This window comes from Clavibacter sp. AC415, assembly GCF_979252985.1.
Window position 1 is genome coordinate 1 of record NZ_CEEDAR010000001.1, and the last position, 57226, is coordinate 57226.

Here is a 57226-nt window from a genome sequence, read left to right on the forward strand (position 1 = left end):
CTGGCGTCATCCCGGACCCGGGGTCCCGCCGTGGAGCTCCTCGGCCGAGCTCGGGGAGCCGGGCGGCATCCGCTGCCTCCTCGTGCACGGATCCAACGTCGTCGTCTCCGCCCCCGACGTGAGGCGCGGTCCGCCGCTCCCTCGCGCGCGACCTGCTGGTGGTGTGCGACCTGGTGCTCTCCGAGACCGCCGCGCTCGCCGACGTCGTGCTGCCCGTCACTCAGTGGGCCGAGGAGGAGGGCACGACCATGTTGCTCGAGGGCCGCGTCATCCGCCGCCGCCGAGCGGTCGACCCGCCGCCCGAGGTGCGCAGCGAGCTCGAGGTGATGGCCGCCCTCGCGGCCCGGCTCGACGCGCCCTCCACCTGGCCCACCGACCCTGCCGTCGTCTTCGACGAGTCCGCGCGCGCCTCCGCGGGCGGCCTCGCCGACTACTCCGGCCTCAGCCATGCCCTCCTGGACGACGACGCCGTCGAGGGCTTCTGGCCGTACCCGGCCGGATCCACGGGGACGCCGCGTCTCTTCGCCGACCGGTTCGCGCACCCCGACGGCCGGGCGCGGCTCGTCGCCGTCACCCCGCGGGACGTGACCGCGGAGGACCCGGCACCCGTCGGCGGCGCCCTCACGCTCATCACCGGGCGCCTCCTCGAGCACTACCAGTCGGGGGCGCAGACCCGGCGGGTGCCCGAGCTGCAGGACGCGCAGCCGGTGGCGTTGCTGCAGATCCACCCGTCCGCCGCGGTCCGGCTCGGGATCGCCCACGGGGCGCCGGTCGCGATCGCGAACGCGCGCGGCGAGGTGCGGGCGGTCGCGGAGGTGACGGCCGGCATCCGGCACGACACGGTCTTCCTGCCGTTCCACTACGCGGGGTCCGAGTGCGCGAACCTGCTGACCGCCGCCGCGGTGGATCCCGTCTCCGCCATGCCCGAAGTTCAAGCGCACGCCCGTGACCGTCCGCGCGCTCGCGCCGCTCCAAGGAGCCCGCGCGTGGCTGAGGGCTCCCGCGGCCCGCTCCGCGTGCTCGTGGTGGGCCACGGCCCGGTCGCCGCGCGCCTCGTCGAGGAGCTCCTCCCGGTCGTCCGCACGGGATCCGTCGCGGTCGTCGTGGTGGGCGCCGAGGAGGAGGACCCGTAGCAACCGCGTGCTCGTGGCCGAGCACGCGGTGGGCGCGCCGACCGCGAGCACGCCTCGACGGTGGCCGACACGGCCGCGGCCGAGGAGGCCGGCGTCCGCGTGATCCGGGGCGACGCCGTGGTCGCGATCGACCGCGCGCGCCGCACGGCGGCCCTGCACTCGGGGGGCGAGGTCGCCTACGACCGGCTGGTGCTCGCCACGGGCGCCCGCGCGCACGTTCCGCCGATGGACGGGCTCGAGGCATCCCGGCATGCCCGCGGCGACGTCCCCGGGCACCCGGACGCCCTCGACCACGGACGCCGGCCCCTGCCGACCGGGGTCGTCGCGCTGCGGGACCTGCGCGACGCGCGGACGGTGCGCCAGGCCGTCCGCGCCGGGCGCCGCGTCATCGTGCTCGGCGCGGGCGTCCTCGGCATGGAGCTCGCGCTCGCCGCCGCCGAGCGGGGCGCCGACGTCGTCGCCGTGCACCACGGGGACGTGCCGATGGCCCGGAACCTCGACCGGGGCGGCGGGCGCACCCTCAGCCACGCGGCCGACGCGGCCGGCGTCGCCATGGCGGCGCACGCCCGCGCCGAGGGCGTCCTGCTGCACGACCGCGGCACCGGCGACGAGCGGTTCCAGGCGCTGCTCCTCGCCGACGGCGGCCGCATCGACGGCGACCTCCTCGTGCTGTCCTGCGGCGTCACGGCCCGCGACGAGCTCGCCTCCGCGGCGGGCCTCGCGGTCGGCCGCGGGGTGCTCGTGGACGGCGACCTCCGGAGCTGGACGGATCCGGACGTCTTCGCCATCGGCGACTGCGCCCACGTCGCCGTGCCCGGATCCGCCCGGCCCGACGGCCAGGTGCCCGGCGGCCCGTCGGGCCTCATCGGTCCCGGCTGGCGCCAGGCGGACGCCCTCGCGGCGCTCCTCGCGGCGGAGGCGTCGGCTCCGGGCGGGCGCGCGGCGGCCGGGAGCGGGCGCACGGCCGCCGCCGCCGACTCCGGGCGCCCGCCCGTCGTGATGCTCAAGGCGGAGGGCGTGGACGTCGTCGCGGGCGGGGACGTGACCGCCGAGCCGTGGGACGACCCGCCGAGGCGTCGCCGCCGCCCCGGTCGTGCGCATACCGCGGACTACGCGGCCGACGCCACGGGCACGGGCGCGGGCGCGGCGGGGGCCGCGGCCGATCCCGGCCCCGCGCCCCGCGAGGTGGCCGTGTGGACGGACCCCGCTCGCGGCGCGTACGTGAAGACGGTGACGCGCGACGGGGTCCTCGTCGGGTTCGTCGCGGTCGGGATGCCGCGCGCGGGCGCCGAGCTCACGCTCCTGTTCGAGCGCGGCGGCGAGCTGCCGGCCGACCGGTCGGTGCTCCTCCGCCTCGACGCGGCCGACGCCGGCACGCTGCTCATGGGAGACCCGCTCGCGCCCGACGCGACCGTGTGCTGGTGCAACGGCGTGACCGCGGGCACCATCGCGCAGGCGGCCGCCGACGGCGCGACCACGGTCGAGGGGATCGGCGCGTGCACGCGCGCGGGGACCGGCTGCGGGACGTGCCGGGGCCGCATCCAGGAGGTGCTCGCGTCCGCGGGCGGGCGGGCGGCGGCGCTGCTCTGAGGGCGCCTGCCGGCGACCGTCCGGTCGCCGGTCGCCGGCCGCGGTGGTGGCGTGTCGGCGGCTCGGGGGCCCGACGGCCCGCCGCCGCCGGGGGTCAGCCGGGCAGCGGGATCACGCGCACGTGCTCCCCGGCGCGCGCCCCGGCCGACGGGACGACCGCCAGCGCGTCCGCGGCCGCTAGGCCGCGCAGCATGCCCGGGCCCTGCGCCCCGACGGGCACGAGCCGGCCGTCCGCGTCGAGGGCGCACGCGACCAGCCGGGTCCCGGATCCGCCGCCCGGCAGCTCGGCCCCGGCCACGGCGCGGGCCGGCACCGGCAGCGGACGCCCGGCGAGGCCGTCGGCGACGGCCGGCGCGAACGACAGGAGGCAGGCGATCGCGGCGAGCGGGTTGCCGGGGAGGCAGAGCACGCCGCGTCCGTCGGGCAGCTCCGCGAGCATCACGGGATGCCCGGGTCGCATCCGCACGGCGTCGACGACGAGCCGCGCGCGGAGGGCGTCGAGGGCGGCGCGGACGTGGTCGGCGGGGCCGCGGGAGCTGCCGCCGGTCGTGACCACGAGGGGGGCGGTGGCCTGCGCGATGGCGTCGCGCGTGGCGCGGGCGTCGTCGGGGACGCGCAGGGTGGATCCGCTGCCGAGCCCGCATGCGGCGAGGAGCGCGGGCAGCGCGGGGCCGATGGCGTCGCGCACCCGGCCCGGCACCGGGACGCCCCGGTCGACGACCTCGTCGCCTAGGTGGACCACGTCGGCGCGCGCCGCCGCCAGGACCGGCAGCAGGTCGTGCCCGGCCGCGGCCGCGAGCCCCAGACGCACCGCGGTGAGCCGGGTGCCGGCGGTCAGCAGCACGTCGCCGCGGTACGCCTCCTCGCCCGCCGGCCGGATCTCGGCCCGAGCCCGGGCCCGGCCCCCGGGCGCGAGGGCGTTGACCCGGAGCACGCCGGACGCGACGTCGCCGTGCTCGCTGCGGAGGATCCCGGCGGTCGCGGGCGGCACGGGGGCGCCCGTCGCGATGGGCCGCGCCTCGTCCGGCGCGAGGGCGACGACGGCCGGTGCGTGCCCGGCGAGGACGGGGTCGCCGACGCGCCACGGTCCTGGCCCGGGGGATCCGACCGCCCACCCGTCCATGGCGGAGGCGTCGGCCCCGGGGAGGTCGGCGCGCGCGCGGAGGTCCGCGGCGAGCGTGCGCCCGTGGGCGTCGCCCAGCGGCACGAGCTCCGCCGACGCGGCCCCGCGCGCGCGCGTGCGCCCGCCGAGGAGGAGCGCGGCGGCGCGCGCGTCGTCCCAGTCGGCGTCCCGCAGCGGCGCGGGCGTCGCGGGCGTCGACGGCACGACCGCCGCTCGCGTCGACCGCGCGTCCGCCGGCTCCGTCCGCGTCGGCGTCATGCCCGGCCGCCCAGGTCCTGGTCCGGGGCGGCGGGCGCGGCGTCGGCGCGGAGGAGGTCGTCCCCGCCCGCCGCGCCGCCGTCCACGGCGACGGGACCGACCGGGTCCCGCAGGTGGTCGATCTCGGCCGTGATCTCCGCCGCCAGCCGCCGCGCGTCGGCCGCCGTGCCGCCCGCCCGCCCCACCGCGAGGCCCAGCAGGAAGGTCGTCAGGGGCGCGGCGGGCCGGGCGACGCCGTGGGCGGCGTCACGGGCGAGGTCGAGCACGAGCGCCACCTCGACCTCCTGCGCGGGCAGCTCGAGGAGCGCGGCGACCCGGTCGACCCAGGCGTCGAGCACGGCGGGGGAGGTGTCAGCGGGCATCGGGGATCCTGTCGTCGGGGAGGCGGAGACGGTGGGCGCGCGCGTCGTCGGGGGTGTCCACGTCGGCGCAGAGCCGGGCGGGCAGGTCGGCATGGGCGACGCGATCCGCACCGAGCGCATCGAGCACCCGGCGGAGCGAGGCGCCGTCGACGCCCGTGGCGCGGTCGATCGCGTCGAGCGCGGCGACGAGCGGAGCCGCCCGGTACAGGGCGAGGAGCGGCTGGGCCCGCCCGCCGGGATCGCGGGCGACGATCGCGTCCCGGCCGTCGGCGAGACCGGCGTCGTGCCGCAGCGGCAGGAGCGCGCGCACCGCCGCGGGCGCGCGCGCGAGATCGGCGGCGAGCACGAGGACCCAGTCCGGGAGCGCGTCCGGCGTCAGGGCGCGGACCCCCGCGGCGAGGGCGGCAGCCGGCCCGCCGTGCGCGGGTGCCTCGTCGACCCGGCTCACGGATCCCGCCCGCCGCCATGCGCCGTCCGTGCGGGCACCCGGTCGGTTGCCGGTCCCGACGACGACGACGCGGGCGCAGCCGCCCGCCGCGCGCACCGCGTCGTCGAGCAGCGAGACGCCGTCGCGGGAGAGGGCCGTCTTGTCGATGCCGCCGAGCCGCCGGGCGCGTCCCCCGGCGAGGACCACGGCCGCCGCGTCGTCGGCGCGGACGGGATCCGCACCGACGTCATCGGTGCGGACGTGATCGGCGTGCACGTCCGTCGTCGCTGCGGTCACGGGTCCTCCGGTCGGATGCGGCCGGCATGCCGGGGCGATCGGTGTCCCGCCGACGCTAGCGCGGGGTCGTTTCCGGCGCGTTGCGGGCAGGGACCCGCCGCGTTGCCGCGACCTCTCCGCGGGGCCCGGCGCATGCGAGGCCCCGGCGGTTCCGGTTCCGCGGCCGGGGCGCCGGGCCGGCCCGGAGCCCGCGGCCGGCTCAGGCCCCGGGCTCGCCCAGCGTCGCGAGGCGCCCGTGCCCGGGCAGCACGCGCGTGCCGGTCGGCAGCGCGAGGAGCTCGCGGAAGGCGGCGTCGGCGCGGGCCGCGTCCCGGTGGAACATGCGCGCGAGCTGCTGCGGTCCCTCGACCGCGCTCGTCGGGTGCCCGGTCACGAGCGCGTCGCCCGAGATCACGAGGCCGAGCCGGGGGATCGCGTACGACGTGTGGCCGAGGGTGTGCCCGGGCGTGGCGTGCGGCACGGGTCGGCCGGGCACGTCGAGGGGGCCGCCCATCGCGTGCGCGCGGACGTCCGGGTAGCCCTCGGCGCGGAGGCCGCCCGCGGCCACGGCGGCGTCCGCCCACCGCATCACGCGCGGGTCGTCGGCGTGCTCGATGACCTGCGCGAGCGTGACCTGGTGGAGGAAGTCGCGCCGCACGTGGCCCACCTCGTCGGGTCCGGCCAGCACCGCGGGCGCGTCGGCCCGGGCGGCGACGACCTCGCCGAGGCCGCCGATGTGGTCGCCGTGCGCGTGCGTGAGGAGGACCGCGCGGAGGTCGACCGCTCCCGTGCGGGCGCCGATCTCCGCGAGGCTGGCGATCACGGCCGGGGCGTCGGCCGGGTAGCCGGCGTCCACGAGCGTGACGTCGGCTCCCCTCGGTGAGCACCACCCAGTTCACGTGCGGTCCGTGGACGAGGAACACGTCCGGCTCGATGTCGACGATCTCGTAGGCAGCGGGCATGGATCCTCCGGGCTCGGGCGGTCGCGGGGTGCCCATCCTGAGGTCGGACGGGATCCTCGCCGACGGCGTCCTCCCCACCCCGGTCGCGACGCCCACCGCACCCGGTCCCACGGGCCGGCCCTCAGCGCGCCTCGTCCGCCTCCCGCCGCCCGAGGGCCACGTCCTCGGCGTCGATCATCGACAGCACGGCGCGCACGGCGAGCTCCGGGTACCGTCCCTCGCGGCGGGCGGCGAGGACCGCGGTGCGCTCCGCGTCGATCATGCGGCGCCGCACGCGATCGTGCGCGAGCCGCTCGCTCGTCGTCTCGGGCAGCGCGTCGTCGTCGGGCGCCGCGCCCTCCTCGCGCATCGCGTCGTCGCGTGCCCGGATGCCGGCCTCGCGCGCCTCGTCGAGCAGGCGGTCCCGGTCGGAGCGCTCCTGGTCGTCGGCGGAGTGGCCGAGGCGGAGGCGGCGGATGATCGCGGGCAGCGCGAGGCCGCCCACGAGGGTGCCCGCCACCATCACGAAGGCGAGGAACTGGAGCAGCTCCCGCTCGGGCGTCTCCTCCGGCAGCAGGAACGCGGCGGCGAGCGTGACCACGCCGCGGACGCCGGCGGAGGAGACGGCGGTGACGGTCCGCCAGGTCCAGGTGCGGGCCCGGAGGCGCGCGGGCCCGTGGTCGAACAGCACCTTCGCGAGCGCGACGGAGACGAAGCGGGCCGCGGCCAGCACCGCCAGCAGGAGGATCGACAGCCCCGCGATCCGCCAGCCGTCGAGGCTCGACTCGGGGAGCCCGCGCACTATGCCCGCGAGGCTCAGCCCGATGAGGAGGAAGACCGCGTTCTCGAGCAGGAACTGGATGGTGCGCCAGTTCACCGACTCCGCGATGCGGGCCTCGGGCGACTGGATCAGCGGCGCGCGGTAGCCGAGCACCAGGCCCGCCGCGACCACCGCCAGCACGCCGGATCCGCCGAGCTCCTGGGCCGGGATGAACGCGACGTAGGGGATCGCGAGCGACAGGCTCGTGTCGAGGACGGCCGAGCGCAGGTAGCGCCGCACCGCCGAGAAGAGGAACGCGACCCCGAGGCCGACGCCCACGCCGAGCAGGACGGCCACGACGAACCCGCCGGCGACGTCGACGGGGTGCACGATGCCCACGATCGCCGCGATGGCCGTGTTCAGCGCGACCAGCGCGGTCGCGTCGTTGAGGAGGCTCTCGGTCTCGAGGATCGACATCACGCGCCGGGGGAGCCGCACCCGCCCCGCCACCGCGGACACCGCAACGGCGTCGGTGGGCGCCACGACGGCGCCGAGCGCGAGGGCCGCCGCGAGCCCCACCGCGGGCACGAGCGCCCAGAGGGTGAGCCCGAACACGAGGAGGGTCACCACCACGACGCCCACCGACAGGACGACGATGCTGTCACGCCTAGCCCGGATGTCGGCGAGCGGCGTGCGGATCGCCGCGGCGAACAGCAGCGGCGGCAGGAGCCCGTAGAGCACGGCGTCCGGCTCGATCTCGATCTGCGGCACGCCCGGCACGAACGACAGGGCCGCGCCGACGGCGACCAGCGCGACGGGTGCCGACCAGCCGGCACGGCCCGCCACCCCCGAGACCACGACGGTCACGACGACGAAGGAGACGACCCAGGCGATGATCTCGGGCATGCACGGCTTCCGGTAGGGGGGGCGGTGGTGGGCGGGGGTCGCGGCGGCGTCAGCCGGCGGCGATGCGGGCGCGCGCGGCGTCGAGGTCCCGGGCGTCCAGCCCGTGGCCGCCGGGCCGCACGTGCGACACGGCGTCGGATCCGCGCAGGAGCGCCTCCCGGACCGTGCGCTCCACGTCGACCAGCGGCGCCATGGCGTCCGCGTCCCCGTTCAGCATCGTGATCCGCGTGCCCGCCAGGTCGTCCGCCGGCATCCGGTCCCCGAGCGGCCAGCGCGCGGAGAACGCGATCGTCGCGGGCACCGCGGCCGGATGCAGCAGCGTGGTCGCCAGCGCCATGTTCGCCCCGTTCGAGAAGCCGACCGCGAGGATCGCGCGGCCCTGGAGAGCGTAGGCCGACCGGGCCTCCTCGACCAGCGCGGCGAGCTCCGCCGCGCGCGCCACCACGTCGTCGACGTCGAAGACGCCCTCGGCGTGGCGGCGGAACCAGCGGGTCGCCGATCCCTCGAGGACGCTCCCGCGGGGCGCGAGCACGGGCTGCCCGGGGGCGACGAGCCGCGCGAGCTCGAGGCCCTGACGCTCGTCGGCGCCCGTGCCGTGGAGTCCGAGGACCACGGGTCCCGCGCCGGCGCCCGGCACGAACTCGTGCGGCGTCCGGTCGAGGAGGGCGCTCACGAGGCGTCGCCGCGGGCCGGGGAGGCCTCGGGCTCCTCGTCGGGCAGGCGCAGCGGGGGGACGGCGGCCTCGATGTCGGCGCGGCTCGGCTCCAGCCAGGGCGGGAGGCGGAGGCTGCGGCCGAGCTCGAGCAGCGGCTCGTCGATGTCGAAGCCGGGCGTGTCGGTCGCGATCTCGAAGAGCACGCCGCCGGGCTCGCGGAAGTAGATCGACGTGAAGTACTGCCGGTCGAGGATCTGCGTGACCTGGTGCCCGCGGTCCACGAGCTCGTCGCGCCAGGCCTGCTGCTCGACGCGGCCCGGCACGCGGAAGGCGACGTGGTGCACGGTGCCGCCGGCGGTGAGGCCCGGCTGCGCGGCGGGGTCGGCCACGACGTCCACCAGCGCGCCCGGTCCGCCGTCGCCCGCGGCGTAGCGGAAGCGGCCGTCGCGCTCGTCGACGAGGCGGAGGCCGAGGTCGTCGGTGAGGACGGCGGCGGTGCCCGCGGGGTCCCGCACCGTCAGCACCGAGGAGTGTTGGCCGCGGATCGCGTGCTCGGCCGGCACCTCGGCGGAGTCCCACGGGTCGCGGGGATCGACGACGGAGGAGGCGACGAGATCGATCTGCAGCCCGTCGGGGTCGCGCAGCGAGAGTCGCTCCTCCGCGGAGGACACGGTCGAGATGGACGGCTCGACGCCGATTCCGCGGAGGTGCTCCGTCCACCAGCCGAGGCTCCCGGCGGGCACGGAGAAGGCGGTCGTCGTGGACTGGCCGGCGCCGACGCGTCCCGCCGGCACGCCCTTCCACGGGAAGAAGGTGAGGAGCGAGCCGGGGGCGTCCCTCGGCGTCGCCGTAGTACAGGTGGTAGCTGCCCGGGCTGTCGAAGTTCACCGTGCGCTTGACGAGCCGGAGCCCCATCGCACGGACGTAGAAGTCGACGTTCCGCTGGGGATCGCCGCCGATGGCGGTGACGTGGTGCAGTCCCTGGGTGGTGGCGGTCATGGTGCGCTCCCCTTCGTGCGGCCCGGCCGGGCCATGTCCATGCAAACGCATGGGACGCGGGATCATTCCCGCTCCTTCCACGACGCGGCGTGCGCCTCCCGGAGCGCGGAGAGCAGCGCGCGCGCCGCCGGCTCGAGCACCGCGTGGCGCCGGACCGCCAGCGACAGGAGCCACGGGGCGTCCAGTCCCGGGACGCGGTGCACCGCGCAGCGCCCCGGGTCCGCGAGCAGGGGCACGAGCGCGACGCCGAGCCCCGCCTCGACGTAGGCGGGCACCGCCGTGAGGTCGGCGACCTCGATCCCCACCCGACGCCCCACGTCGTGCGCCGCGAGGAGGCGGTCGGCGTGCACGCGGTTGCCGAAGCCCGGCGGGGTGTCGACGAACACCTCGTCGACCAGGTCCCGGACGCGGATCCGGGCACGGTCGGCGAGTCGGTGCCCGGGCGCCAGGAGCAGCACGGTGGGGACCTCCCGCACGGTCTCGAGCCGGAGCCGGGCAGGTCGCCCGGGGGCAGGCCGACGAACGCGATGTCGAGGCGGCCCGCGGCGAGGTCGTCCGCGAGCCCGCGGGTCCCCTCGGGCGAGGTGACCAGCTGGAGGTCGACGGCCGGGTGCGCGGCGTGGAAGCGCCCGAGCAGCCGGGGGAGGCCGATGAGGTCGATGCTCGCGAACACGCCGAGCCGCACGCGTCCCCGCAGCTCGCCGCCCGTCTCGCGCGCCTCCGCCGAGACCCGGTCGGCCGCCGACACGGCGGCCCGGGCGAGGGGGAGGAGGCGCTCGCCCGCGGCCGTGAGGGAGACGGGCGACGTGGAGCGGTCGAGCAGCACCGTGCCGAGCGACCGCTCCAGCGCCTGCACCGACGCCGACACGGTGGACTGCGTCGCGTGCAGGCGGCGCGCGGCGCGCGTGAAGCCCAACTCCTCGACCACGGCGATGAGGAACTCGAGCTGGCGGGTCTCCATGCGATCATCATCGTCCATGGCGATGGGCATCGCCAGGATCATCCGTTGGACACGATGGGCGCACCGGCGGACCCTCGGACCATGACCACCGCGCTCCTGACGCCGCCCGCCGCCGTCGCCTCCCGACCCCGCCACCGTCTCGCGCACGCCGCGGGCTTCTGGACCACGGCCGTGGCCTTCACCGTCGTCATGGCCTACGCGACGGTGCCCACCCCGCTCTACGCCCTCTACCAGCAGCGCGACGGCTTCCCGACCTGGGTGCTCACCGTCGTCTTCGCCGCCTACGCGGTGGGGGTGGTCGCGAGCCTCTTCCTGGTGGGCCACCTCAGCGACCAGGTCGGGCGTCGGCGCCTCTCGCTCCTGGCGATCGGCGTCGAGGTCGTCTCCGCCGCGCTGTTCCTGCTGTTCCCGGAGGTGCCGGGGCTGATCGTCGCGCGCCTCGTCAGCGGCGTCGGGGTCGGGATGCTGACCGCCACGGCCACGGCGCACCTCGGCGAGCTGCACGCGGCGGCCCGGCCGGAGGGGTCCCCGCAGCGCGCCGCCGCCGTGTCCGGCGTCGCGAACATCGGCGGGCTCGCGCTCGGGCCGCTCGCGGGCGGGCTCGCCGCGGAGCTGCTTCCCGCGCCGCTCGTCGTGCCGCACGCCGTGTTCCTCGTCCTGCTGCTCCTGGCACTGGGGGCCGTGGCGCTCGTGCCCGAGACGGTGCGGGCACCCGCGCTCCGGCGCCCGTACCGGCCGCAGCGCGTGGCGATCCCCGCGGCCTCGCGCGGGGCGTTCGCCGCGGCCGCGGCGGCCGCGTTCGCCGGGTTCGCGGTCTTCGGGCTCTTCACCTCCCTCGCGCCGACGTTCCTCGCGACGACGCTCGGGCAGACCGGCCGGCTCCTGTCCGGGTCCGTGTCCTTCGCGGTCTTCGCCGCGGCCGCCGTGTCCCCGCTCGTCGCGGCGCGCCTCGACGGACGGCGTCAGGTCGCGGTGTCGCTGGTCCTCCTGCCCGCGGGCCTCGTGCTGCTGGCCGCGGGCGGCATCCTCGCGTCCCTGGCGCTCTTCGTCGCCGGCGGCGTGCTCGCGGCGGCGGGCGTCGGGCTGTCGTTCCGCAACGCCCTCGCGACCGCGGGCGCGCTCGTGGAGCCGGCGCGGCGCGGCGAGGTCCTGGCCGCGGTGTTCCTCGTCGCCTACGCGGGGATGGCCGTGCCCGCGCTCGTCGCCGGCGTCGCGCTCGCCCGGGTGGCCCCGGTCGCGGTGCTCACGGCCTTCGCGGCCGTCGTGCTGGCGCTCGGGGTGGCCGCGGGCGCGGGCCTGCCTCCGCGCCGCCCGGCGCTGCTGACGCCCGCCCGCCGCACGGCGCGTGCCGGCCGCCGCATGGTGCGCGACCGTCGGCCGGGCACCTAGCCTGGAGCGCGAGGGGGCGCCGATGGACGTGCACTGGCTGAGCGCGCCGGACGACGAGGTCGCCCGGGCGATGCGCGCCGTGCGGACCGGGGCCCGGCCGCGGTGGATGCCGTCGCGGCGCAAGGTGCTGGCGCACGTCAGCGACTCCCTCCTGCTCTGGGCCCTGTGTCTCGTCCTCATGACCTGGGGTGTCGTGACCGACGGTCGGGGCGACGGCACCGTCACCCCGTCGACCATCGCGGGCCTGTCCGCCGCGGCCGTCGTCCTGGGCGCGTGGTTCCTCGGATCGCGCCTCCTGCACCGCTGGGCGGCGCAGCCCCCGTCGCCGCGGTCCCGCGGCCGAGAGTGGCGGCAGCACCTCACCGCGCTCGCCAACGGGTTCGAGCCGGATCCCGTGGAGGGCGCCCCCTTCCGCTCGCTCATCACGGGCGGGGTGACGGGCGTCAGCGCGACCCCGCGCTTCCGCACGACCGGAGCCGAGTTCGGCGTCGTCCGCCGCCGGGGCGCCACGCACGGCGGGTGGACCTACGTGGCCCTCGCCCTGCCCGTGCCGCTCCCGCACCTGGTGCTCGACGCGACGGCGAACGACCGGCGCGGCAGCGACCTGCCGGCCAGCGTCCGGCGCGACCAGCGGCTCTCCCTGGAGGGCGACTTCGACCGGCACTTCCGGCTGTACGCGCCCGGCGAGTACGAGCGCGACGCGCTCTACCTGCTCACCCCCGACGTCATGGCCGCGCTCGTCGACGACGCCCGCGACTTCAACGTGGAGGTCATCGACCGGCGCGTGGTGTTCTTCCGCCGCGACCCGGCGGACCACTCCCGGCCCGAGCCGTGGGAGGAGGCGGGCCGGATCATCGACGGCGCGGGCGCGCGCCTCGTCAGCCGGGCGCGCCGCTACCGGGACGACCGGGCGCCGCTCGGCGGCGGCGGTCCGCCCGCGCCGCTGCGCGAGGACCGCGACGAGCAGCCGCCGGATCCCCGTCTCCCGCGCATCGCCGAGGACGGCCGCCGGCTCGACGTGCGCGACGCCCGGACGGGGACGCTCGGCTGCCTCGGCTGGGCCGCCTGGGTGGCCTTCCGCTTCCTGCTGCTCTTCGTGCCCGCCGTGTTCGCCTTCGCGGGCTTCATGTCGATCGTCGACGGGCGCTGACGACGCCGGCGGTCCTGCCGCGTCCGGTCCCGCATCGTCCAGGGCGGGCGCGGTGCCCGCCCGGAGTCGGGACGATCAGCCGGCGACGGCCCGCCGCAGCAGCTCCGCCACGCGCTCCGCGTTCGCGGGATCGACGGCCGTGAGCGCGTACGACGTGGGCCACATGGTCCCCTCGTCGAGCCGCGCCGGGTCCTGGAAGCCGAGCGTGGAGTAGCGCGTCCCGAACTTCGACCCGGGCTGGAAGAACACGACGGGCTTGCCGTCGACGTCCGCGTAGGCCGGGAAGCCGTACCAGGTCTTGGGGAGAGGTCCGGCGCGTGCTCGAGCACGAGGGCGTGCAGCCACTCCGCGATCGCCCGCTCGTCGTCGGGCATCGCCGCATGCGCGTCGAGCACGCCCTGGAGCGCCGCGGCCTGCTTGTCGGCCGACTTCTGCCGCTTCGCCTCCTCGCGCAGCTCCCGGGCGCGCTGCTTCACCGCCTCGCGCTCGTCCTTCGAGAGTCCGCCGTCGTCCGTCATGTCCGCTCCTGCCTGGTGGTGTCCCTGGAGCGTGGCAGGTGCGCGGGCAGCCGACAAGCGGCGCGCGGATCCGCGAGGCGCCCGCGACAGCGTACGGTCGGATCATGAGCACCCACGAGCAGGACCAGCCCATCATGGACGGCGCCGGCGACGCGACCGCCGAGGAGAAGCGGGCCGGGCTCGCCGAGCAGGTCGCCTACGACCACCGGGACAGCGGATCCGAGGCCATGGCCGCGGACCTCGACCGGCGCACGGCGGACGCCGGCCTCGCCGACGAGCCGGCCGACCCCGCCGCCACGCAGGCCGTCTCCACCGGCAGCGACGGCGTCGACGGCGAGGCCGACGCGGAGACCGACGGACCGCACCCCGCCTGACGCCCCGCCGGCCGGACGCGCGCCCGCGAGCGCCGCAGCCGACACGCCCGCGACGAGCCGCCCGGAATGCCCGGGCGGCGCGTCGCCGTTGGGGCAGGGGATGACCGAGATCCGAGAGACCCCCGTCCCCGCACCGTGCGTCGCCGATCCCGCGCTCGCGTCCGAGCCGGCCGCGGGCCGCACGGCGCTCGTCGTCGGCGCGACCGGCATCAGCGGATCCGCCCTCGTGGAGCGGCTCACGGCCGAGGGCTGGCAGGTGCTCGCCCTCAGCCGCCGCGCCGGGGCCGAGAGGCCCGGCGTGCGCTGGATCAGCGCCGACCTGCGCTCCGCCGACGACCTCCGCCGCGCCCTCGCCGACGAGCGCCCCACGCACGTCTTCTTCACCGCGTGGTCCCGCCAGGCCACCGAGCAGGAGAACATCGACGTCAACGGCGGCATGGTCCGCGACCTCCTCGCCGCCGTCGACGGCGCGCCCGTCGTCCACGCCGCGCTCGTCACCGGCCTCAAGCACTACCTCGGCCCGTTCGAGGCGTACGGCCAGGGCGCCATGCCCGACACCCCGTTCCACGAGGACGAGCCGCGCCTCGACGCGCCGAACTTCTACTACGCGCAGGAGGACGAGCTGTTCGCCGCGGCGTCCCGCCAGGGCTTCACCTGGTCGGTGCACCGCTCCCACACGGTCATCGGCCACGCGGTCGGCAACCAGATGAACATGGGCCTGACCCTCGCCGTCTACGGGTCGATCTGCCGCGACCTCGGGCTCCCGTTCGTCTTCCCCGGCAGCCGCACGCAGTGGGACGGCCTCACCGACGTCACCGACGCGACGGTGCTCGCCGAGCAGATGGTCTGGGCCGCGACGACGGAGGCGGGCCGGGACGAGGCCTTCAACGTCGTCAACGGCGACGTCTTCCGCTGGCGCTGGATGTGGCCGCGTCTCGCCGCCCGCTTCGGCGTGGAGCCCGTCGGCTTCGAGGACGCGCCGCGCCCGCTCGAGGCGCAGATGGCGGGCATGGAGGACGAGTGGGCGCGCATCGCCCGCGAGGCCGGGCTCGTGGAGGCCGACCTCGGCCGCATCGCGTCGTGGTGGCACACCGACGCCGACCTCGGCCGGGACATCGAGGTCGTCACCGACATCAGCAAGAGCCGGCTGGCCGGGTTCACGACCCATCACCGCACCCTCGACAGCTTCCTCGAGCTGTTCGAGCGCTACCGCGCCGAGGGGCTCATCCCGCGCTGACCGGGTGGGCCGGCGCCGGAGGGCCCGCGGGTCCCGGCGTCGGCCGGCCGTAGGCGAGGCGGCGGATCGCCCACTCTGCCGGCCCCGCCCGCCCCGCGCGCTCGAGCGCCACGGCGGATGCGACGGTGACGAGCCACACGCCGATCGCGACGAGCGCGATCCGCGCCGAGCCCGCTCCCACGCCGAGCCCGAGCGACCACGGCTCCAGCAGGATCGCGAACAGCACCGACTGGAGCAGGTAGCAGCTCATGGAGCGGCGGCCGACGGCGGCGAGGGCCCCGAGCGCCGGGCCGGGCGCCGGATCCCCGCGGCGGGCCCGCGCGGCGACCGCCCAGCCCACGAGGCCGAGGATCCCCAGCGCCCCGCCGACGCCCGTCGCTCCGTGCAGCACCGCCACGAGGTAGAGGGCGACGGGACCCGCGTCGAGCGCGCCGACGGTCGCGAGCACCAGCGGCAGCGCGCCCAGCACGCTCACGGGCAGGCCGATGAGCGCGAGGCGACGGAGCAGCGGCAGGTGGGCGGCCGGGTCCTCGAGCACCCGGCGGCGGCCGAGCAGGATCCCGAGGGCGGCCAGCGGCACGAGCGCCCCGACGGACACGGGCGTCGCGACGAGGATGGCGGCCAGGGCGATCGCGCGCGAACCGAGGTCTCCGAGGAACGAGCCGTCGCCGCCGAGGCCGAGCGCGGAGCCGGACCCGTCGTCCGCGCTGAACCCGTCGGCGCCCGCGACGATCAGGAACACGATCGCGGGGGCCCACACGAGCAGCCGGACGACGCGGTCGCCTGCCCGGTACGCGGCCGCGAGGCCGAGCCCGAGGATCCCGTACGAGAGGAGGATGTCGCCCTCGAAGAGCAGCACGACGTGCAGCGCCCCGAACAGCATGAGCCCGAGGCTCCGGCGGACCAGGAGCCCGCGGGCGCGCGGGCCGTCGACGCCCGCGGCCGCCTGACGTCGGAGGACCACCGTGAAGCCGTACGCGAAGAGCATCGTGAACAGCGGGAACGCGCGGTTGTCGACGAGCGTGCCGACGAGCGCGTCGGCGACGTGGTCGAGCGCGGTGCCGTCCGTCGGGCGCGCGAGCGGTCCGAGCGGCCGCCCGGAGATGAAGTAGACCGAATTGGCGAGCGCGATCCCGAGCAGCGCGATCCCACGCAGGAGGTCGGGCGCGAGCATGCGCTCCCCGGCGGCCACGGGCCGGCTGTAGGGCGTCGGCGGCGCGGGCGTCGGGCTCGTGGTCATGCGCCCAGCCTGGCGGTCGCGCCGGGACCCGGGCGACCCCCACGCGAGGGAGCGCCGCATCCACCGATCGGCGGATGCCGCGGATCGCACCGCTCGGCCGTTCCGCTCCCGCGGCGCGACCGGCACGCTGGACCCATGACCACAGCAGCCGTCGAGGAGCACGTCAGCGTGCGCGACCTCGAGAAGACCTACGGCACGACCACCGCGCTCCAGGGCGTCACCTTCGACATCCACCGCGGCGAGACGTTCGCGCTCCTCGGGCCGAACGGCGCGGGAAAGTCCACCACCATCGAGATTCTCGAGGGGTACCGGCTGCGCAGCGGCGGCTCCGCGACGGTGCTGGGCGTCGACCCGGCGAAGGGCGGCCGCGCCTGGCGCGCCCGCATCGGCATGGTGCTCCAGTCGAGCTCCGAGAGCGGCGCGATGACGGTGCGCGAGCAGGTGGCGCACTTCGCGCGCATGTACCCGAGGCCGCGCGACGTCGACGCGACCATCGAGGCCGTCGGCCTCACGGAGAAGGCCGGCACCCTGCTGCGCGCGCTGTCGGGCGGCCAGCGACGGCGCGTGGACGTGGCCCTCGGGATCATCGGCCGCCCCAGCTGCTGTTCCTCGACGAGCCGACGACGGGCTTCGACCCGGAGGCGCGGCACCGGTTCTGGGACCTGGTGCGCGAGCTCAAGGCCGAGGGCACGACCATCCTCCTCACCACCCACTACCTCGACGAGGCGGCGCAGCTGGGCGACCGGGCGGCCGTGATCGCGGGCGGTCGCCTGGTGGCGATGGGCCGGCTCGACGAGATCGGGGGAGAGGAGGCGCGGATCCCGCGCGTGCTCTGGCGGGACGACGACGGCGCCCACGACGAGCGCACCCGCACCCCGGGCGCCCTCGTCGCGCGGCTGTCGGCCGCCACCCCCGGCGGCGAGCCGCGGGACCTGCGCATCGTCCGGCCGAGCCTCGAGGACGTGTACCTGGGGCTGCTCGCCGGCGCGGGGTCCGCGACCGTCGCACCCGCCGCGCCCGCGACGCCCGCCGAGGAGGTGGCGGCATGAGCGCCGTCCGTCCCGCCGGGGAGACCCGCACCGCTCCGGCCCCGGCCGCCGCCGCGCTCCCGGGCGTGATCGCCCTCGGGATCCACCGGATCCGCTACGAGGTGCGCCGCTACTTCCGGCAGACCGACACGATCATCTTCACGTTCCTCTTCCCGGTGATCATGCTGACGATCTTCTCGGTCGCCTTCGGCTCGGCGGGCAACCTCGGCACGGCGCCCGACGGATCCGGCGGCGTCTCCGCCGCGGCCTACTACCTGCCGGGCATGATCGCCGCGGGCATCCTCCTGAGCGGCGTGCAGAACCTCGCCGTCGACATCGCCATGGAGCGCAGCGACGGCACGCTCAAGCGGCTCGCGGGATCGCCCCTGCCCGTGCTGTCCTACTTCCTCGGCAAGGCCGGGCAGGTCATCGTCACCTCCCTGCTGCAGATCGCCGTGCTGCTGCTCGTCGCGCGCGTCGCCTTCGGCGTGGAGCTGCCGACGGACGCGGGCCGGTGGGCGACGGCCGCCTGGGTCTACGCCCTCGGCATCACGTCGTCGGCCGTGCTGGGCATCGCGCTCAGCCGCATCCCGCGCTCCGGCGCCTCCGCGACGGCCGTCATCACGCCGATCGTGCTCGTGCTGCAGTTCATCAGCGGCGTCTACCTGACCTTCACGATGCTGCCGGGCTGGCTGCAGGACGCGGCGGCCCTCCTGCCGTTGAAGTGGATGGCGCAGGGCATGCGCGCCGTGTTCCTGCCCGAGGCGCTCGCGGCCGTGGAGGCCGGCGGGTCGTGGGACCTCGGGGGCGTCCTCGTCGTGCTCCTCCTGTGGCTCGTCCTCGGCACGGTCGCTGGCGGCGGCCGTCACGTTCCGCTGGATCCGACGGGACTCCTGAGCGTGCGCGCGCACCCGGCGGCTGGCAGGCTCGGGGCATGATCCCCACCCGCTGGGTGCACGTCGCCTACGCCGTGACCATGGCGCTCCTCGTCGTGCTCGCCGTCACCGGGCTCGACGACCCCGCCCCGACGCTGGCGGCCGTCGCGGCGATGTCGGCGCTGTACCTCGTGGTGGGCCGCCCGGCGCTCGTGGCGTCGGCGGCCGCGGCCGCCTCGGTTCCCGAGCGCCCGGAGCGCTCGGCCGTCGTGTTCCTCGTGCTCGTGATCCCCGTCGCCACGTGGGGCGTCGCGACCATGTCGTCGTTCGCGGTCGTGCAGTGCGTGCTGTGCCCGCTCGTCTGGCTGCTCACGACGAGCGCGGCGGGACGCCGTGCTCGGCACCCTCGTGCTCACCGCGTCGATCGCCCTCGGGTTCGTCGCGGGGTTCGGGGACCTGCCGGGCGCGCTGCCCACCACGGCCGTGTCGCAGGGGCTGAGCCTCGGCGGGAGCATCGCCCTCGGCCTCTGGATCACCCGGATCGCCGACCTCAGCCGCGAACGGCTGGACCTCCTCGAGGGCCTCCGGGCCGCGCAGGCGCAGGTCGAGGAGCTCGGCCGCGAGGCCGGGCGCGGCGCGCGAGCGGCAGCGGCTGTCGGCCGACCTGCACGACACGGTCGCCCAGGACCTCACGGGCCTCGTGATGCTCGCCCAGCGCGGCCGGCGCGAGCTGCGCGGCGCCGACGCGGACGCCGCCGACGCGACCCTCGCGCTCCTCGAGGAGAGCGCGCGGGACGCGCTCACGCAGACCCGGTCCATCGTGGCGGCCACCGCCCCCGTGGAGCTCGGCGACGGCCTGGGGCCCGCGCTCGCGCGCCTCGGCGCCCGGATGGAGCGGGAGACGGGGATCCCCGTCGGCGTGCGGACCGCCGACGGCGCGGGCGTCGTCGACCGCGACGCCGAGGTGATCCTGCTCCGCTGCGCCCAGGAGGGCCTCGCGAACGTCCGCCGCCATGCCGGCGCGACCGCGGTGGAGCTGGTGCTCGCGCGCGCGGGCGCCGACGTCGTGCTCGGCGTCCACGACGACGGCCGCGGCTTCGACGCGGGCAGCCCGTCCTCCGGCTACGGGCTCGACGGGATGCGGCGCCGGCTCGACGCCGCGGGCGGACTGCTCGAGGTGGGCGAGCGGCCCCTGACGGCACGCGGCTCACCGCCCGGATCCCCGCGCACGCAACGGCGCTCCCCGCGGCGGCGCCCGTCCCCGCGCGGGCACGCGCATGACCGGCGGCGCGCGCACGGCCGCGGGGCCGATCCGCGTGGCCGTCGTCGACGACCACCCCGTCGTCCGGGCCGGCCTCGCCGCCCTCCTCGCCTCCGCCGCGGGGATCGAGGTGGTGGGCCAGGCGGCCGACGGCGTGGCGGCGGTCGCCCTCGCCCGCGCCGAGCGGCCGGACGTCGTCCTCATGGACCTCCGCATGCCCGTCCTCGACGGCGTCGGCGCCACCGCCCGCATGCGCGAGGAGGCGCCGGACGTGCGCGTGCTCGTGCTCACGACCTACGAGACGGACGCGAGCATCCTCTACGGCCATCGAGGCGGGCGCCCGCGGGTACCTGCTGAAGGCGGCGCCGGAGGACGAGATCCTCGCGGGCGTCCGCGCCGTCGCGCGCGGCGAGGTGGCCCTCGCGCCCGCCATCGCGGCGCTGCTCGTGCGCGAGGTGGCCCGACCGGCCGCCGATCCGCCCGCCCCGGCGCCGGCCCTCAGCCCCCGGGAGACCGAGGTGCTGGCCCTCGTCGCGATCGGCCGCACCAACGCCCGCATCGCCGCCGAGCTGCACGTGACGCCCGCGACCGTGAAGACGCACCTGCTCCACGTCTTCGAGAAGCTGGGCGTCGGCGACCGGACCCGGGCGGTCACGCTGGCGATGGAGCTGGGCCTGCTGCCGTCCGCGACACGGCCCGCCGACGCCTGAGCCGACGCGCGCGGGCGTCCCGGATCACGAGGACGCGACGAAGCCGCCCACCTCGAGGAGGGCGTGGTCCGCGGTGGTGCACGCCGCTTGCGGCCACGCGATGAAGAGCGACGCGGTGGATCCGGGCGGGTAGACGCGCAGGCCGTCGGCGTCGGTCGTGCCGCACTCGGCGTCGGCGTACACGCCCGGCTCCGTGTAGTGCAGCGGCGCCTGGGCGCGAGGCGCCGGAGCGAGCCGCACGGTCGGGTGGTCGGCGGCGCGGTCGAGCGTCGCGGGGACGCCGAGCTGCGTGCCGTCGCCGTCGCCGACGAAGGAGACGCCCGGCCCGCCCTGCAGGCTGCAGGCGGTCGAGGACGCGTTGGCGACGACCACGGTGACGCGCTGCTGGCTCATCCCCGCGCCCTCGCCGGGGTCGCCGCCGGGTCCGGATGCGGGCGCGACGGATCCGGTCAGCTGGTCGACCGTGCACCGGGCGTCCTCGCCGGAGGCGGCCGGGTCGCCGGTGGCGCCGTCGGAGGCGGCCGGGGTCGCGGACGCCGAGGGTGCGGGGGCCGACGTCGGGGCGACGCTCGCGGGCCCGTCGGCGGGCGGCGTCGTGGCGGATCCGCCGGGGGAGCCCGTGCAGCCGGCGAGCCCGATGGCGGCGGCGAGGGCGAGGGGAGCGAGGACGCGGGGGAGCCGCGCGGGGCGGCGATCGATGCTCATCCGACCTGTCTACGCCGCCGTCCGCCCCCGCGCGAGGGCCTGTCCGATCCGCGCGGGCACGGCCGCCGACCGCGCGGCCGCCCCCGACCGCGGGACACCGCGGTAACGCTTGGGTAACGTCTGGCCGGAGCCGTATCGGCGGCCAGGGAAATGGATAAGTTCTGACCGACGACAAAAGTGCGGCACGGCCCGTGACCGGCTGTCCGCTCCGCGTCGCCCAGCACCTCCACACCACAGCAGCACCCGACCCGAGGACGCGTCGGCGCACCGCACGGCTCCCGCGACGACGCGCGGCCCGGTGCCCGCACGGCCCGGGCGGGCCACCCGAGAGGACCCGCCGACATGGCATCCGGACGACACGCACGACAGATCAGCTCCCTCCTCCTCCTCGCCGGCGTCGCCGTCGGCATGACCGCGCGCGCGCCCCAGGGCGCCACGAACACCGGCTCGGCCGGTGGCGGCGACGAGTCCGGCACCGAGTGCAACGTGGGCATCTCCATGCCCACCCGCAGCCTCGAGCGGCGGATCAACGACGGCGAGGGCCTGAAGACCAAGCTCGAGGCCGACGACTGCGCGGTCGACCTCCAGTACGCCGACAACAAGACGGACGCGCAGATCAGCCAGATCCAGAACCAGGTCGCGGGCGGCGCCAAGATCCTCGTGGTCGCGGCCGTCGACGGCAAGACCCTGGGCCCGGCCCTCGAGGACGCGAAGACGCAGGGCGTCACCGTCATCGCGTACGACCGCCTCATCAACGGCACCGACGCGGTCGACTACTACGCGACCTTCGACAACTACAAGGTGGGTCAGCTCCAGGGCGAGTTCATCAAGGACCAGCTCGACCTCGACAACGCCGCCGGGCCCTTCACCATGGAGCCGTTCGCGGGCAGCCCCGACGACAACAACGCCGGCTTCTTCTTCGGCGGCGCCTGGGACGTCCTCCAGCCCTGACGTCGAGAGCGGCAAGCTGACGGTGCCCTCGGGCGAGTCGCCGGCGACGAGCGAGGACTGGCAGTCCATCGGCATCCTCGGCTGGGGATCCGACGACGCGCAGGCCGAGATGGACAACCGCCTGCAGTCCTTCTACACGGGCGGCCAGAAGGTCCAGGTCGTCCTCTCGCCGAACGACAGCCTCGCGCTCGGCATCGAGGCGTCGCTCTCCAGCGCCGGCTACGCGCCCGGCGCCGACTGGCCCGTCATCACCGGCCAGGACGCCGACAAGGCGAACGTCCAGGCGATCCTCGCGGACAAGCAGTCCATGACCGTCTGGAAGGACACCCGGGCGCTCGGCGACCAGGTCCAGAAGATGATCGGCGAGATCGTGGCCGGCGACGACGTCACCGTCAACGACACCGACTCGTACGACAACGGCAACAAGCAGGTCGTCCCGTCGTTCCTGCTCGACCCGCAGGTGGTCGTGAAGGACGACGTGCAGACCACGCTGATCGACTCCGGCTTCCTGAAGGCCTCCGACGTCGGCCTGTAGCCCGCACCGCCGGCTCGACGGGCGCCCGGCACCACGCCGGGCGCCCGTCGGCCGCGCATCCGTCTCCACCCCGCGCGCGCCGATCCGGCGCGCGCGACCGACCCGAACGGGAACCAGGAGCAACAGGAATGAACGACGTCATCCTGCAGATGACCGGCATCGTCAAGGAGTTCACCGGCGTGCGCGCCCTCGACGGCGTGGACGTGACCGTCCGCCGCGGGGAGGTGCACGCCATCTGCGGCGAGAACGGCGCGGGCAAGTCGACGCTGATGAAGGTGCTCAGCGGCGTGTATCCGCACGGCTCGTACGAGGGCACGATCACCATCGACGGCCGCGAGGTCCGCTACGGATCCATCAACGACAGCGAGCGCGACGGGGTGGTCATGATCCACGAGGAGCTCGCGCTCAGCCCCTACCTCTCCATCGCGGAGAACATCTTCCTCGGCAACGAGCTCTCGCGCGGCGGCGTCATCGACTGGAACCGCACGAACCTCGAGGCCGTCAAGCTGCTGCGGCGCGTCGGGCTCGACGAGAACCCGGCAACGCGCGTGCTCGAGCTCGGCGTGGGCAAGCAGCAGCTCGTGGAGATCGCGAAGGCGCTCTCCAAGGAGGTCAAGCTCCTGATCCTCGATCGAGCCGACCGCCGCGCTCAACGACGACGACTCCGCGCACCTGCTCGGCCTCATCCGCCTGCTGCGCGACGAGGGCATCACGAGCATCATCATCAGCCACAAGCTCAACGAGATCCGGGCGATCGCCGACGACGTCACGGTCATCCGCGACGGCCGCACCATCGAGACCTTCCCCGTCACCGACTCGGACGAGATCGAGACGCGCATCATCCGCGCCATGGTCGGCCGCCCGCTCGACGCCCAGTTCCCGCCGCGCGAGCCGCGCATCGGCGAGGAGAAGCTGCGGGTGGAGAACTGGACCGTGCACCACCCGGTGGACGTCGACCGGATCGTGGTGGACGACGCGTCGTTCAGCGTCCGCGCGGGCGAGGTGGTCGGGTTCGCCGGCCTCGACTGGGGGCCGGCCGCACCGAGCTCGCGATGAGCATCTTCGGCCGCTCCTACGGCTCCGGCATCACCGGCCGGATCTTCAAGGACGGCAAGGAGATCCTGGCACGCGCACCGTGAGCGAGGCCATCAAGAACGGCATCGCGTACGCGACCGAGGACCGGAAGCGCTACGGGCTCAACCTCATCGGCAGCATCACGGTAAACGTCTCGGCCGCCGCGCTCTCCAAGCTCGTCCGCCTCGGCGTCATCGACCGCCACCGCGAGTACGCGGTAGCGGACGACTACCGGAAGAAGATGAACATCAAGACGCCCGACGTCGCGGCGGTGGTCGGCAAGCTGTCCGGCGGCAACCAGCAGAAGGTCGTCCTCAGCAAGTGGATCTACTCGGGTCCCGACGTCCTCATCCTCGACGAGCCGACCCGCGGCATCGACGTGGGGCGAAGTACGAGATCTACAGCATCATCAACCAGCTCGCGGCCGAGGGGAAGGCGGTCATCGTCATCTCCTCCGAGCTGCCGGAGCTCATCGGCCTCTCGGACCGGATCTACACGATCGCCGAGGGGCGGCTCACCGCCGAGGTCACCCGGGCCGACGCGACACAGGAGGAGCTGATGCGGCACATGACCGCCAGCCGGAAGTCAGGAGTCGACCAGTGACCGTCATCCCCGAGCAGGCCACCGCGCCGGACGTTCCCACGCCGGACGGGATCAAGAAGCGCCCGCGCCGCCGGGTCGACCTCCGCCAGTACGGGATCCTCGCGGCCCTCGCCGTCATCATCCTGCTGTTCCAGATCCTCACCGAGGGGCGGCTGCTCTACCCGGGCAACGTCGCGAACCTCATCCAGCAGAACGCGTACGTGCTGATCCTCGCGATGGGCATGGTCATCGTCATCATCGCGGGCCACATCGACCTGTCGGTGGGCTCGGTCGTCGCGACCGTGGGCGCGGTCGCCGCGCTCAGCATGAACGAGTGGGGCCTGCCGTGGGGGACCGCGGTGGTCCTCTCGCTCGTCGTCGGCGCGCTCATCGGCGCGTGGCAGGGCTTCTGGGTGGCCTTCGTCGGGATCCCGGCGTTCATCGTGACGCTCGCGGGCATGCTCGTCTTCCGCGGCGTCGCGCTGGTGCTGCTCACGGGCGGCACGATCTCGGGCCTCCCGGCCGAGTTCGACTCCATCGGCAGCGGCAACCTGCCGACGACCGGTGCGCCCGACCTCATCACCCTCGGGATCGGCGCGCTCGTGTCGCTCGCGCTCGTGGTGCAGCAGCTGCGCACCCGCGCCACGCTCCGCAAGCTCGAGCTGCCGCGGGAGCGCGGGGCCTCGTTCTGGATCCGCACGGCCATCGCCGTCTTCGCGATCATGTACCTCTGCTACCTGCTGGCGTACAACCGCGGGACGCCGATCATCCTGATCATCCTGGCGACGCTCGTGCTCCTGTACTCGTTCCTCCTCACCCGCACGGTGTTCGGGCGGCACGTGTACGCGATGGGCGGCAACCTGTTCGCCGCGATGATGTCGGGCGTGAAGACCCAGTGGGTCAACTTCTTCATCTTCGTCAACATGGGGCTCCTCGCCGGGCTCGCGGGCGTGGTCAGCACAGCGCGCGCCGGGAGCGCGGTCGCCTCGGCCGGCCAGAGCTTCGAGCTCGACGCCATCGCCGCGGTGTTCATCGGCGGCGCGGCGGTGCAGGGTGGCGTGGGCACGGTGGTCGGCGCGGTCATCGGCGGCCTCGTGATGGGCGTGCTCAACCAGGGCCTGTCGATCCTCTCCGTGGACGCGGCGTGGCAGCAGGTCATCAAGGGACTGGTGCTGCTGCTCGCGGTCGCGTTCGACGTGTACAGCAAGCGCCGCTCCGGGCGCTGACCCGCGGCCCGCACGACCGACGGCCCGGCCGGCCCCTCGCGGGTCCGGCCGGGCCGTCGGTCGTGCGGGCGCCATGCTGCAGGCAGGCTCTGCCGCGGGATCGTCCGGTGGAGCCGGATCCCGTCGTGCGCTCAGCCGCGGTGGCGTCCGCGGGACCGGCGCTCGTCGACGGCCGCCTCGTCGGACGCTCCGACGACGTCCGCGGCGGCGGCGTCCCCGGCGGCGGACGCCCGACGGCGACGGCGGGCCTGCACGGCGCCCGTCACGATCGTGACCGCGGCGTAGGCGAGGAGCGCGACCGCGGCGGCGGGGATGATCCAGCCGCGGGCCTGCCCGTTGACGGCCTGGTTGGCCCAGCCCACGAGCGGCACCGAGTACCAGACCTCGCCCTGGATCTGCCCGGGCGCCACCGGCAGCGAGTCCGGCGACGCGTTGTTGTCGCCCTGGAAGGTGAAGGACCGCGAGCCGTCCGAGGCGGAGGAGATGGCGGTGATGCGGTGCGTGATGACCGCGGGGTCGCCCGAGCGGATCTGGTAGGTCGCCACGTCGCCGACCTCGAGCGCGTCGGTGTCCACCGGCCGCACCACGATCAGGGTCCCGGGCGGCAGGGTCGGCTCCATCGACTGCGTGAGGATCGTGAGCGGCACCGACCCGGTGGCCTTCGGCACCACGAGCAGCACGCCCGCGAGCGCGACGACGAGGAGCAGGATCCCGACGCTGAGGCCCACGCCCACGGAGCGCAGCAGCTGCGCGACGGCGCCGCGGGGCCGCGTGCCGTCCTCGGGCTGCGCGGGCGCCGCGCCGTCGGCGGGGCGCCCGGCGTCGTGGGCCGCGCGGTCGGCGGCGTCGGCCTGCCGCGGGCGGCGGATGCGGGGGAGGAGGGGGCTCATTCTCGTGTCGTCCGGCTCGGTTCGGGTGGGGTCAGGCGCAGCGGAAGCCGCGGGCGCCGTTCTGCGTGATGGCCGTGATGGTGCCGCCGGCGACCTGGCCGACGCTCCGGTCGTTCGCGTCGAGGCGATCGACGCGCACCTTCACGGGGCCGTCGGCGGCGAGCGTCGCGGGCACCTCGGCGGCGCTGATCGTGGCCTTTCCGTAGTAGCCCTGCGACTTGGCGATCGTCGTGCCGTTCACGATGACCGCGTACCAGGTCTCGAGCGGGGCCTTCGTCACGTCCCAGCCCACGATGACGTACCAGTTCCCGTCGGTCGGCTGGCAGCTGAAGCCGCCGGTGACGGCGGGCGCGGGGGTCGTCTGCCGGGCGGCGGCGGTGTCGCGGCCGGTCCAGCTGCCGGAGCCGAGCACGGTGGTGAGCGTCGCGGTGAGGCCGGCGGCGCCGCTCGGGAACGCGGTCGCGGTCGTGCGCACGCACCAGGTGGCGGCCTGGCCGGCGGACAGGGTGCCGGACAGGGCGGGCGGCACGATCCAGTTGCCGGTGGCGGCATCGGATCCGGGCGCGGTGGTGGCGGTGCAGGTCGACCCGGTCGCGGTCCAGGCGACGACGCGCACGTTGCGGGCGAGGTACTGGTCGTCGGCCGTGGTGAAGGCCGCCGTCATGGTGCCGGTCCACGCGGCGCGGGTCGACCCCGTGTTGGTGACGAGGACCGTGGCCGTGCGGCTGGGGCTCTGCGCGGTGACCTCGCCCGCGAGCCGGTCGAAGCCCGCCTCGGTGACCGCGACGGTCGCGCTCTGCACGTTCGCGCCCGTCGTGACGGTCGACGCCCAGAGCGCGTGGCCGGCGGTGCCGCCGATCCCGACGAGGAGCACGGTGAGGCCGACGAGGAGCGCGGCGTGGAGGCGGCCCGGCCGGCGGGCGGCGCGGGGTCGGCGGCTCACGGCTGCACCTGCGTGCCGACGACGGCGAAGGTCAGCTGGGCGGTGGCGCCCTGCACGGACTGCGGGGCGTCCTGGTCGAGGACGACCTCGGTGCAGACGACGGCCGAGGCGCCCGGCTGGATGCGGGTGAAGGACCCGGTGGTGGTCAGCTGCCCGGGGCGGCCGGACCAGGTGGTGGCGCCGGAGACGCAGGCGGCGGCGGAGGCCACGGGGCCGAGGCGCACCGACAGCTCGCCGGGGAAGGCGGTGTTCGAGGAGGTGCCTCGGGCGGATACGGCCACGTCCAAGGCTACCGTCCCGGTGTTCCGCGCGGTGAAGGTGCCGAGGGCGCCCTGTCCGGGGAGGAGGCGGGAGACGTCGAGGGCCGACTGCTGGGTGATGACGAGGCCGCTGGTGCCGCTCGAGACGCTCGCGGGCTGCGTGCTCGCCGCGCCGTTCCACAGCGCGTAGCTGCCTCCGGTCGCGGTGAGCGAGGCGACGACGACGGCGATGAGGAGGCCCGTGGTGAGCCAGGCGGCGCGGAGGGGGCTGCGGCGGACGGGCCGGGCGGAGCGGCGACCGCGTGCGGGACGTGGGGCGGGGGCTCGTTCCTCGGCATGTCGTCCTCGTTCCGGATCGTGGTGCGGGTGGTGCGGGTGGAGCCCCTCCCCGCGGGCGTCGTCACCGCGGAGAGGGGAGTACGGGACTAGATCGTGCGCTGCGTGAGCGTGAAGGCGAGCTTGTCGAAGGAGAGCGTGCCGTTCTGGCCGGTCGTCGCGGTGGAGGGGAAGGTGACCGTGAGGACCACGTTGACCTTGGAGGCAGCCGTCGAGGGCTTGACCGTGAAGGTGTTCGCGGCGGTGCCGGCGGTGATGCTCGCGTCGGTCGAGGTCACGTCGAGCTTGGTGGTGACGGCGGCCTTCAGCGCGGCGTCGCCCGTGATGGAGAGCGGGTTGTAGGTGAGGTCCGCGGAGAGCGCGTCGCCGGTCGCCGTGACCGTGAGGGCGCTCTTGTACTGCAGGACGTTGCCCGGGACGATGCGGTAGGTCGCGGGGTCGACGACCTTGCTGCCGCCGTTGGTGATGTCGGTCCAGACGCCCGTGGTGTCGGCGGCGAGGGCCAGGTTGCCGGAGGAGACGGAGGAGGCCGCGACGGTGGCGTTGGCGTTCCACAGCGCGAAGCTGCCGGCGCCGCCGAGGAGGAGGACGATTCCAGCGGCACCCGCGACGGCACCGGAGACGATCTTGTTCATGGGGAGTTCCTGTTCTCGTACGCGGTGTGCCGCGCATGCTGTGGGGGAGGCGGCGGGTGGGTTGCCCGCCGGTCGTCTCCGGTCCCGCGGCGGCGCCTCGTCGGCGTTCCCGCGGTGCCGACCGGTGTTCCTTCGACGATCACCACTCTGACGGAGCGGTCTCAAGCCACCCGCTGGGGATCCGCAAGTCCCGATGAGCTTTCCCGCAAGCCCGTCCCGGCTCCGGCTCAAGGGCCTCGCGGGAGCATCCGAGGGGTGCGGCGCGGAGCCCGCGGTCTAGGCTCGGGCGACGGCTCTCACCCGACGCCGAGCGAGGAGCGCGGCGCATGCCCTCTCCCGCCCCCGCCCGGCCGTCCCCCGTCGACGCCCGCCGGCGGCGCGGTGCGACGCGCGCGCAGATCCCGTTCCTCCTCAGCTGCGCGGTCGTCGCGGTCATCGTCGCCGTGGTGGAGCCCGGGATCCAGGGCGATCCCGCCTACGTGGCCGCGCTCGCGCTGGTGGTGGCGGGATCGGCGCTCGGCGCCGTCATCGCGGCCAGCCGCGTCCCGTCCGCGGTCATCATCGCGGTGCCGGCGCTCGACCTCGTCGCGGTCGCCCTCCTCCGCGACGCGACGGCGGCGTCCCTGCCGGCGGCGTCCCTGCTCGTCATCTTCCCGCTGCTGTGGCTGGTCTTCGGGTTCCCCTCGGGCGGGGTGCCCGTCGCGGTGGCGGGCGCGCTCGCCATCACCCTCTTCCCGGTCCTCCGCGACGGCGGGCTCCCCGCGACCCGCGCCGGATGGGCCGACCTCCTCGGCGGCCTCCTGCTCACCTCCCTGCTGGTCGCCGCAGCCGCGCAGGCCGCCGCCGCGCAGCGGCGCGACCGGCGGGAGCTCGCGGAGGCGACGGCCGCGCAGGCGCGGCTGCTCGAGGAATCCCGCGAGCAGACGGCCGCGATCCGCGACGTGGCCGACGCCGTCGACGTCGGCATCGTCTTCTTCGACGCGGACGACCGGCCCGTCATCCGCAACGCCGCCGTGCGGGCGCTCCTCGACATCGCGGGGTACGACCACGCGACCGGCCGGGCGACGGCCGTCTTCGGATCCGACCGCGTCACGCCCGTAGCGCGCGACGGCAGGCTGCTGCTGGAGGCGCTCTACGCCGACAAGGTCCACGGCCCGGTGTACTGGGTGGGGCAGCCGGGCGACCAGCGCGCCCTGGTGCTCTCCGTCCGCGCCATCGGGCGCCGGGCGGGCCAGCGCACCGGCACCGTCCTCGCCGCCTACGACGTGACGGACCTCGCGCAGGCCGTGCAGGTGCGCGACGAGTTCCTCGCCACCGTCTCGCACGAGCTGCGGACGCCGCTCACGAGCATCGTCGGCTACCTCGACCTGCTCGACGAGCTCCACGATCCGGCGGAGCTCGGCATCGCGGACGAGCTGGCGGTCATCCAGCGGAACGTCGACCAGCTCGCGGCCATCATCGGCTCCCTCCTCGCGGGCGCCGACGCGGCGCCGGTCCTCCGGCGCGGCCCGGTGGACCTCACCGCCCTGGTGCGGGCGGTCGTCGACGCGGCCGCCGCGCGCGCGGCCGAGCGCGGTCTCGCGCTCGAGGCGCGGCTGGAGCCCGGGATCGCGCTGGACGGCGACGCGGAGCGCCTCGTCCAGGTCGTGGAGGCGATCGTCGCGAACGCCGTGCTGTTCACGCCGTCGGGCCGGATCGACGTGGTCCTCGCCCGGGAGGGCGACGAGGCCGTGCTCTCGGTCGTCGACACGGGCGTGGGCCTCAGCGAGGAGGACCAGCGGCACGTCGTCGACCGCTTCTTCCGTGCGCAGTCGGCGCGCGACGGTGCGGTCCCGGGGCTCGGCCTCGGGCTCTCCATCGCGGAGCGCACGGTGACGGCGCACGGCGGCGCGGTGCGGATCACGAGCCGCCTCGGGCACGGGACGCGCGTGGTGGCGACCCTCCCGCTGGCCGTCCCTGCCTCCCTGCCGCGGGCCTGACGACCGGCGACGTCCCACCCCTCCCCATAGCGGAAGGCGGGCGCCGGGGCACGAATCGGCTGATCGCCAGGCCCCCGCCTAGACTCACCCGGTCGCTCGCGGGACCCCCGCGGACGGCGCCCGACATCCAGCCTCCAGGAGCCCATCCCCTCCATGACCTCCACGCGAACGTCCGCAGAACGACTCCTCGACAGGCTCCTCCCGGGTCGACGATCCGGCCCCGACGGCACCCGGCCCCCGCGCCGCGACCACTCCGACCACCGTCTCCTCGAGGCCCGCTTCACCGGGTCCGTCGACCTGTACGAGCCCGAGCACCCGCGGATCGACCGACTGGTCTTCGGCGTCACGGCCGTCCTCGCGGTCGGCTTCGTGGTCTGGGGCATCGTCAGCACCGACGGGCTCGCGTCCATCTCGGGCGCGGCGCAGAGCTGGGTCATCGAGAAGACCGGCTGGCTGTTCGTGCTCGCCGCCAGCTTCTTCGTGATCTTCGTCATCTGGCTGGCCGCGAGCCGCTACGGCCGCATCAAGCTCGGCGCGGACGACGAGAAGCCGCAGTTCAGGACGGTGTCGTGGATCGCGATGATGTTCAGCGCCGGCATGGGCATCGGCCTCATGTTCTTCGGCGCCGCGGAGCCCCTCAGCTTCTTCGTCTCCCCGCCGCCCGGCACCACGCAGCCGGAGTCGGAGGCCGCCATCCGCACGGCCATGGCCACCGCGATGTTCCACTGGGGCCTGCACCCCTGGGCCATCTACGCGGTCGCCGGCATCGCCATCGGCTACGGCACGTTCCGCAAGGGACGCAAGCAGCTCTTCTCCTCCATCTTCCAGCCGCTGCTCGGCACGAAGCGCACCGAGGGCTGGGCGGGCCGGGTCATCGACATGCTCGCCATCTTCGCCACGCTGTTCGGCTCCGCCGCGTCCCTCGGGATCGGCGCGACCCAGATCGGCGCGGGCCTGGAGTTCAACGGCTGGGTCGACGAGGCCACGGCGCCGCTGCTCATCGGCATCATCGTCGTGCTCACGATCGCGTTCATCTTCTCCGCCGTCTCGGGCATCGCCCGGGGCATCCAGTGGCTGTCGAACATCAACATGGTGCTGGCCGTCGTGCTCGCGGCCTTCGTCTTCGTCGTCGGCCCGACGCTGCTCATCCTCAACCTCATCCCCGCGACCCTCGGCGCCTACCTCGGCGACATGACCGAGATGGCGTCGCGCACCGCGGCGACCGGCGGCGACGAGATGAGCGCCTGGCTCTCCAGCTGGACGGTCTTCTACTGGGCCTGGTGGATCTCGTGGACGCCGTTCGTCGGCATGTTCATCGCGCGCATCAGCCGCGGCCGCACCATCCGCGAGTTCGTGGTGGGCGTGCTCCTCGCGCCGAGCCTGGTCGCGCTCGTCTGGTTCTCCATCTTCGGCGGCTCCGCCATCCACGCGCAGCAGACCGACGGCGACATGACCATCGACGGCGCCGTGGTGTCCGACTCGACCCTCTTCCAGCTGCTCGAGCACTACCCGCTCGCGAGCGTCAGCACCGTGCTCGTCATGCTGCTCGTCGCCATCTTCTTCGTCTCGGGCGCCGACTCGGCGTCCATCGTGATGGGGACGCTGTCGCAGCGCGGCGCCCTGCACCCGAGCCGCAAGGTAGTCGTGTTCTGGGGCGTCGTCATGGGCGCGGTCGCCGCGATAATGCTGGCCATCGGCGGGGGAGGCACGGAGGCCCTGACCGGGCTGCAGAACCTCACGGTCGTGGCGTCGCTCCCGTTCGTGATCGTCATGCTGGTGGCGTGCTACGCGCTGTGGAGCGAGCTGCGCACGGATCCGCTCATCGTGCGCCGCCAGGTCGCGGTCGAGATGATGCGCGACGCGGTCGTCCACGGCGTCGAGCAGCACGGCGACCACTTCCAGCTCTCGGTCGACGCGATCGACCCGGAGGTGGCGGAGCACCGCGAGCCCCTCGGGGACGAGGACGAGGCCCGGCGCTCCTGACGCCGCCGCCCGTCCGACGACCGAGCCGACCCGCGCCCCGCGCGCGGGTCGGCTCCGTCGTCCTCAGCCGCCCCACGCGTCCGGGGACCCGCGGCCCCGCGCCGGGCTCCCGCGTCGGTAGGGTGACCATGATGACGTCCTCCACCCCCGCCTCCGCTCCCGCACCCTCACCCGCCGACGGGTCCGGACGCCGCGCCGCCGTCGTCTACAACCCCGTCAAGGTCGACCTCGCGTCCCTGAAGGCGAAGGTCGCGCACGCGGCCGGCGTCGCCGGGTGGGAGGAGACCCTCTGGTTCGAGACCAGCGTGGACGACCCGGGCCGCGGCGCGGCCGAGGAGGCGCTGTCCCACGACGTCGACATGGTCATCGCGGCGGGCGGGGACGGCACCGTCCGAGCGGTCGCCGAGGGCATGTCCGGGTCCGGCGTCTCGCTCGGGCTCCTGCCCTCGGGCACGGGCAACCTCCTCGCCCGCAACCTCAAGCTCACGCTCAACGACGTCGAGCACTCGCTGCAGGCCGCGTTCTCCGGCCACGACCGGAAGGTCGACCTCGCCGACATCGAGATCCTGCGCGAGGACGAGACGCGCGACAAGCACGTCTTCGTCGTCATGGCGGGCGTCGGCATCGACGCGAAGATGCTGGCGAACACCGACTCGGAGCTGAAGAAGAGGGTCGGCTGGCTCGCGTACGTCGACGCCATCTTCAAGGCGCTCCGCGACCGCGACCAGCTGCGGCTGCGCTACCGCATCGACGGACGCAGCACCCACCGCCGCCGGGCGCACACGCTCATCGTCGGCAACTGCGGCTCGCTGCCCGCCAACATCCTGCTGCTGCCGGACGCCGCGGTCGACGACGGCATCCTCGACGTGGTCCTCATGCGCCCGGAGGGGCTCTTCGGCTGGATCCAGATCTGGGTGAAGGTGGCGTGGGAGAACGGCGTCATCCGTCGCACCGCCGCGGGCCGTCGCCTCATGGGGCCCGAGAAGGAGGTCCGCGCCCTCGAGTACCGCACGGCCGAGGAGGTCGTGGTCCGGCTCGAGAAGGAGGAGGACATCGAGCTCGACGGCGACCCGTTCGGCAAGGCCGTGGGCTTCAAGATCCAGGTGCTGCCGGGCGGGCTCACCGTGCGGGTGCCGCAGGACGCCTGACCCCGCGCGGGCCCCTGTCGGGCGTGCATGGGAGGGTCGCCCCATGATCCGCACCCTCGCCGTCTCCGGCTACCGCTCCGTCCGCGACCTGGCGCTGCCCCTCACCGGGCCTCGACGTCGTCACGGGCGCCAACGGCAGCGGCAAGTCGAACGTCTACCGGGCGCTCCGCCTCATCGCCGACATGGCCCAGGGCGGGGCGGTCGGCGCGCTCGCCCGCGAGGGAGGGCTCGAGGCCGTCCTGTGGGCCGGGCCCGAGGGGCTCAGCCGTGCGATGCGCGACGGCGACCACGAGGTGCAGGGCACCATGCGGAAGGGCCCCATCGCGCTGCGGCTCGGCTTCGCGGGCGACGACCTCGGCTACCTCGTCGACCTCGGCATCCCGCAGCGTGACCCGTCGGCCCGGCCGCCGACCATGTTCGGGCGGGATCCGGAAATCAAGCGCGAGCTGCTCTTCAGCGGCCCCATGGCCCGGCCGCGGTCGCTCGTGCTGGAGCGCCGGTGGCAGGACGCGCGCGTCCGCGACGAGACCGACGGCTGGATGCACGTGCCCGCCATGGTGCCGCCGCACCTCAGCGTGCTCAGCGAGGTGGCCGACGCGGTCACGAGCCCCGAGGCGATGATCCTCCGGCGCCGCATGAGCGGGTGGCGCTTCTACGACCACCTCCGCACCGATGCCGACGCCCCCGCGCGCCGGCCGCGGGTCGGCACGCGCACGCCCGTCCTCGCGAGCGACGGCTCGGATCTCGCGGCTGCGGTGCAGACCATCCGGGAGTGGGGCGATGGCGCGGCGCTCGACGCCCTGGTCGACCGGGCGTTCCCGGGCTCGACCGTCGTCGTCCGCTCCCAGGACGGCGTGCTCTCGCTCGGCCTCCGGCAGCCCGGCATGCTGCGCGTGCTCGACGCCGCCGAGCTGTCGGACGGCACGCTGCGGATGCTCATGCTCACGGCCGCCCTCCTCACGACCGCTCCGCCCGAGCTCATGGTGCTCAACGAGCCGGAGACGAGCCTGCACCAGGACCTCCTGCCGGCGCTCGGCGAGCTCATCGCGGCGGCGTCGCGCCACGTGCAGATCCTGGTGGTCACCCACGCGCCGGGCCTCGCCGCCGCCGTGGCGGAGCACGCGGAGGCGGGCGAGCTGGTGCTCGAGAAGCCGTTCGGGGAGACGCGGCTCCGCGGGCAGGGGCCCCTCAGCGCGCCGTCCTGGGACTGGGGCTCCCGGTAGCGACCGCGGCCTCCACGGAGCCCGCCACCACGACGACGCCCCCTGTGCGCCACCGGGGAGGGCGGCGCACAGGGGGCGTCGGGTGGACGGGGAGCGGGATCAGCGCCCGAACGCCGCCGAGGCGGGGCAGTCGAACGGGTCGCCGCCGGCCGAGAGGCCCACGCGGTCGAGGTACGCGACGACGATGCCGTACAAGGCCAGCAGCGTGGTCTCCGTGTAGGGGATCGAGTGCGTCGCGCAGTACTCCTTGGCGATGACCTGGGCGCGCTTCAGCGCGGGCCGCGGCATGTTCGGGAACAGGTGGTGCTCGATCTGGTAGTTGAGGCCGCCCATGTAGATGTCGGTCAGCCACGTGCTCTTGATGTTGCGCGAGGTGAGCACCTGGCGGCGGAGGAAGTCGACCTTGGAGTCCTTCGGCAGGACGGGCATGCCCTTGTGGTTCGGGGCGAACGAGGCGCCCATGTAGACGCCGAAGACCGCGAGCTGCACGCCGACGAAGGCGAAGGCCATGCCGAGGGGGAGGAAGAAGAAGACGACCGCGAGGTAGGCGATGATGCGCGTGGACAGCATGGAGATCTCGAGCCAGCGCTTGTCGACCTTGCCGCGGCCGAAGACGGTGCGGAAGCCGTGGACGTGCAGGTTGAGGCCCTCGAACATGAGGATGGGGAAGAAGGCGTAGCCCTGGTGGCGGGTGAACCAGCCGTAGACGCCCTTGGCGCGCGCCGCGTCCTCCGGGGTGAAGGAGATGACGTCGCGCTCGATGTCCGGGTCCTTGCCGAGCACGTTCGGGTTCGCGTGGTGGCGCGAGTGCTTGGTCATCCACCAGGAGTAGCTGATGCCGACGAAGAGGTTGGCGAGCGTGCGGCCCGCGATGTCGTTGGCCTTGCCCGACTCGAACACCTGGCGGTGCGAGGCCTCGTGGGCGAGGAACGCGAACTGGGTGAAGATGATGCCGAGCCCCGCGGCGATGAGGAGCTGGAACCAGCTGTCGCCGAGGAGCACGAAGCCCGCGCCGAGCCCGACGAGGGCCGTGGTGATGCCGGCGAACATGAGCACGTAGAACCCGACGCGGCGGTTCAGGAGACCCGCGTCGCGGACCGTGTTGAGCAGGCCCGAGTACTCGGTGGTGGGGTTCGCCCCCGCCGCCGCGCTTGGGCCGGGTCAGCACGATGCGGGGGGCTGAGGTGGTGTCTGTCATGGTCAGCTCGTTCGTCCGTGGCCTCTCGGCCAGGTGGAGCGGACCGCCCTCGGCGAGCCGCTGTCTGTCGACGTCGTGTCGGGACACGACGCAGGCGGCCGGGGATTGGGGCAACCAGGACTCACACTCCCACAGCCGCTCCGGCATCGCACCAGGGAGACTCACAGCGCGGGCGGCGTGTCGCTGTCGATCCGCCACAGCGCCGCGTACTGCCGCGGCTTACGGGCTGCTGGGCGGCTACGGGGACGATGACCGCGCGGCCGCGGACCCGGCCCGCCGCCAGCGCCGCGTACGCGTCCGGGGCGTCGTCGAGCGAGTACCGCTGCGTCTCGACGGTCACCTGGCCGGAGCGCGCGAGGTCGAGGACCTCGATGAGCTCGGAGCGGCTGCCCCAGTAGGGGATCCGCACGGCGGCGTCGAACGCGATGCGCCCGAAGCCGAGCTCGACGGACCCGCCGCCGATCCCGACGATCGTGACGTCGCCGCCGGCCTCGACCACCTGCACGGCGGTGGCCATGGTCGGCGCGGCGCCGACGAAGTCGAACACCGCCTGCACGCCGCGTCCGCCCGTGATGGCGCGGATGCCGTCGGCGGCGTCGGCATCGCTGATGACGGTGTGGTGCGCGCCCACGTGCCGGGCGAGCTCGAGCTTCTCGTCGTCCACGTCGAGGGCGATGACGGTCGCGCCGCTGAGGGCGCGGAGGATCTGGATGCCGACGTGCCCGAGGCCGCCGGTGCCGATGACGACGGCGGTCGTGCCGGCGCCGAGCTTCGGGAGGGACGTCTTGATGGCGTGGTACGGGGTGAGGCCGGCGTCGGTGAGGGAGACGTTGGCGACGGGGTCGAGGTCGCCGAGCGGGACCAGGTGGCGCGGGTCGTCGACGATCATGTACTCCGCCATCGCACCGGGGGCGCCGAGCCCGGGAGGCTGGATCCCCTCGGCGGCGGCGTTCTCGCAGTGGTTCTCGCGGCCCTCGGCGCAGGGGTGGCAGCGTCCGCAGCCCCAGGGCCCGTAGACGGCGACGCCATCCCCGACGGACAGGTGCTCGACGCCGGCGCCGAGCTCCTCGACGACGCCCGCGCCCTCGTGGCCGAGCGTCAGGGGGAGCGGGTAGCCGGCGGCGCGGTACTCCTCCTCCGACAGGCCCATGACGTACTCGTCGGAGTGGCAGACGCCGGCGGCGGTGATGCGGAGGAGGACCTGGCCGGGGCCGGGCGTCGGCTTCTCGATCTCGACGACCTCGGGGTGGGATCCGATGCGGGTGTACTGGAGTGCCTTCATCCGTCCACCGTATTCGTCATGTGAGGGAACGTCCGCGCGTGTCGCCGCGCGCACGACGGACCGCGGGTCAGGGGAGGCGGCTGCCCTGCGGCGGCGCCGGGGGAGGCGGTGCCGGCGGGCGCTCGGACTCGGGCAGGGCGAGCTCCGCGTCCGCGGCGTCGCGGAGGAGCGCCATGGGGCCGGCCGTGCGCGCCGACGTCCAGAGCCCGGAGACGGAGAGGAGCGCGTAGACCGGGAGGAACCAGCCGAGCATCCCGATGTCCCGGGTGACGGCGTAGGCCGGCGCGCCGACCAGTACGAGCACGCCCATGACGACGGCGCCCGGCACGCCGACCGCGGCCGAGGCGATGGCGCGGCGGGACTCGGTCGCGACGCGCTCCGCGGTCCCGGGCTGGATCGTCACCCGCCCGCGGGCGTCCACCGCGCGGTCGAGGAGCGCGGAGTCGCGCCACGACGGATGCGACCCGGTGACGGACGGGTGGCGGCGGATCGCGCGCGTGAGCCAGACGGACACGGGGATGATCCCGACGGCGGCGCCGACCATGATCCCGAGCAGCACGGCGGCCGCCGCCGACGTCGCCTCGCCGTCCGCGCGCGCGAGCACGGGCCGGATCAGGAGGGCCATGGCGACGCCCGCCACGAGGCCGGAGCCGAGCGCGACGAGCCGGCGGCGCGGGGTCACGACCTCGGCGATCCACGCGACGAGCGCCCGGGCGCCGATGCGCGCCATCCGGCGGCGCCCGTACCCGGGATCCTCCGGCGGGGCGGTCGGGGCGGCCTGCGCGGGAGGCCCGGTCGGTGCGGTGGTGGCGGCGGTCGTGTCGTCGGCGGCCGTGTCGTCGGCGGTCATGGGGCCCTCTCGTCGGGGCGCCTGCCCCCCCTCCATCCTCCCGGTCCCCGGCGGCGGCGGCGGGATCGGCGCCGCCCCCGTCCGGGTGACCGCCGGATTCCCCGCAGCGGACGGCGGCCGGGCTGCCCCGGTCGTCGGACCGGAGCCGCCCCGCCGCCGCGGTCGCTCGCGCCTACCGGCGGGCGATCCGCAGGGTCGCGATCTCGAAGGGCCGCAGGGTGATCTCGAGGGGCTCGCCCGCGGCGTGGGCGGGAGCGCCGTCGACGGGCCGCTCCAGCAGGTCGGTGCGGTGCGCCGCGCCCAGCCCGGCATCGGGGTCCACCCGGACGACCGTGCGCTCCCGGCCGCCGCGCGCCTCGTACAGCCGGACGACCAGGTCGCCCGAGCGGTCCTCGGCGAGCTTGACCGCCTCGATCACCACGGCGGCGTTCGACGACGTGACGAGCGGCGCGACGCCGTGGTCGCCCGCGACCTCGCGCACCGGCAGGTTCAGCCGGTAGCCCGCGTCCGCGGCGTCGAGCACGTCCGGCGCCACGCGCACCGCGGAGCGCAGCACGTGCCGGCCCTGGTCGGCGTGCGGGTCGGGGAACACCGGGGCGCGCAGGAGCGACTGGCGCACGAGCGTCGCGCTGCCGCCGTCGGGGCGGGGGATCCGCGTCACGTCGTGCCCGTAGGTCGCGTCGTTCGCCACGGCCACGCCGAACCCGGGCTCGCCCACGTGCACCCAGCGGTGCGCGACGGTCTCGAACCGCGCCGTCTCCCACGACGTGTTGGCGTGCGTCACCCGCTGCACGTGGCCGAACTGCACCTCGGACGCGGCCCGGTCGGCGTGGACGTCGAGGGGGAACGCGAGCTTCAGGAGCTTCTGCCGCTCGTGCCAGTCGACGTCGGTGACGACCTGCAGCTCGGGCTCGCCCGCGGGCACCGTCCACGTCTGCGTGACGCGGGAGGAGCCGAAGGCGCGCTCGACCACGAGCGCCGCGCCGTCGATCCGGACGGAGGCGACGTCGGTGAGGTCGGTGCGGTTCCGGCGGTAGGCGTCGTCGATGTCCCACGCGTCCCACTGGTTGGGGGTGTCGCGGAAGAGCTGCAGCAGGCCGAGGCGCTGCCCGGGGGCTACGAGGTCGCGACCCGACGCCGTGTCCACGAGGGACGATACCGTGCCGTCGGCGTCGAAGCGCGCGCGGACGAGGCCGTTGTCGAGGACCCAGCCGTCGCCGTCCGCCACGGGCGCGGGCGCGTCGCCGTCGTCCTCCACCGGGCCGGCGGACAGGGCGCCGACGCCGCGGGCGTCGACGGGGGCCGCGTTGAAGGCGATCCGCCGGTCGCCCGATCCGGCGAGCGCGCGCTGCGCCTCGGCCACGAGCTCCCGCAGCCGGCCCTGCACGCGGGCGTGCTCGCGCTCCGCCTCCTGGTGCACCCAGGCGATGGAGGTGCCGGGCAGGATGTCGTGGAACTGCAGGAGCAGCACCGTGCGCCACAGCGCGTCCAGCTCGTCGTGGGGGTACGCGACGAGGTCCCGCACGGCCGCCTGCGCGAGCCACAGCTCCGCCTCCCGCAGCAGGTGCTCGCTGCGCCGGTTGCCCTGCTTGGTGCGCGCCTGCGACGTGTACGTGCCGCGGTGGAACTCGAGGTACATCTCGCCCGACCACACGTGGGGGTCGTGGATCTCGGCCCGGGCCCGGTCGAAGAACGACAGCGGCGTGCCGAGCTCCACGCGCGGCGACCCCTCGAGGTCCCGCGTGCGGTGGGCCGCCGCGGTCATCTCGCGGGTCGGCCCGCCGCCGCCGTCGCCCCAGCCGAACGGGACGATGGAGGCGTTGCTCACGGCCTTCTCGGCGTGCTGGCGCTCGGCGCGCGCGAGGTCCTCCGCCGAGAGGTCCGAGTTGTAGGAGTCCACCGGCGGGAAGTGGGTGAAGACGCGGCTGCCGTCGATGCCCTCCCACAGGAACGTGTGGTGCGGCATCGTGTTGGTCTCGTTCCACGACTGCTTCTGCGTGAAGAAGTACTCGGCGCCCGCGCCCCGCACGATCTGCGGCAGAGCGCCCGTGTAGCCGAAGGAGTCGGGGAGCCACACCTCGCGGGAGTCGATCCCGAACTCCTCGAGGAAGAACCGCTTCCCCTGCACGAGCTGGCGCACGAGCGCCTCGCCGCCCGGCATGTTGGTGTCCGACTCGACCCACATGCCGCCGACCGGGATGAAGCGCCCCTCGGCGACGCGCTGACGGAGGCGCTCGAACAGCTGCGGGTGGTCCTCCTTCAGCCACGCGTACTGCTGCGCGCTGGACGCGGCGAAGACGAAGTCCGGGTCCTCGTCCATGAGCGCGAGGACGTTCGAGAACGTGCGGGCGACCTTCCGCCCGCGTCTCGCGGACGGGCCAGAGCCACGCGGAGTCGATGTGGGCGTGGCCGACGGCGGTGACGCGGTGGGCGCTCGCGTGCGCCGGAGCCGCGAGCACGGGCGCGAGCACCTCGCGCCCGGCGGTGGCGGTGCCCGCGACGTCGTCGGGGTCCACGGCGTCGCACACCCGCTCGAGCGCCGACAGGATCTCCACGCGGCGGGAGGAGGCGGGATCCAGCTGCCCGAGCAGCCCCTGCAGGGTCCAGACGTCACGGTCGAGCTCGTACACCGCGAGGTCGCGCCACGCGAGGTCGAGGGTGCGCATCGTGTAGATGGGGTCGTCGCCCGCGGTGGCCGGGTCGCCGAGCGGGGTCTCGCCGTAGAAGTCGTTGCCGCCGACGTCCGGGTTCGACGCCGCCTCGATCCACAGGTCGATGGTCGTGCCGGGCGCCGTGCCCTGGCCGATCGCCTCGAGCGGCACGTACCCGTTGTACGGCTCGATGGCCTTGACGACGCTGCCGTCGGGCCGGTGCACGAGCCCCTCCGCCTGGAACCCCGGCTGGCGGTCGCTGAAGCCGAGGTCGACGAGGACCTCGAGCGACGTGCCGTCCGCGCCGGCGTCGTCCGGCACGGTGCCGGTGACGTGGAACCACGTGGTGCCCCACGCCCGGCTCCACGGCGTGCCGACCGCGAACGGGCGGTAGTCCTGCCGGACCGCCTCGGCGAACGGCACCGGCTCGCCGGGCGCGTCCCACGCCTCGATGGTGAGGGGCATGCGGCGCCGGTACACGTTCGGGGTGAGGCGGTCGACCACGAAGCGCGCGACGCGGGCCTCGGCGAGGGCGGTGGTGAGGGGCATGGTCATCTCCTGACGATGGCGCGGACGGACCGCGGACGGGTGTCTCCAGCGTGCGCCGCGCGGGCGTCGGCGTCCGGCGGCGGGTGGTGCGGTGGTGGTGCGGGTGGATGCGCGGGCCGGTCAGCCCTTCACGGCGCCGGCGAGCGCGTTGGAGCCGCCGAGCGTCCGCGAGACGAGCACGTACAGCGCGATGACGGGCACCGAGTAGACGAGCGAGAACGCGGCGAGCTGGCCGTACGCGACGGAGCCGTACTGCCCGAAGAAGTTGAAGATGCTCACGGCGGCCGGCTGCTTGTCCGGGCTCAGCAGCAGGATGAAGGGGACGAAGAAGTTCCCCCACGCCTGGATGAACACGAAGATGAACACCACCGCGATCCCCGGCCGCATGAGCGGCACGACGATGTGCGTGAGGGTGCGCATCATCGACGCGCCGTCGGTCCAGGCGGCCTCCTCGAGGGAGATGGGCACCGAGTCCATGAAGTTCTTCGCCATCCAGATGGCCATCGGCAGGCTCGTGGCGGCGAGGAAGAACACCGTGCCGCCGATCGAGTCGATGAGGTCCAGCGTCACGAACAGGCTGTAGACGGGCACCATCATCGCGGTGATGGGCAGGCACGTGCCGAAGAGGATGCCGTAGAGGAACGGCTTGTTGATCCGCATCCGGTACCGCGACAGCGGGTACGCCGCGAGGATCGCGACGACCACCGTCACGATCGCGCAGCCGCCGGAGAGCACGAGGCTGTTCATCAGCGGGATGAAGGAGATCTCCGGCGTCAGCACGGCCGTGAAGTTGTCGAGCGTGAACTCGTCCGGCACCTTCGCCGACAGCGTGGCCGACGGGTCGAACGACGCGAGCACCAGCCAGACGAGGGGGACGGCGAAGCAGAGGGCGACGAGCACGAGCACGCCGTTCGAGACGGCCCGCATCACGCGGCCGCTCGGGGACGTCATGCGGGAGCCGGGCGGCCGCGGGGACCGCCTCCCGCGGGTGGCCCGGGCGGGCGCCGGGATCGCTGTGGTCACGGCCATGGTCAGTCCACCTCCGGGCGCAGGGCCCTGATGTAGATCACCGAGAACACGGCTCCGACGAGGAGCATGATCTCGTGGCGATCGCGGTGCCGAAGCCCAGCTGCGAGAACTGGAACGCCTCCTGGTAGGCGAGGATCGGCAGGGTCGAGCTGCTCGTGCCGGGGCCGCCGCCCGTCATCACGAAGATGAGGGTGAAGACCGAGAGCGTCTGCAGCGTGGTGAGCATCAGGTTCGTCGAGATGCTGCGGCGGATGACCGGCAGCGTGATGAAGACGAGCCGCTGCCAGCCGGTCGCGCCGTCCACCTCGGCGGACTCCGTGATCTCCGGCGGCACCTCCTGCACGGCCGCCGCGTAGACGAGCATGGAGAAGGCGGATCCGCGCCACACGTTGGCGAGGATCACCGAGAGGAGCGGCAGCCCGTACAGCCAGTTCGCGCCCTGGATCCCGAACCAGCCGAGGATCGTGTTGAGCGTCCCCTCGTCGTTGAAGAACGCGTACGCGGCGAACGCGGCCACGATCTCCGGCAGGACCCACGCCGCGATGACGAACGTGCCGACGACGGCGCGCACGCCGCGGTTGCCCTGCCGCATGAGGAGCGCCAGGCCGAGACCGACGACGTTCTGCCCGACGACCGCCGAGAAGAACACGAACGCGAGCGTGAGGAGCACCGACTTGGGGAAGTCCGGGTCGGCGAACAGCGCCGTGTAGTTGTCGAAGCCGATGAACTGCGCGCCGCCGGCGGCGTACCCCTGTGAGGGACGCGTCGGTGAACGAGCCGTAGAGGCTCGAGATGACGGGCCCGAGCAGGAACAGGGCGAGCAGGACGATCGAGGGGAGCAGCGGGATGGTGCGCGCCCCGGTGCGGAGCGCGCGGGCACGGGCCCGGCCCGGGCGGACCGGCGGCGGTCCGCCGGACCCCGGCCCCGACCCCGCCGCGCCCCGCCGGTCGGCGCCGCGCACACCGGCGTCGGGGCCGACCGGGACGGGGGCGATGGTGGCCACGGATCAGTCCTCGGCCTTCTGCGTCCCGTCCTGGCCGACGATGCCGACGAGCGCGTCGTCGTAGGCGGCCGCGGCCTCCTCGGGCGACTGCTGGCCGGTCATCACCGACTCCATCGCGACGGTGATCGCGTTGGAGATCCGGCTGTAGTCGGTGGTCGCGGGGCGGAAGTGGGTCACGTCGACGATGGAGGAGAAGAACTCGAACGTCGGGTTGGAGGAGACGTACTCCGGGTCCTCGGCCACGTCGCTGCGCACCGCGATCTGGCTGGCCGCGATGTCGTACGACTGCGAGCCCTCCTTGTCGAGCGCGTCGGCGATGAACTCGAACGCCTTGTCGGGGTTCGCGGTCTTCGCGCCGACCGCGAGGGTCCAGCCGCCGGACATGCTCACCGCGCCGGGGGCGGCGCCGTCCTGCGTGGGCATGGGCGCCTGGCCCATCACGTCGCTCCACTCGGGCCAGGGGTTCGTGCCCGTCTCGAGCCACGTGCCGCTCAGCCACGAGCCGTCGAGGTCGATGGCGAGCTTGCCCTGCGGCAGCCACTCGCCGCCGACGATGGTGGAGATGTTCGTGTCGAGCGCCTCCTCGGGCTTCGGGCCGATGCCGCCCTGGTACACGTCCTCGATGAAGCCGAGGGAGTCGATGAAGCCCTGCGAGCCGGTGAGCCACTTGCTCGTGGACTCGCCGTAGAGCGTGCCGGTGGGGGTGCCGTAGTGCAGCATCTCGAAGCCCTGCATCGTGGCGCCCTCGCCCTGGGGCTTGCCGGAGTAGACGTTGATGGGCACCACGTCGGGCAGCTCGGCCTTGATGGTCTTCGCCGCGTCGAGCACGTCGTCCCAGGTCCTCGGCTCCCACGGCACGGGCAGGCCGGCCTGGGCGAAGAGGTCCTTGTTGTACCAGAGGGCGCGGGTGTCGGTGCCCATCGGGATCCCGTAGACCTTGCCGTCCTCGCCGACGCCGGCCTCCTTGGCGGAGTCGAAGAACATGTCCCAGTCCTCCCAGCCGGCGACCTGGTCGTCGAGGGGGAGGAGGTAGCCGGCGGCCGCGTCGGACTTCACCTTGAAGGTGTCCTCGTACATCACGTCGGGCGCGGTCGAGTCCGAGCGGTTCATCAGCGCGAGCTTCGTGAAGTAGTCGTCGTTCTGCGCGGCGATGGGCACGAACTCGACCTTCATGCCGGGGTTCGCGGCCTCGAAGGTCTTCGCGGTCTCCTTCATGTGGGCGTCCATCTGGGTGAACGTCCCGAACTTCTGGTACGCGACCTTGATGGTCTTCCCGTCGTCGCCGCCGCCCGCGCCGCCGGAGCAGCCGCTGGCGAGGAGGAGGGCGGCGACGGAGGCCGCCGTGATCGAGAGGATGCGGGCTCGCGTCCTGCGGTGCGGCAGATGGTTCGACATGGTGCTCCCTCGCTCCACTGGCTCGGACGGTCGGCGTCATCGCCGGTCGTCGAGGATTAGCCAAACGTATGGACTAATCCATGTCAAGACATCCCGGTGACGATCGGGTCACGGTGAGCCGGGAGGACAGCCGCGACCCCGGCCCACGGGAGCGGCGGCCGGACGGTCAGGCGCGGATGAGCATGGCCGACGGCCGGGGCGAGAACGCGTTGTCGAGCACGAGGCACGCGGCGCCCACTGCGGCGACGTCCTCGCCGACCGCCGACTCGACCACCCGCACGGGGTGCTTCGAGATGAGCGCCGGGGAGCGGCGCACCTCCTCGGGCAGCGTCTCGAGCACCAGCCGGGCGATGGGGTGCCAGAAGGGGCCGCCGCAGACGACCTCGTCGACGTCGAGGAGGTTCACCTGGATCACGATGGCGTGCGCGAGGTGCCGGGGCCGCCGCCTCGACGATCCGCCGCGCCGGGCCGTCCTCCGCGTCCGCACGGGCCGCCAGCGCGTGGAAGGCCTCGCCGATGAGCCGCATGTCGACGGCGTCGCCGCTCGCCGCCGCCTCCGCGAGCGCCGCGTCCGACACGTCCGCCGCGGTGAGCACGCCGCCCTCCACGGCCTGGCGCACGAGCGCGTGCGGCGTGATCAGCTCGCCGACGCACCCGACGCGCCCGCACGTGCAGCGCCGCCCGCGGGACGCGACCATGATGTGCCCGGCGTCGCCGGCGTTGGAGCTCGCGCCGCGCACCGGCTCGCCGCCGAGGACGAGCCCGGTGCCGAAGCCCGTGCCGTAGTACACGAACGCGAGGTGCCGCCGGTCGCCCGTGCCGAACCACAGCTCCGCCACGGCCGCCGCGGTCACGTCCTTCTCGAGGAGCACGGGCAGTCCGGTCGCGGTGCTCAGCGCCTGCCGGAGGGGCACGTGCCGCCAGAGGGGGAGCATCGGCGGGTCCAGCACCAGCCCGGCGCGCACGTCGATGGGCCCCGGCGCGGCGAGCCCGACCCCGAGCACCGCTGCGCGGTCGACCCCCGCGTCCACGATGAGGCCGTCGACGAGCCGGGCGACCAGCGCCACCACCTCGTCGGGCCGGGAGGCGGAGGGCGTCGGGCTGCCTGACGTGCCGGAGCACCGTGCCCTCGAGGTCCAGGAGGACGGAGGTGATGACGGCCGGATCCACGTGCACGCCCACCGCGAACCGGCCGTCGGCCACCAGGTGCAGGAGGGTGCGGGGCTTGCCGGGCCCCCGGATCACGGTGCCGCCCTCGCGCACGAGCCCCTCGTCGATGAGCCGGCGCGTCACGTTGGTCACGGTCTGGGCGCTGAGGCCGGTGCGCTCGGCGACCTCGGAGCGGCTGGCGCCCTCGGTGGCCCGGCGGACCGCGTCGAGCACCACCGTGCGGTTGTATCCGCCGATGGCGGGCAGGTTGGTGCCGCGTCGCATGGGCACCTCCTCGCGCCGGCCGCCGCGCATCGCACGCGGGGCTCCCCGCAGTATCCCGGATCCCGGGCCCCGCTCCGTCCGGCGCCGCGGTCGACGCGGCCCGCCACCGCTCCCGATGACCCCGCGACCCGCCCGGCCGGGCAGTCCGGGCGCCGAGCGGTCCGGGGATGACCGATCTGCTCGCCGCCGCCCACGGGGCGACCCGCACCCGCCCGTCGGCCGGAGGGTCCTCGCAGCGTCCGGGGCCTCGGCCGCTGCGGCTCCCGCCGATCGGGTCCTGCCGCGACGGCGCGCACCACCCGGTCGGGTTCCGCACGGACCCGCCGGAGCCCGCCGACGACGCGGGCCCGGGGACTCCCTAGAGCTCGCCGCCCGGCACGGCGAACGTGTCGCATGCGGCGGGGCCGCCGGCGCGCCCGGTCTCGAACCAGCGCTGCCGCTGCTCCGCGGATCCGTGGGTCCAGGTGTCGGGGTCCACCGCTCCGCCCGCGGAGGCCTGGATCCGGTCGTCGCCCACGGCCGCCGCCGCGTCGAGTGCATCGGCGACCTCCGCGGCCGTGACCGGCTCGAGGAACGCGCGTCCGGTGTCGTCGCGCACCTCGGCGGCCGCGCCGATCCAGGCACCGGCGTAGCAGTCCGCCTGCACCTCGAGGCGCACCGAGTCGGAGTCGGGCCCGGTGCCCGAGCGGTCGGCGCGGTCGAACGCCCCGGAGAGCTGCTGGATGTGGTGGCCCCACTCGTGCCCGACGACGTACATCTGCGCGAGGGGCCCGCCCGTGGCGTCGAACCGCGTGCGCAGCTCGTCGAAGAAGGTCGTGTCGAGGTACAGGCTGCGGTCGGGCGGGCAGTAGAACGGCCCGGTCGCGCTCGTCGCGTCACCGCAGCCCGTGCTCGTGGCGGCGTCGAACAGGGCGAAGCCGGGGAGCGAGTAGTCGGCGACGCCGGCCTCCGCGGCAGCCGTGGTCCAGTACGTGTCGAGCGAGTCGGCGGCACCCGCCATGCGGCACTCGACGTCCTCGTTGGCCTCGCGGCCGGTCGTGCAGCCCTCGATGGCCTCGTCCTGCTGGCCCGACGACCCGGATCCGCCGCTGCCGCCCGCGCCGCCGACCAGCTGCGACAGGTCGACGCCCGTGAACTGCTGCACGAGGATCACGGCGACCACCACGAGCAGCCCGCCCCCGCCCGCGGCGATGCCGGTCGTCCGTCCGCGGCCGCGGCGGCGCGTGACCTTGCTGCTGTCGATCCGGGCGTCGTCGTCGAAGGTCATGAGCCGACCGTACCGGCGGCGGAGCGCCGTGGGGTGCCGGGCGGATGCGGACCGAGCCGTCGACGGCGCGGCCGCTCAGACGCCCGGGACCGGATCCGCGGCCAGGTCGGGCCGCGTCGCGCGGACGAGGTCGCGCACGCGGTCCACCGCCTCGCGCACCACGTCGTGCCCGCCCCGCGGCGCCGCCTGCGCCGTGCGGGCGCGGCGCAGGAACCCGTCCCAGTCTCCGCCGCCGGCGCGCAGCGGCCGCGACGGGGCGAGGAGCGCGGCACGGCGGAGCCAGACGTCCTGCTCGCCGGCCCAGCGGTCGAGCGCCGCGTCGGCGCGTGCGCGTCCCGCGCCGGACAGCCGTTCGACGAGCGGACCGACGACGTCGAGGGCGAGCGGATCCACGAGGTCCCGCAGGCGGGCGTCCCGCACGAAGCCCTCGATGCGGGTGAGGTCGCCGTTGTCGAGCCGGGTCACGTGCTCCTGCAGCAGCACGACGGCCGCGAACCTCATCTCGTACACGCGCGAGCGCCACAGCTCGGACGCGAGCGCCACCGCCTCGTCCCGCGTCATCCCCGGGCGTCGGCGGCCGAGGTCCCGCACGGTGCCGCGCACGGCGCCGACGGACGCGCCCACGAACCCGAGGTCCGACCGCAGGCGCTCCCGCTCGGCCTCCGCGCGGTACCACGCGCCCTCGCGCTCGAGGGCCGCGGCGACGAAGTCGGCGTCCTCGCTCATCCGGCGAGCGGTGCCGAGCCGTCGCGTCCGGTGCGGTGCACGAAGGCGCGGCCGAACTCGGCCAGCACGTCCTCGGCGGGGTGCGCCGGGACCCATCCCAGCACCTCCCGAGCGCGGGTCGTCGACATGACGGGCACGTTCGCGGCGATGTCGATCCATCCCGGATCCGTCCGCTGCACGCGGAGGCGCCAGCTCGCGGAGACGAGCGCGCGGAGGGCCGGCAGCGGCACGGCGACGACGCGCGCTCCCAGCAGGCGTCCCACGAGGGCGGGGTCGACGACCGGATCCGCGGCGATGTTGAACGCGCCCGGCGCCCGGCGCTCCACCGCCCGCCAGAACGCGTCCGCCACGTCCTCGTTGTGCACGACCTGCGACACCAGCTGGCGGGGGAGCGGCAGCACGGGGGTCCGCGTAGCGAGGCCCAGCCAGCGCGTCGGGATCCAGCGGCCGAGGAACAGCGCGGCGATCTCGGCCGCCGCCTCGTCGTGCATGACGAGCCCGGGCCGCATGCGCGTCACCACGACGTCGGGGTGCGCCGCCTCGAAGGCGTCCATCGCGCGCTCGTTCTCGGCCTTGTGCCGCGAGTAGTGGGAGGTGTGGATCCCGCCCGTGGGCCAGGTCTCGTCGCGCGGACGGTCCTTCGGCGCCGCGCTGTAGGCGCCCACGGAGGACGCCACGACCACCTGGGGTACCCCGGCCTGCGCGACGGCGGCGAGCACGTGGGCCGTGCCGATGACGTTGGTGCGGTGCATCACGCGCTCGCGGTGGTTCGGCTGCAGCGCCCAGCCGAGGTGGATGACCGCGTCGGCGCCCCGCATGGTCGCGGCGAGACCGGAGACGGCGCCCGCGGCGCCGATGTCGGCGAGCCGCCACGTCGCGTGGGAGTACGGCTCGAGCGCGGCGTCGGGCATGCGCCGGGCGACGCCCACGATCTCCGCGCCCGCGGCGTGGAGGCGCCGCAGCACCCCGGTCCCGAGGTTCCCGGTCGCTCCGATGACGACGACGCGCATGCTGCTCCTCTCCTGCGGACGGGACCCGGTGGGCCGACGGGTCCGCGGGTCCCCTCCATCATGCTCGCCGGCCGCTGTGCGTCGCCGGGTCAGCGGTCGACGGCCTCGATCAGCGAGCCCTGCGCGAAGGTCAGCCAGTCGTAGATGGCCGCGCTCTCGCGGGGTGCGCGGTCCCGCCAGCCGTCGGCCTCGTCGATCCTCAGGGGCACGGAGATCGCGAGCCGGAGGTCGTTGAGGGTGCGGAGCCACGCCTGCGCACCCGTGGGGTCGAGCACCACCAGGAGCCCGCGCCGCCCGGCTCCGCGCGCGTCGGCCTCCGCGAGCGTCGCCTCCACGGTCGTCGCGTTCGCGGCCTTGGCCTCGGTGAGGTCGCCCGCGGTGAACCGCCGGAACTCCGCGGAGGCCTCGGCGTCGTCCGGGTACGCATCCGGCAGCAGCCGCTCGGCGACGGGGAGGGGGCTCCGCCGTCCTCGGCGCCGCCCGGGGCGACGCGCTCGTCGAGGATGCCGCGCAGCTCGCCGAGGAGGCCGCGGAGGAGGGCGACCTCGTGCGGCTCCAGGTGCGCGGCGACCGTCCCGTCGGGACGGGCGCGGAAGGCCCTCACGCGTCGACCCGCTCGAGCGTCGCCCAGAGGCCGTAGCCGTGCATCGCGAGGACGTGGCGCTCGATCTCCTCGCGGATCCCGGTCGCGACCACGGCCCGTCCGTCCTCGTGCACGCGCAGCATCAGCTCGTCGGCCCGTTCGGGCGGGAAGCCGAAGTAGCTGCGGAAGACGTAGGAGACGTAGGTCATGAGGTTCACCGGGTCGTTCCAGACCACGCAGCTCCACACCGGAGGGGTGGCGGAGCGCTCGAGGAGGTCGGTGTCGGATCCGGTGCTCGTGCCGGCGCCGGGGTCGCCGGCGGGTGGATCGGCGGCCCGGCGAGCGGAGGGGGCGAGGCGGGCGCGGCGCGTGCCCGCGATGGTCGTGGTCACAGCGCTCCTGACGGGTCGACCCGGCGTCCCGCCGGCACGCCCATCCTCTCGTGCCGGGCGCCCCGTCCACGACCCCGGGGCGTCCCGTCACGCACCCGGACGCACCAGCCCGCAGTCGTATGCGAGGATCACCGCCTGAACGCGGTCGCGCACGTCGAGCTTCGCGAGCACCCGGCCGACGTGCGTCTTCACGGTCGACTCCGACAGGTAGAGGCGCCCGGCGATCTCCTGGTTGGTGAGCCCCTCCGCGAGCGCCGTGAGCACCTCCAGCTCCCGCGCGGTCAGCGGGCGCAGGCGCGGGTCGGCGGCGCCCTCCCCGGTGCCCGCGGCGCTTCCGGCCGCGGGCATCGCGGGTCCCAGGAGCTCGATCATGCGCCGGGTCACGCGCGGGGAGATGGCCGCGTCGCCGTCCGCCACGGCGCGGATCGCCTGCATGAGGTGCTCGGGCCGGGTGTCCTTCACGAGGAACCCGCTCGCGCCCGCGCGCAGCCCGGCGAAGGCGTACTCGTCGAGGTCGAAGGTGGTGAGCACGATGACGCGGGTCGCCGGGTGCCGCGCGACGATCTCGGCGGTCGCCTCGATGCCGTCCATGCCGGGCATGCGCACGTCCATCAGCACGACGTCGGGTGCGAGCTCGGCCGCGCGCGCCACGGCGGCGCGGCCGTCGGCCGCCTCGCCCACGACCGCGATCCCGGGCTCGGCGTCGAGCACCATGCGGAAGCCCATGCGCACGAGCGCCTGGTCGTCCACGATGAGCACGCGGACGGGGGTTCGGCTGTCGGTCATCGGTCCTCCTGGATCCGGGGGCGGGTGTCGTGCGGGTCGCGGGCCCCGGCCGCGTCGCCCGGGCGGACGTCGTCCGAGCCGCCGGGCATGCTCGCGAGCACCCTCCATCCGCCGGTCGCGCGGGGCCCGGCGGACGCGGTGCCGCCGTAGACGGCCATGCGCTCGGTGACGCCGAGGAGACCGCGTCCGCTGCCGGGGACGGGCGGGACGACGGGACCCGTGCGGTCGTCGTCGGTGACCTCCACGGTGATCCGGTCGGGCCCGTGGTCGACCCGGACCTCGACGCGCTCGGCGTTCGGCGCGTACCGGAGCACGTTGGTGAGCGACTCCTGCACCACGCGGAACACGGCGAGCTGGCGTCCCCGGATCCTCCGGCGGCGTGCCCGTCGTGGTGAAGCGGACGGGCAGGCCGGTCGACCGGAACGAGTCGACGAGGGCGGCCAGCTCGGCGTGCCCGGGCTGCGGGGCGCGGAGGGACGGAGGGCTCGCATCGCCGGCGGTGGGCTCCTCGGCGAGCACGCCGAGCATGCGGCGCATCTCGGAGAGCGACGACCGACCCGCGTCCGCGACCTCGCGCATCGCGTCGCGGGCGAGCTCCGGGCGGGTGACCGCGCTGGCCGCCGCGCCGTCGGCGAGCGTCACCATGACCGTGATGCCGTGGGCGACGATGTCGTGGATCTCGCGGGCGATGCGGGTGCGCTCGGCCGCCGTGGCGAGCCGCGCCTGCTGGTCGCGCTCACGGGCGAGCTGCACCGCGAGGTCCCGCAGCGCCTCCACGTAGCGCTTCCGTCCGCCGACGTTCGTGCCGATGAGCGTCGCGATGAGCATGGGGATGAGGCTGAACACCAGCATCGAGGCGACCGAGAGGTCGAGCGGCCCGGTGCGCGCCGTGGTGGGCACGACGACCGCGGCGAGGATCGCGGAGCCGCCGAGCCCCAGCCACGCGCGACGCGAGGACCCGTGGACCGCGACGGCGTAGAGCGCGAGCGGGAGGGCGCCGAAGTCGAAGGTGCCCGAGATCAGGGCCGAGGCCGCCGTGCCGAGCCCGCTCACGACGAGCACGCTCACCGGTCGGCTGCGGCGGAGCATCAGCGCCGCGCCCACGCCGAGCGACAGGGTGACGAGCACGACCACGGCCCCGGGGAGGTCGGAGCGGATGTCGCTGACGGCCACGCCGGCGAGGGACGCCCAGGTGAACAGGACCGCGATGACGGCGTCGACCGTCCGCGGATGCCGGGCCATCCACCCGCGGACCGCGCCGGGCGGGTCGGCAGGCGGACGCCGTCGGGCGCGGCGGCGTCCGCCGCGCCCGACGGCGCCCTCCGTTCCGCGTCGATCAGGCGTCCCGCTTCCGGGCGAGCACGACGGCGGGGACGAGGATCACGGCGACCCAGGCCAGCATGACCAGGAGCGCCTGCCAGAACTCCATCTCCCCGGGAGCGCCGTTGCCGCCGCTGTAGAGGCGGTTGCCCGCGCTCAGGGGGAAGTACGGCTCGAGGTCGCGGACCCAGTCGAGCACGGCGCCGAGCAGCTGGCCGACGATGGGCACGACGAGGACGAGGCCGACGAGGGCCCCGATCCCCGCCGCGCCGTTGCGCAGCAGGAGGCCGAACCCGAAGCCCATCAGGCCGATGAGCACGACGAAGAGCACGCCGCCGAGGGCCGAGAGCAGGAACCCGCCCTCCAGGACGTCGACCTCCGCGCCGGCCGCGGAGAAGTACGCGCGGGCGATCAGGAGGGCGACGGCGACCGCGATCGCGGTGACCACGAAGGTCACGACCGTGTAGACGATCGCCTTGGCGGCGATGACCCCGAGACGCCGGGGCGCCGCGCTGAACGACGAGCGGATCATGCCGGTGGAGTACTCGCCGCTGATCACGAGTACCCCGAGCACGCCCGCGACGAGCATCGACAGCGTGACGCCGCTGAGGCCGACGGACACCAGCAGGTCGGCGGCCGGGAGGCCGGGGAGGCCCAGCTGGTCCTCCAGCTGATCCACGACGAACGGGGTGAAGAGCGCCGAGAACCCGGCGAGGAGGAGGAAGACGAGCGCGAAGCACCAGACGGTGGAGCGCAGAGTACGGAGCTTGATCCACTCGGAGCGCATGAGGCGGCCGAGCGTGGGACGGCCCGTGGTCACCGGGGCGGGTGCGTAGGGGGTGCTGGTGGCGGTCATCGTGCGGTCTCCTGCTCGGTCGTGCCGACTGCGGCGCTGTGGTACTCGACGTCGCCCTGCGTGAGCGACAGGTAGGCGTCCTCGAGGGACGCCGAGACGGGCGTGAGCTCGTGGAGCACGACTCCCGCCGACAGGGCGGCGTCGCCGACCTGCGCGGCCGTGAGGCCCGTGATCTCGATGACGTCGCGCTCGACGCTCGTGACCACGACGTCGGGTCGCGACACCGCCTGGCCGAGCCGGTCGGTGTGCGGCGACCGGACGCGGACCAGTCCGCTCGTGGCTCCCGCCACCACGGCGGCGACGGGCGCGTCGGCCAGCACGCGGCCGCGACCGAGGACGATGAGGTGGTCGGCGGTCTGCGCCATCTCGCTCATCAGGTGCGAGGACAGGAGCACCGTGCGGCCCTGGCCGGCGAGGTAGCGCGTGATGTTGCGCACCCAGAGGACGCCCTCGGGGTCGAGGCCGTTGACGGGCTCGTCGAGGATCAGCGTGCGCGGGTCCCCCAGGAGCGCGACGGCGATGCCGAGGCGCTGCCCCATGCCGAGGGAGAAGCCCCCCACGCGCTTCTTGGCGACCGGCTGCAGCCCCGTCATCTCGATGACCTCGTCGACCCGCGAGCGCGGGATGCCATGCGTCGCCGCCATCGCGAGGAGGTGGTTGAACGCGCTGCGGCCCGTGTGCACCGCCTTGGCGTCCAGGAGCGCGCCGACCTCGTGCAGCGGCGCCTGGAGGTCGCGGTAGCGGCGGCCGTTGACGGTCACCGATCCGGAGGTCGGGGCGTCCAGCCCGACGATCATGCGCATCGTGGTGGACTTGCCGGCGCCGTTCGGACCGAGGAATCCGGTCACCATGCCCGGCTGGACGGTGAAGCTCACGCCGTCCACGGCGGTCTTCGCGCCGTAGCGCTTGGTCAGGTTCTCAGCGACGATCATGCGCGCTGCCTCCTCAGGATGGGTGTGCGGACCCAGCGCCCGCGAGACCAACGCTAGGGGCGGCCTCCTCGGCGACGCGTCCCCCTTCCGGCCCCCGTCCCGAGGCGGTCCTGGTACCAGGGTGCCGGGTCAGGCGGTCCCGGGCGCCAGGGCGCCGAGGCGCCGCACGGCCTCCTCGAGCACGTCGATCCGCTTGCAGAACGCGAAGCGCACGAGCGAGGCGTGCTCCGCGGCGAGCGGAGCATGGCAGAAGGCGGAGAGGGGCACCCCGACCACCCCGGCGAGGGCGGGCAGCCGCAGGCACAGCTCCCGGGCGTCGGCGAACCCGAGCGGCGCGGCGTCGGCCACGATGAAGTAGCCGGCCTGCGGCAGGTGGATCCGGAAGCCGGCCGCCGTCAGCCCCGCCGCGAGGATGTCGCGCTTGTGCCGCAGGTCGTCCGCGATGCCGTCGTACACCCGGTCCGGCAGGGCGAGTCCGGTCGCGATGGCGGGCTGGAACGGCGCGCCGTTCACGAACGTCAGGAACTGCTTGACGGCCAGGATCGCGGAGACCAGGGGCGCGGGCGCCGTCAGCCAGCCCACCTTCCAGCCCGTGGTGCGGAAGGTCTTCCCGCCGGAGGAGATGGTCACCGTGCGCTCGCGGGCTCCCGCCAGGGTGGCGACCGGGACGTGCGACGTGTCGAACACGAGGTGCTCGTAGACCTCGTCCGTGACGATCACGACGTCGTGCGCGATCGCGAGCTCCACGACGAGCTCGCGGACCTCGCGGCTGAGCACCGTGCCGGTGGGGTTGTGCGGGTCGTTCAGGAGGATCACGCGGGTGCGGTCGGTGATGGCGTCGCGCAGATCGTCGAGCCGCGGCTGGAAGCCGGGGGCGCGCAGCGGGACGGTGCGGTGCACGCCGCGGGCCAGCGAGATGAGCGCCCCGTAGGCGTCGTAGAACGGCTCGAGGGTCACCACCTCGTCGCCCTCCTCCACGAGGGCGAGGAGGGTGGCCGCGATGGCCTCGGTCGCACCCGCGGTCACGAGCACCTCGGTCTCCGGGTCGATCGCCATCCCGTAGAAGCGAGCCTGGTGGGCGGCGATCGCCTGCCGCAGCCCGGGGGTGCCGCGACCCGGCGGGTACTGGTTCATCCCGGCCGAGATCGCCGCGCGCGCCGCCTCGAGCACCTCGCCCGGTCCGTCCTCGTCGGGGAAGCCCTGCCCCAGGTTGATCGCACCGGTAGCGGCGGCGAGTGCGCTCATCTCGGCGAACACGGTGGTGCCGGGCGTCCCGTCAGGCGAGAGCAGCATGGCCCCGCGGGCCGCGCGCACCCACGCGCCGGGTATCGTCATGCGCCCATCATGGCGCGCGGGCGGCGGGCCGCCTCCCGCACAGCGGGCGTGCCGCCGGACAGGCCGTCCCATGTGGACCCTCCCGCTCCGCCTCGCACCAGCACGGCTACCTTTCCTGGACCGCGATGCCGGGTGCCGCCGCACCCCTCCTGCTCGCGGGATCCGCACGCCCAGGGGGAGACGACCATGCACGAGCGACCGCGCCACCGACCGAGGCGGGTGACCGGGACGCTGTCCGGCTCGCTCGCCCTCCTGCTCCTGTCATGCGTCCTCAGCGGATGCGCCGCCCCCGAGGCGCCGACCCCGCAGGGCCCGCCGACCCCGGCGCTGTCGCAGGAGCAGCGGGACGACGAGGCGTTCCGGGATCTCTTCTCCCGCTACGTGGCGTTGGAACCCGCTGACGAGTCGGGCGAGGTCCTCGCAAGCCTGCTGGCTGGCGATGCGCTCGAGGACGAGCTGTCCTCGATGCATGCCACGGCGGCCGAGGGGCAGCACGGTGAGGGAAGGGCGACGATGTCGGCGTTCGAGGTGACGGGCCGGGGCACGGACGACCAGGGTTCGCGCTTCATGGTCGCGCAAGCGTGCCTGGACGTCGGAGGCACCCGGATCCTGGATGCTGATGGCCGGGACGTGACGCCGACGCGAGACAGTCGATTGTCCCTGCAGATGAAGGCGACCATGTCCGCAGATGGTGCGTGGCGGATCAGCGATTCCCTTCGCAATGAAGCGGTGCACGCATGCGATTGAGGACGGTGCTGTCCGTCCACGCGATCGCTGTGGCGCTCGTCCTGGCTCAAGCCTCGTCAAGCGGCGCAGCCGAAGGAGCGTGTGGTCAGTCATCCGGACGGAGCGGGACTTGCGCGACTGGGGCGATCGATGAGGCAGGTGTCGCTTTGCGCGCACGTGACATCAGGCCACAGGACGCATTCCATCGCCCCTCCGAGCCCTAGGTCGGATCGACCCTGGGAGTACCCATCGACAAGCCACCGGTGGTGCCGCATCCGGTGCCGCGGCAGGATCGGTTGGCGGCGGATGCGGATGGGGGGTGCTTGCCGGGGCGGGGGTCGTGTCTGGATGGGCGGCATGCGTTCCTGCCACCGGCGAGGTCGCCGGTGAAGGCGGCGGATCCGGCGCCGGTGGTGGAGGGCGTTGCGGGGGTGACGTTGGAGGACGTGGCGCAGTTCGTGCCGCGGTCGGCGTCGATCCGGTCGCAGCCGAACGGGTGGGCGCTGGTGGGGGTGCCGGTGAACCTGGTGACGGATGCGGTGGCGCAGGTGGTGGACGGGGTGCTGCTGGGGCGGCCGGCGCAGGTGCGGTTCGTGCCGGTGTCGTTCGCATGGGACCACGGTGATGGCACGACGACGGCGGTGGAGGGTCCGGGTGCGTCGTGGGCGCAGCTGGGTCAGGGCGACTTCACGCCCACGGCCACGAGCCACGTGTTCGCGACGGTCGGGGAACGGCAGGTCGCGGTGACGGTCGCGTACGCGCCGTCGTACCGGTTCGACGGGGGTGCGTGGCAGTCGATCCCGGGGACGCTGCCGGTGCTGGTGGGTCCGGTGACGGTCCGTGTCGTGCAGGGGTCCACGGTCCTGGTGCCCGGGCCGTGCGGGACCCGCCACGCCGGCCCCGGATGCTGAGACGCCGCGAGGTCCCGGCGTCCGACCGCCACGCACGCCTCGACCTGCTCGGACGCAGCTCCCGCGTACGCTCGACCCAGCAGGCGAGCAGCGACACCGACGCCCCGGTCGTCCTTCGGGACCTGGCCTCTGCGGACGGCGCGCTGTCAGGGCAGCCATAGGCAACGCCCAGACTCGCCCTGGAAGCTGGCACGACCTGAGAGGAGCACCACCGATGACCGACAGAAGCCACGGCGCAGACGAGCACGAGGGCGACCGCGAGGTGCCTGGCCGCCCGGACGCCACAGGCCCGGCATCGTCGCGCTCCTCGGACCCGGCCGGCGACGGATCGTCCTGGCCCGCGCCCG

The 57226-nt window shown here is 74.9% G+C and carries 43 protein-coding genes and 14 pseudogenes (1 of these 57 cut by a window edge); 21 read left to right on the forward strand and 36 right to left on the reverse strand.

Annotated features, from left to right (window positions below; translation table 11 throughout):
• The first annotated feature begins 173 nt into the window (after positions 1-173).
• Both ACZ411_RS00005 and ACZ411_RS00010 read left to right on the forward strand, forming a co-directional pair.
• Positions 174-1133 (forward strand): molybdopterin oxidoreductase family protein, encoded by a 960-nt coding sequence (locus tag ACZ411_RS00005; protein WP_464167516.1) that lies wholly within the window; start codon positions 174-176, stop codon positions 1131-1133.
• Between the two features lie 60 nt (positions 1134-1193).
• Positions 1194-2723: an FAD-dependent oxidoreductase gene (locus ACZ411_RS00010; protein ID WP_464167518.1), complete on the forward strand. Its 1530-nt coding sequence runs from the start codon at positions 1194-1196 to the stop codon at positions 2721-2723.
• Between the two features lie 94 nt (positions 2724-2817).
• On the opposite strand, the gene ACZ411_RS00015 is transcribed toward ACZ411_RS00010, so the two are convergent.
• The 9 genes and pseudogenes from ACZ411_RS00015 to ACZ411_RS00055 form a co-directional block, all read right to left on the reverse strand.
• Positions 2818-4104 (reverse strand): molybdopterin molybdotransferase MoeA, encoded by a 1287-nt coding sequence (locus ACZ411_RS00015; protein WP_464167520.1) that lies wholly within the window; start codon positions 4102-4104, stop codon positions 2818-2820.
• The gene (locus ACZ411_RS00020; protein WP_219818380.1) at positions 4101-4466 is read right to left on the reverse strand and encodes a DUF6457 domain-containing protein; all 366 of its coding nucleotides are present in this window, start codon (positions 4464-4466) and stop codon (positions 4101-4103) included. Before ACZ411_RS00020 ends, ACZ411_RS00015 begins: the two co-directional genes overlap by 4 nt.
• Complete coding sequence (locus tag ACZ411_RS00025; RefSeq protein WP_464167523.1) at positions 4456-5190, reverse strand: NTP transferase domain-containing protein; 735 nt, start codon at positions 5188-5190, stop codon at positions 4456-4458. The genes ACZ411_RS00020 and ACZ411_RS00025 overlap by 11 nt, the downstream gene beginning before the upstream one ends.
• A gap of 199 nt (positions 5191-5389) precedes the next feature.
• Entirely contained in the window at positions 5390-6025 is a 636-nt protein-coding gene (locus ACZ411_RS00030) for an MBL fold metallo-hydrolase (RefSeq protein ID WP_464167525.1), read from the reverse strand.
• 227 nt (positions 6026-6252) lie between these two features.
• Positions 6253-7776, reverse strand: a complete 1524-nt coding sequence (locus ACZ411_RS00035; RefSeq protein WP_464167527.1) for a cation:proton antiporter — start codon at positions 7774-7776, stop codon at positions 6253-6255.
• 49 nt (positions 7777-7825) lie between these two features.
• On the reverse strand, positions 7826-8449 hold the full coding sequence (locus ACZ411_RS00040) for an alpha/beta hydrolase (RefSeq protein WP_464167616.1): 624 nt from the start codon (positions 8447-8449) through the stop codon (positions 7826-7828).
• A complete protein-coding gene (locus ACZ411_RS00045; RefSeq protein WP_464167529.1) occupies positions 8446-9225 on the reverse strand; it encodes a ring-cleaving dioxygenase in 780 nt (259 codons plus the stop codon). The genes ACZ411_RS00040 and ACZ411_RS00045 overlap by 4 nt, the downstream gene beginning before the upstream one ends.
• A gap of 124 nt (positions 9226-9349) precedes the next feature.
• Positions 9350-9496, reverse strand: a pseudogene (locus ACZ411_RS00050) (hypothetical protein); the annotation flags it as partial.
• Positions 9493-10433, reverse strand: a pseudogene (locus tag ACZ411_RS00055) (LysR family transcriptional regulator). The pseudogenes ACZ411_RS00050 and ACZ411_RS00055, both read right to left, overlap by 4 nt.
• 39 nt (positions 10434-10472) lie before the next feature.
• On the opposite strand from ACZ411_RS00055, the gene ACZ411_RS00060 reads away from it, so the two are divergent.
• Together ACZ411_RS00060 and ACZ411_RS00065 are read left to right on the forward strand one after the other, a co-directional pair.
• Entirely contained in the window at positions 10473-11780 is a 1308-nt protein-coding gene (locus ACZ411_RS00060; RefSeq protein ID WP_464167531.1) for an MFS transporter, read from the forward strand.
• Between the two features lie 22 nt (positions 11781-11802).
• Complete coding sequence (locus ACZ411_RS00065; protein WP_464167533.1) at positions 11803-12930, forward strand: hypothetical protein; 1128 nt, start codon at positions 11803-11805, stop codon at positions 12928-12930.
• A 75-nt stretch (positions 12931-13005) separates the two neighbouring features.
• On the opposite strand, the pseudogene ACZ411_RS00070 reads toward ACZ411_RS00065, so the two are convergent.
• Positions 13006-13448 (reverse strand): annotated as a pseudogene (locus ACZ411_RS00070) (iron chaperone).
• Between the two features lie 104 nt (positions 13449-13552).
• Here ACZ411_RS00070 and ACZ411_RS00075 point away from each other — a divergent pair.
• Together ACZ411_RS00075 and ACZ411_RS00080 are read left to right on the forward strand one after the other, a co-directional pair.
• The gene (locus ACZ411_RS00075; RefSeq protein WP_094115536.1) at positions 13553-13822 is read left to right on the forward strand and encodes a hypothetical protein; all 270 of its coding nucleotides are present in this window, start codon (positions 13553-13555) and stop codon (positions 13820-13822) included.
• Between the two features lie 100 nt (positions 13823-13922).
• Positions 13923-15059 (forward strand): SDR family oxidoreductase, encoded by a 1137-nt coding sequence (locus ACZ411_RS00080; protein ID WP_464167537.1) that lies wholly within the window; start codon positions 13923-13925, stop codon positions 15057-15059.
• Here the strand turns inward: ACZ411_RS00080 and ACZ411_RS00085 are convergent.
• Positions 15046-16299, reverse strand: a complete 1254-nt coding sequence (locus tag ACZ411_RS00085; protein ID WP_464167539.1) for a DUF418 domain-containing protein — start codon at positions 16297-16299, stop codon at positions 15046-15048. The two genes, ACZ411_RS00080 and ACZ411_RS00085, sit on opposite strands and share 14 nt — an antisense overlap.
• A 135-nt stretch (positions 16300-16434) precedes the next feature.
• On the opposite strand from ACZ411_RS00085, the pseudogene ACZ411_RS00090 reads away from it, so the two are divergent.
• From ACZ411_RS00090 to ACZ411_RS00110, 5 genes and pseudogenes are all read left to right on the forward strand, one after another.
• A pseudogene (locus tag ACZ411_RS00090) lies at positions 16435-17348 on the forward strand (ABC transporter ATP-binding protein).
• Positions 17345-18224 (forward strand): annotated as a pseudogene (locus ACZ411_RS00095) (ABC transporter permease). Before ACZ411_RS00090 ends, ACZ411_RS00095 begins: the two co-directional pseudogenes overlap by 4 nt.
• Positions 18225-18261: 37 nt before the next feature.
• Positions 18262-18906, forward strand: coding sequence for a hypothetical protein (locus ACZ411_RS00100; protein WP_464167541.1), 645 nt, complete (start codon positions 18262-18264; stop codon positions 18904-18906).
• Positions 18903-18986: pseudogene (locus tag ACZ411_RS00105) on the forward strand (hypothetical protein); the annotation flags it as partial. The gene ACZ411_RS00100 and the pseudogene ACZ411_RS00105, both read left to right, overlap by 4 nt.
• A 493-nt stretch (positions 18987-19479) precedes the next feature.
• Positions 19480-20173: pseudogene (locus tag ACZ411_RS00110) on the forward strand (response regulator transcription factor).
• Between the two features lie 24 nt (positions 20174-20197).
• Here the strand turns inward: ACZ411_RS00110 and ACZ411_RS00115 are convergent.
• The gene (locus ACZ411_RS00115; protein WP_464167543.1) at positions 20198-20878 is read right to left on the reverse strand and encodes a DUF4232 domain-containing protein; all 681 of its coding nucleotides are present in this window, start codon (positions 20876-20878) and stop codon (positions 20198-20200) included.
• A gap of 342 nt (positions 20879-21220) precedes the next feature.
• Between ACZ411_RS00115 and ACZ411_RS00120 the strand changes: the two are divergent.
• From ACZ411_RS00120 to mmsB, 3 genes and pseudogenes are all read left to right on the forward strand, one after another.
• Positions 21221-22364: pseudogene (locus ACZ411_RS00120) on the forward strand (substrate-binding domain-containing protein).
• 128 nt (positions 22365-22492) lie between these two features.
• Positions 22493-24041: pseudogene (mmsA, locus tag ACZ411_RS00125) on the forward strand (multiple monosaccharide ABC transporter ATP-binding protein).
• Positions 24038-25246: a multiple monosaccharide ABC transporter permease gene (gene mmsB, locus ACZ411_RS00130; RefSeq protein ID WP_464167545.1), complete on the forward strand. Its 1209-nt coding sequence runs from the start codon at positions 24038-24040 to the stop codon at positions 25244-25246. Before mmsA ends, mmsB begins: the two are co-directional and overlap by 4 nt.
• Positions 25247-25377: 131 nt before the next feature.
• Here mmsB and ACZ411_RS00135 read toward each other — a convergent pair whose 3' ends face one another.
• The 4 genes from ACZ411_RS00135 to ACZ411_RS00150 all read right to left on the reverse strand — a co-directional run bounded on the left by ACZ411_RS00135 (position 25378) and on the right by ACZ411_RS00150 (position 28310).
• Positions 25378-26136, reverse strand: a complete 759-nt coding sequence (locus ACZ411_RS00135) for a signal peptidase I (protein WP_464167547.1) — start codon at positions 26134-26136, stop codon at positions 25378-25380.
• Between the two features lie 31 nt (positions 26137-26167).
• Positions 26168-27079 carry a hypothetical protein gene (locus ACZ411_RS00140; protein WP_464167549.1) on the reverse strand — a complete coding sequence of 304 codons (912 nt, stop codon included), beginning with the start codon at positions 27077-27079 and terminating at the stop codon, positions 26168-26170.
• A complete protein-coding gene (locus tag ACZ411_RS00145; protein ID WP_464167551.1) occupies positions 27076-27360 on the reverse strand; it encodes a hypothetical protein in 285 nt (94 codons plus the stop codon). The genes ACZ411_RS00140 and ACZ411_RS00145 overlap by 4 nt, the downstream gene beginning before the upstream one ends.
• A 404-nt stretch (positions 27361-27764) precedes the next feature.
• Positions 27765-28310: an alternate-type signal peptide domain-containing protein gene (locus ACZ411_RS00150; protein WP_464167553.1), complete on the reverse strand. Its 546-nt coding sequence runs from the start codon at positions 28308-28310 to the stop codon at positions 27765-27767.
• Positions 28311-28636: 326 nt separating this feature from the next.
• On the opposite strand from ACZ411_RS00150, the gene ACZ411_RS00155 reads away from it, so the two are divergent.
• The 4 genes and pseudogenes from ACZ411_RS00155 (at position 28637) to ACZ411_RS00170 (ending at position 34643) form a co-directional block, all read left to right on the forward strand.
• Positions 28637-30289, forward strand: coding sequence for a sensor histidine kinase (locus tag ACZ411_RS00155; RefSeq protein WP_104290596.1), 1653 nt, complete (start codon positions 28637-28639; stop codon positions 30287-30289).
• Between the two features lie 153 nt (positions 30290-30442).
• Positions 30443-32272, forward strand: a complete 1830-nt coding sequence (locus ACZ411_RS00160) for a BCCT family transporter (protein ID WP_464167557.1) — start codon at positions 30443-30445, stop codon at positions 32270-32272.
• A 131-nt stretch (positions 32273-32403) separates the two neighbouring features.
• Complete coding sequence (locus tag ACZ411_RS00165; protein ID WP_094116952.1) at positions 32404-33420, forward strand: diacylglycerol/lipid kinase family protein; 1017 nt, start codon at positions 32404-32406, stop codon at positions 33418-33420.
• Positions 33421-33463: 43 nt separating this feature from the next.
• Positions 33464-34643, forward strand: a pseudogene (locus ACZ411_RS00170) (AAA family ATPase).
• Between the two features lie 99 nt (positions 34644-34742).
• Here ACZ411_RS00170 and ACZ411_RS00175 read toward each other — a convergent pair.
• The 20 genes and pseudogenes from ACZ411_RS00175 to ACZ411_RS00270 all read right to left on the reverse strand — a co-directional run bounded on the left by ACZ411_RS00175 (position 34743) and on the right by ACZ411_RS00270 (position 55242).
• Positions 34743-35693, reverse strand: coding sequence for a fatty acid desaturase family protein (locus ACZ411_RS00175; protein WP_464167560.1), 951 nt, complete (start codon positions 35691-35693; stop codon positions 34743-34745).
• A gap of 269 nt (positions 35694-35962) precedes the next feature.
• Entirely contained in the window at positions 35963-37123 is a 1161-nt protein-coding gene (locus tag ACZ411_RS00180; protein WP_464167562.1) for an NAD(P)-dependent alcohol dehydrogenase, read from the reverse strand.
• A gap of 67 nt (positions 37124-37190) precedes the next feature.
• Entirely contained in the window at positions 37191-37973 is a 783-nt protein-coding gene (locus ACZ411_RS00185; protein WP_464167564.1) for a hypothetical protein, read from the reverse strand.
• A gap of 172 nt (positions 37974-38145) precedes the next feature.
• A pseudogene (locus tag ACZ411_RS00190) lies at positions 38146-41173 on the reverse strand (alpha-mannosidase).
• Between the two features lie 120 nt (positions 41174-41293).
• Entirely contained in the window at positions 41294-42202 is a 909-nt protein-coding gene (locus tag ACZ411_RS00195) for a carbohydrate ABC transporter permease (RefSeq protein ID WP_104290592.1), read from the reverse strand.
• Positions 42203-42204: 2 nt separating this feature from the next.
• A pseudogene (locus tag ACZ411_RS00200) lies at positions 42205-43164 on the reverse strand (carbohydrate ABC transporter permease).
• Positions 43165-43209: 45 nt separating this feature from the next.
• Positions 43210-44601, reverse strand: a complete 1392-nt coding sequence (locus ACZ411_RS00205) for an extracellular solute-binding protein (protein ID WP_464167567.1) — start codon at positions 44599-44601, stop codon at positions 43210-43212.
• Between the two features lie 83 nt (positions 44602-44684).
• Positions 44685-45671 (reverse strand): ROK family protein, encoded by a 987-nt coding sequence (locus tag ACZ411_RS00210; RefSeq protein WP_464167569.1) that lies wholly within the window; start codon positions 45669-45671, stop codon positions 44685-44687.
• 235 nt (positions 45672-45906) lie between these two features.
• A pseudogene (locus ACZ411_RS00215) lies at positions 45907-46065 on the reverse strand (ROK family transcriptional regulator); the annotation flags it as partial.
• 328 nt (positions 46066-46393) lie between these two features.
• Entirely contained in the window at positions 46394-47302 is a 909-nt protein-coding gene (gene ypfJ / locus ACZ411_RS00220) for a KPN_02809 family neutral zinc metallopeptidase (RefSeq protein WP_104290589.1), read from the reverse strand.
• Positions 47303-47377: 75 nt separating this feature from the next.
• Positions 47378-48028, reverse strand: coding sequence for a DNA alkylation repair protein (locus ACZ411_RS00225; RefSeq protein WP_464167571.1), 651 nt, complete (start codon positions 48026-48028; stop codon positions 47378-47380).
• Entirely contained in the window at positions 48025-49038 is a 1014-nt protein-coding gene (locus ACZ411_RS00230) for an NAD-dependent epimerase/dehydratase family protein (protein ID WP_464167573.1), read from the reverse strand. Before ACZ411_RS00230 ends, ACZ411_RS00225 begins: the two co-directional genes overlap by 4 nt.
• Before the next feature lie 89 nt (positions 49039-49127).
• Complete coding sequence (locus tag ACZ411_RS00235) at positions 49128-49475, reverse strand: DUF2017 family protein (protein ID WP_464167618.1); 348 nt, start codon at positions 49473-49475, stop codon at positions 49128-49130.
• A 163-nt stretch (positions 49476-49638) separates the two neighbouring features.
• Positions 49639-50013 carry an ATP-dependent Clp protease adapter ClpS gene (clpS, locus tag ACZ411_RS00240; protein WP_464167575.1) on the reverse strand — a complete coding sequence of 125 codons (375 nt, stop codon included), beginning with the start codon at positions 50011-50013 and terminating at the stop codon, positions 49639-49641.
• Between the two features lie 87 nt (positions 50014-50100).
• A complete protein-coding gene (locus tag ACZ411_RS00245; RefSeq protein WP_104290584.1) occupies positions 50101-50799 on the reverse strand; it encodes a response regulator in 699 nt (232 codons plus the stop codon).
• Positions 50796-51290, reverse strand: a complete 495-nt coding sequence (locus tag ACZ411_RS00250; RefSeq protein ID WP_464167621.1) for an ATP-binding protein — start codon at positions 51288-51290, stop codon at positions 50796-50798. The genes ACZ411_RS00245 and ACZ411_RS00250 overlap by 4 nt, the downstream gene beginning before the upstream one ends.
• Before the next feature lie 76 nt (positions 51291-51366).
• Positions 51367-52041 (reverse strand): annotated as a pseudogene (locus ACZ411_RS00255) (DUF7134 domain-containing protein); the annotation flags it as partial.
• 94 nt (positions 52042-52135) lie between these two features.
• Complete coding sequence (locus ACZ411_RS00260) at positions 52136-52975, reverse strand: ABC transporter permease subunit (protein ID WP_104290582.1); 840 nt, start codon at positions 52973-52975, stop codon at positions 52136-52138.
• Positions 52972-53907 (reverse strand): ATP-binding cassette domain-containing protein, encoded by a 936-nt coding sequence (locus ACZ411_RS00265; RefSeq protein ID WP_104290581.1) that lies wholly within the window; start codon positions 53905-53907, stop codon positions 52972-52974. The genes ACZ411_RS00260 and ACZ411_RS00265 overlap by 4 nt, the downstream gene beginning before the upstream one ends.
• 129 nt (positions 53908-54036) lie before the next feature.
• Entirely contained in the window at positions 54037-55242 is a 1206-nt protein-coding gene (locus ACZ411_RS00270; protein ID WP_464167578.1) for an aminotransferase class I/II-fold pyridoxal phosphate-dependent enzyme, read from the reverse strand.
• 219 nt (positions 55243-55461) lie between these two features.
• Here ACZ411_RS00270 and ACZ411_RS00275 point away from each other — a divergent pair, with 219 nt between their 5' ends.
• The 3 genes from ACZ411_RS00275 to ACZ411_RS00285 all read left to right on the forward strand — a co-directional run.
• The gene (locus tag ACZ411_RS00275; protein ID WP_464167580.1) at positions 55462-55989 is read left to right on the forward strand and encodes a hypothetical protein; all 528 of its coding nucleotides are present in this window, start codon (positions 55462-55464) and stop codon (positions 55987-55989) included.
• Positions 55990-56231: 242 nt separating this feature from the next.
• Positions 56232-56879, forward strand: coding sequence for a hypothetical protein (locus ACZ411_RS00280; RefSeq protein ID WP_464167582.1), 648 nt, complete (start codon positions 56232-56234; stop codon positions 56877-56879).
• A gap of 214 nt (positions 56880-57093) precedes the next feature.
• Positions 57094-57226, forward strand: the 5' end (the start) of a protein-coding gene (locus tag ACZ411_RS00285) for a S1C family serine protease (protein WP_464167584.1). The gene runs 1235 nt beyond the window's last position; 133 of the gene's 1368 nt are visible here — the first part of the coding sequence; it begins with the start codon at positions 57094-57096; its stop codon lies beyond the right edge, outside the window.

Coding starts and splice junctions, on each gene's coding strand:
- ACZ411_RS00015 (WP_464167520.1), bottom strand. CDS start 4,104: ATGACGCCGACGCGGACGGAGCCGGCGGACGCGCGGTCGACGCGAGCG.
- ACZ411_RS00020 (WP_219818380.1), bottom strand. CDS start 4,466: ATGCCCGCTGACACCTCCCCCGCCGTGCTCGACGCCTGGGTCGACCGG.
- ACZ411_RS00035 (WP_464167527.1), bottom strand. CDS start 7,776: ATGCCCGAGATCATCGCCTGGGTCGTCTCCTTCGTCGTCGTGACCGTC.
- ACZ411_RS00060 (WP_464167531.1), top strand. CDS start 10,473: ATGACCACCGCGCTCCTGACGCCGCCCGCCGCCGTCGCCTCCCGACCC.
- ACZ411_RS00065 (WP_464167533.1), top strand. CDS start 11,803: ATGGACGTGCACTGGCTGAGCGCGCCGGACGACGAGGTCGCCCGGGCG.
- ACZ411_RS00075 (WP_094115536.1), top strand. CDS start 13,553: ATGAGCACCCACGAGCAGGACCAGCCCATCATGGACGGCGCCGGCGAC.
- ACZ411_RS00080 (WP_464167537.1), top strand. CDS start 13,923: ATGACCGAGATCCGAGAGACCCCCGTCCCCGCACCGTGCGTCGCCGAT.
- ACZ411_RS00085 (WP_464167539.1), bottom strand. CDS start 16,299: ATGACCACGAGCCCGACGCCCGCGCCGCCGACGCCCTACAGCCGGCCC.
- ACZ411_RS00100 (WP_464167541.1), top strand. CDS start 18,262: ATGATCCCCACCCGCTGGGTGCACGTCGCCTACGCCGTGACCATGGCG.
- ACZ411_RS00115 (WP_464167543.1), bottom strand. CDS start 20,878: ATGAGCATCGATCGCCGCCCCGCGCGGCTCCCCCGCGTCCTCGCTCCC.
- ACZ411_RS00135 (WP_464167547.1), bottom strand. CDS start 26,136: ATGAGCCCCCTCCTCCCCCGCATCCGCCGCCCGCGGCAGGCCGACGCC.
- ACZ411_RS00150 (WP_464167553.1), bottom strand. CDS start 28,310: ATGAACAAGATCGTCTCCGGTGCCGTCGCGGGTGCCGCTGGAATCGTC.
- ACZ411_RS00155 (WP_104290596.1), top strand. CDS start 28,637: ATGCCCTCTCCCGCCCCCGCCCGGCCGTCCCCCGTCGACGCCCGCCGG.
- ACZ411_RS00160 (WP_464167557.1), top strand. CDS start 30,443: ATGACCTCCACGCGAACGTCCGCAGAACGACTCCTCGACAGGCTCCTC.
- ACZ411_RS00165 (WP_094116952.1), top strand. CDS start 32,404: ATGACGTCCTCCACCCCCGCCTCCGCTCCCGCACCCTCACCCGCCGAC.
- ACZ411_RS00175 (WP_464167560.1), bottom strand. CDS start 35,693: ATGTTCGCCGGCATCACCACGGCCCTCGTCGGGCTCGGCGCGGGCTTC.
- ACZ411_RS00180 (WP_464167562.1), bottom strand. CDS start 37,123: ATGAAGGCACTCCAGTACACCCGCATCGGATCCCACCCCGAGGTCGTC.
- ACZ411_RS00185 (WP_464167564.1), bottom strand. CDS start 37,973: ATGACCGCCGACGACACGGCCGCCGACGACACGACCGCCGCCACCACC.
- ACZ411_RS00195 (WP_104290592.1), bottom strand. CDS start 42,202: ATGGCCGTGACCACAGCGATCCCGGCGCCCGCCCGGGCCACCCGCGGG.
- ACZ411_RS00205 (WP_464167567.1), bottom strand. CDS start 44,601: ATGTCGAACCATCTGCCGCACCGCAGGACGCGAGCCCGCATCCTCTCG.
- ypfJ (WP_104290589.1), bottom strand. CDS start 47,302: ATGACCTTCGACGACGACGCCCGGATCGACAGCAGCAAGGTCACGCGC.
- ACZ411_RS00225 (WP_464167571.1), bottom strand. CDS start 48,028: ATGAGCGAGGACGCCGACTTCGTCGCCGCGGCCCTCGAGCGCGAGGGC.
- ACZ411_RS00230 (WP_464167573.1), bottom strand. CDS start 49,038: ATGCGCGTCGTCGTCATCGGAGCGACCGGGAACCTCGGGACCGGGGTG.
- ACZ411_RS00245 (WP_104290584.1), bottom strand. CDS start 50,799: ATGACCGACAGCCGAACCCCCGTCCGCGTGCTCATCGTGGACGACCAG.
- ACZ411_RS00250 (WP_464167621.1), bottom strand. CDS start 51,290: ATGCGAGCCCTCCGTCCCTCCGCGCCCCGCAGCCCGGGCACGCCGAGC.
- ACZ411_RS00260 (WP_104290582.1), bottom strand. CDS start 52,975: ATGACCGCCACCAGCACCCCCTACGCACCCGCCCCGGTGACCACGGGC.
- ACZ411_RS00265 (WP_104290581.1), bottom strand. CDS start 53,907: ATGATCGTCGCTGAGAACCTGACCAAGCGCTACGGCGCGAAGACCGCC.
- ACZ411_RS00270 (WP_464167578.1), bottom strand. CDS start 55,242: ATGACGATACCCGGCGCGTGGGTGCGCGCGGCCCGCGGGGCCATGCTG.